General features: G+C 61.6%; 46 protein-coding genes and 4 tRNA genes (1 of these 50 only partly in view). 18 read left to right on the top strand and 32 right to left on the bottom strand.

The window, feature by feature from the left end; genetic code table 11:
* Nucleotides 1–99 precede the first annotated feature (99 nt).
* Nucleotides 100–360, top strand: coding sequence for a proton-translocating transhydrogenase family protein (locus R3C13_RS09935; protein ID WP_371310831.1), 261 nt, complete (start codon nt 100–102; stop codon nt 358–360).
* A 3-nt stretch (nt 361–363) separates the two neighbouring features.
* Entirely contained in the window at nt 364–1782 is a 1419-nt protein-coding gene (locus R3C13_RS09940) for an NAD(P)(+) transhydrogenase (Re/Si-specific) subunit beta (RefSeq protein WP_371310665.1), read from the top strand.
* A 60-nt stretch (nt 1783–1842) separates the two neighbouring features.
* On the opposite strand, the gene R3C13_RS09945 is transcribed toward R3C13_RS09940, so the two are convergent.
* Both R3C13_RS09945 and R3C13_RS09950 read right to left on the bottom strand, forming a co-directional pair.
* On the bottom strand, nt 1843–2583 hold the full coding sequence (locus R3C13_RS09945; protein WP_371310666.1) for a TIGR00730 family Rossman fold protein: 741 nt from the start codon (nt 2581–2583) through the stop codon (nt 1843–1845).
* Between the two features lie 174 nt (nt 2584–2757).
* Nucleotides 2758–2833: transfer RNA gene (locus R3C13_RS09950), tRNA-Lys, on the bottom strand.
* A 98-nt stretch (nt 2834–2931) separates the two neighbouring features.
* Between R3C13_RS09950 and R3C13_RS09955 the strand changes: the two genes are divergently transcribed.
* The gene (locus R3C13_RS09955; protein WP_371310667.1) at nt 2932–3651 is read left to right on the top strand and encodes a hypothetical protein; all 720 of its coding nucleotides are present in this window, start codon (nt 2932–2934) and stop codon (nt 3649–3651) included.
* Here R3C13_RS09955 and tgt read toward each other — a convergent pair.
* From tgt to R3C13_RS09985, 6 genes are all read right to left on the bottom strand, one after another.
* The gene (gene tgt, locus R3C13_RS09960; RefSeq protein ID WP_371310668.1) at nt 3551–4702 is read right to left on the bottom strand and encodes a tRNA guanosine(34) transglycosylase Tgt; all 1152 of its coding nucleotides are present in this window, start codon (nt 4700–4702) and stop codon (nt 3551–3553) included. The genes R3C13_RS09955 and tgt overlap by 101 nt on opposite strands.
* 44 nt (nt 4703–4746) lie before the next feature.
* Nucleotides 4747–5511 carry a thioesterase family protein gene (locus R3C13_RS09965; RefSeq protein ID WP_371310669.1) on the bottom strand — a complete coding sequence of 255 codons (765 nt, stop codon included), beginning with the start codon at nt 5509–5511 and terminating at the stop codon, nt 4747–4749.
* A gap of 16 nt (nt 5512–5527) precedes the next feature.
* Nucleotides 5528–6958, bottom strand: a complete 1431-nt coding sequence (locus R3C13_RS09970; protein ID WP_371310670.1) for an aldehyde dehydrogenase family protein — start codon at nt 6956–6958, stop codon at nt 5528–5530.
* Between the two features lie 964 nt (nt 6959–7922).
* Nucleotides 7923–8918, bottom strand: a complete 996-nt coding sequence (locus R3C13_RS09975) for an amidohydrolase (protein ID WP_371310671.1) — start codon at nt 8916–8918, stop codon at nt 7923–7925.
* A gap of 101 nt (nt 8919–9019) precedes the next feature.
* Nucleotides 9020–9904 carry a division plane positioning ATPase MipZ gene (locus R3C13_RS09980; RefSeq protein ID WP_371310672.1) on the bottom strand — a complete coding sequence of 295 codons (885 nt, stop codon included), beginning with the start codon at nt 9902–9904 and terminating at the stop codon, nt 9020–9022.
* Between the two features lie 47 nt (nt 9905–9951).
* Nucleotides 9952–10278 carry a hypothetical protein gene (locus R3C13_RS09985; protein ID WP_371310673.1) on the bottom strand — a complete coding sequence of 109 codons (327 nt, stop codon included), beginning with the start codon at nt 10276–10278 and terminating at the stop codon, nt 9952–9954.
* A 196-nt stretch (nt 10279–10474) separates the two neighbouring features.
* Here R3C13_RS09985 and panC point away from each other — a divergent pair, with 196 nt between their 5' ends.
* Nucleotides 10475–11353 carry a pantoate--beta-alanine ligase gene (panC, locus tag R3C13_RS09990; RefSeq protein ID WP_371310674.1) on the top strand — a complete coding sequence of 293 codons (879 nt, stop codon included), beginning with the start codon at nt 10475–10477 and terminating at the stop codon, nt 11351–11353.
* Here the strand turns inward: panC and hisC are convergent.
* The 4 genes from hisC to manD form a co-directional block, all read right to left on the bottom strand.
* The gene (hisC, locus tag R3C13_RS09995) at nt 11337–12428 is read right to left on the bottom strand and encodes a histidinol-phosphate transaminase (RefSeq protein WP_371310675.1); all 1092 of its coding nucleotides are present in this window, start codon (nt 12426–12428) and stop codon (nt 11337–11339) included. The genes panC and hisC overlap by 17 nt on opposite strands.
* Before the next feature lie 49 nt (nt 12429–12477).
* Nucleotides 12478–13503, bottom strand: a complete 1026-nt coding sequence (locus R3C13_RS10000; RefSeq protein WP_371310676.1) for a LacI family DNA-binding transcriptional regulator — start codon at nt 13501–13503, stop codon at nt 12478–12480.
* A gap of 113 nt (nt 13504–13616) precedes the next feature.
* Nucleotides 13617–14510, bottom strand: coding sequence for a sugar kinase (locus R3C13_RS10005; RefSeq protein ID WP_371310677.1), 894 nt, complete (start codon nt 14508–14510; stop codon nt 13617–13619).
* A 3-nt stretch (nt 14511–14513) separates the two neighbouring features.
* A complete protein-coding gene (gene manD / locus R3C13_RS10010) occupies nt 14514–15722 on the bottom strand; it encodes a D-mannonate dehydratase ManD (protein ID WP_371310678.1) in 1209 nt (402 codons plus the stop codon).
* A gap of 119 nt (nt 15723–15841) precedes the next feature.
* Here manD and uxaC point away from each other — a divergent pair, with 119 nt between their 5' ends.
* The 5 genes from uxaC to R3C13_RS10035 are packed head-to-tail and all read left to right on the top strand — an operon-like array spanning nt 15842 to nt 21503.
* Nucleotides 15842–17260: a glucuronate isomerase gene (gene uxaC / locus R3C13_RS10015; protein WP_371310679.1), complete on the top strand. Its 1419-nt coding sequence runs from the start codon at nt 15842–15844 to the stop codon at nt 17258–17260.
* Nucleotides 17257–18267, top strand: coding sequence for a TRAP transporter substrate-binding protein (locus R3C13_RS10020; RefSeq protein ID WP_371310680.1), 1011 nt, complete (start codon nt 17257–17259; stop codon nt 18265–18267). The genes uxaC and R3C13_RS10020 overlap by 4 nt, the downstream gene beginning before the upstream one ends.
* Nucleotides 18260–18757: a TRAP transporter small permease gene (locus R3C13_RS10025; RefSeq protein ID WP_371310681.1), complete on the top strand. Its 498-nt coding sequence runs from the start codon at nt 18260–18262 to the stop codon at nt 18755–18757. Before R3C13_RS10020 ends, R3C13_RS10025 begins: the two co-directional genes overlap by 8 nt.
* Nucleotides 18748–20028: a TRAP transporter large permease gene (locus R3C13_RS10030; RefSeq protein WP_371310682.1), complete on the top strand. Its 1281-nt coding sequence runs from the start codon at nt 18748–18750 to the stop codon at nt 20026–20028. The genes R3C13_RS10025 and R3C13_RS10030 overlap by 10 nt, the downstream gene beginning before the upstream one ends.
* Complete coding sequence (locus R3C13_RS10035; protein WP_371310683.1) at nt 20025–21503, top strand: mannitol dehydrogenase family protein; 1479 nt, start codon at nt 20025–20027, stop codon at nt 21501–21503. Before R3C13_RS10030 ends, R3C13_RS10035 begins: the two co-directional genes overlap by 4 nt.
* Nucleotides 21504–21530: 27 nt before the next feature.
* Here the strand turns inward: R3C13_RS10035 and xylA are convergent, their stop codons facing one another.
* Together xylA and xylB are read right to left on the bottom strand one after the other, a co-directional pair.
* A complete protein-coding gene (xylA, locus tag R3C13_RS10040; RefSeq protein WP_371310684.1) occupies nt 21531–22877 on the bottom strand; it encodes a xylose isomerase in 1347 nt (448 codons plus the stop codon).
* Between the two features lies 1 nt (nt 22878).
* On the bottom strand, nt 22879–24333 hold the full coding sequence (xylB, locus tag R3C13_RS10045; RefSeq protein ID WP_371310685.1) for a xylulokinase: 1455 nt from the start codon (nt 24331–24333) through the stop codon (nt 22879–22881).
* 245 nt (nt 24334–24578) lie between these two features.
* Here xylB and R3C13_RS10050 point away from each other — a divergent pair, with 245 nt between their 5' ends.
* The gene (locus R3C13_RS10050) at nt 24579–25445 is read left to right on the top strand and encodes an aldose 1-epimerase (RefSeq protein WP_371310686.1); all 867 of its coding nucleotides are present in this window, start codon (nt 24579–24581) and stop codon (nt 25443–25445) included.
* Between the two features lie 4 nt (nt 25446–25449).
* Here the strand turns inward: R3C13_RS10050 and R3C13_RS10055 are convergent, their stop codons facing one another.
* Together R3C13_RS10055 and R3C13_RS10060 are read right to left on the bottom strand one after the other, a co-directional pair.
* Nucleotides 25450–26499, bottom strand: a complete 1050-nt coding sequence (locus tag R3C13_RS10055) for a LacI family DNA-binding transcriptional regulator (RefSeq protein WP_371310687.1) — start codon at nt 26497–26499, stop codon at nt 25450–25452.
* A 169-nt stretch (nt 26500–26668) separates the two neighbouring features.
* Nucleotides 26669–27790 carry an endo-1,4-beta-xylanase gene (locus R3C13_RS10060; RefSeq protein ID WP_371310688.1) on the bottom strand — a complete coding sequence of 374 codons (1122 nt, stop codon included), beginning with the start codon at nt 27788–27790 and terminating at the stop codon, nt 26669–26671.
* Nucleotides 27791–27911: 121 nt separating this feature from the next.
* Here R3C13_RS10060 and R3C13_RS10065 point away from each other — a divergent pair, with 121 nt between their 5' ends.
* A complete protein-coding gene (locus R3C13_RS10065) occupies nt 27912–29627 on the top strand; it encodes a glycoside hydrolase family 43 protein (RefSeq protein ID WP_371310689.1) in 1716 nt (571 codons plus the stop codon).
* Here the strand turns inward: R3C13_RS10065 and R3C13_RS10070 are convergent, their stop codons facing one another.
* Genes R3C13_RS10070 through R3C13_RS10085 form a run of 4 tightly spaced genes read right to left on the bottom strand, consistent with a single transcriptional unit; the run spans nt 29628 to nt 35642 of the window.
* Nucleotides 29628–31157, bottom strand: a complete 1530-nt coding sequence (locus R3C13_RS10070) for a tryptophan halogenase family protein (protein ID WP_371310690.1) — start codon at nt 31155–31157, stop codon at nt 29628–29630.
* Nucleotides 31158–31171: 14 nt separating this feature from the next.
* Nucleotides 31172–32683 carry a tryptophan halogenase family protein gene (locus R3C13_RS10075; protein ID WP_371310832.1) on the bottom strand — a complete coding sequence of 504 codons (1512 nt, stop codon included), beginning with the start codon at nt 32681–32683 and terminating at the stop codon, nt 31172–31174.
* A gap of 2 nt (nt 32684–32685) precedes the next feature.
* Entirely contained in the window at nt 32686–34113 is a 1428-nt protein-coding gene (locus tag R3C13_RS10080) for a tryptophan 7-halogenase (RefSeq protein WP_371310691.1), read from the bottom strand.
* A 2-nt stretch (nt 34114–34115) separates the two neighbouring features.
* On the bottom strand, nt 34116–35642 hold the full coding sequence (locus tag R3C13_RS10085; RefSeq protein ID WP_371310692.1) for a tryptophan halogenase family protein: 1527 nt from the start codon (nt 35640–35642) through the stop codon (nt 34116–34118).
* A gap of 261 nt (nt 35643–35903) precedes the next feature.
* Between R3C13_RS10085 and R3C13_RS10090 the strand changes: the two genes are divergently transcribed.
* The gene (locus R3C13_RS10090) at nt 35904–39197 is read left to right on the top strand and encodes a TonB-dependent receptor (protein WP_371310693.1); all 3294 of its coding nucleotides are present in this window, start codon (nt 35904–35906) and stop codon (nt 39195–39197) included.
* A 131-nt stretch (nt 39198–39328) separates the two neighbouring features.
* On the top strand, nt 39329–40369 hold the full coding sequence (locus R3C13_RS10095; RefSeq protein WP_371310694.1) for a cupin-like domain-containing protein: 1041 nt from the start codon (nt 39329–39331) through the stop codon (nt 40367–40369).
* Between the two features lie 39 nt (nt 40370–40408).
* Here R3C13_RS10095 and R3C13_RS10100 read toward each other — a convergent pair whose 3' ends face one another.
* The 10 genes from R3C13_RS10100 to R3C13_RS10145 form a co-directional block, all read right to left on the bottom strand.
* Nucleotides 40409–42973 (bottom strand): glycoside hydrolase family 3 N-terminal domain-containing protein, encoded by a 2565-nt coding sequence (locus R3C13_RS10100; RefSeq protein ID WP_371310695.1) that lies wholly within the window; start codon nt 42971–42973, stop codon nt 40409–40411.
* Nucleotides 42974–43093: 120 nt separating this feature from the next.
* Complete coding sequence (locus R3C13_RS10105) at nt 43094–44530, bottom strand: sugar porter family MFS transporter (RefSeq protein WP_371310696.1); 1437 nt, start codon at nt 44528–44530, stop codon at nt 43094–43096.
* Between the two features lie 167 nt (nt 44531–44697).
* The gene (locus R3C13_RS10110) at nt 44698–45075 is read right to left on the bottom strand and encodes a hypothetical protein (protein ID WP_371310697.1); all 378 of its coding nucleotides are present in this window, start codon (nt 45073–45075) and stop codon (nt 44698–44700) included.
* Nucleotides 45076–45182: 107 nt separating this feature from the next.
* A complete protein-coding gene (locus R3C13_RS10115) occupies nt 45183–46184 on the bottom strand; it encodes a DUF3137 domain-containing protein (RefSeq protein ID WP_371310698.1) in 1002 nt (333 codons plus the stop codon).
* 114 nt (nt 46185–46298) lie between these two features.
* Nucleotides 46299–46844, bottom strand: coding sequence for an N-acetyltransferase family protein (locus R3C13_RS10120; protein WP_371310699.1), 546 nt, complete (start codon nt 46842–46844; stop codon nt 46299–46301).
* The gene (locus R3C13_RS10125; RefSeq protein ID WP_371310700.1) at nt 46841–47860 is read right to left on the bottom strand and encodes an isoaspartyl peptidase/L-asparaginase family protein; all 1020 of its coding nucleotides are present in this window, start codon (nt 47858–47860) and stop codon (nt 46841–46843) included. Before R3C13_RS10125 ends, R3C13_RS10120 begins: the two co-directional genes overlap by 4 nt.
* Nucleotides 47861–47903: 43 nt before the next feature.
* Complete coding sequence (locus tag R3C13_RS10130) at nt 47904–50750, bottom strand: valine--tRNA ligase (protein ID WP_371310701.1); 2847 nt, start codon at nt 50748–50750, stop codon at nt 47904–47906.
* Nucleotides 50751–50831: 81 nt separating this feature from the next.
* Nucleotides 50832–51488, bottom strand: coding sequence for a DUF2497 domain-containing protein (locus R3C13_RS10135; RefSeq protein WP_371310702.1), 657 nt, complete (start codon nt 51486–51488; stop codon nt 50832–50834).
* A 97-nt stretch (nt 51489–51585) separates the two neighbouring features.
* Entirely contained in the window at nt 51586–52872 is a 1287-nt protein-coding gene (locus tag R3C13_RS10140) for a TolC family outer membrane protein (RefSeq protein ID WP_371310703.1), read from the bottom strand.
* Nucleotides 52873–52992: 120 nt separating this feature from the next.
* Complete coding sequence (locus R3C13_RS10145; RefSeq protein ID WP_371310704.1) at nt 52993–53649, bottom strand: protein-L-isoaspartate O-methyltransferase; 657 nt, start codon at nt 53647–53649, stop codon at nt 52993–52995.
* 149 nt (nt 53650–53798) lie between these two features.
* On the opposite strand from R3C13_RS10145, the gene R3C13_RS10150 reads away from it, so the two are divergent.
* The 5 genes from R3C13_RS10150 (at nt 53799) to R3C13_RS10170 (ending at nt 56125) form a co-directional block, all read left to right on the top strand.
* A tRNA-Cys gene (locus tag R3C13_RS10150) sits at nt 53799–53872 on the top strand.
* Between the two features lie 72 nt (nt 53873–53944).
* A tRNA-Ser gene (locus R3C13_RS10155) sits at nt 53945–54018 on the top strand.
* Nucleotides 54019–54298: 280 nt separating this feature from the next.
* Nucleotides 54299–54374, top strand: a tRNA-Asn gene (locus R3C13_RS10160).
* 226 nt (nt 54375–54600) lie between these two features.
* On the top strand, nt 54601–55071 hold the full coding sequence (locus tag R3C13_RS10165) for a hypothetical protein (protein WP_371310705.1): 471 nt from the start codon (nt 54601–54603) through the stop codon (nt 55069–55071).
* A 64-nt stretch (nt 55072–55135) separates the two neighbouring features.
* On the top strand, nt 55136–56125 hold the full coding sequence (locus R3C13_RS10170) for an NAD-dependent epimerase/dehydratase family protein (RefSeq protein ID WP_371310706.1): 990 nt from the start codon (nt 55136–55138) through the stop codon (nt 56123–56125).
* A 5-nt stretch (nt 56126–56130) separates the two neighbouring features.
* On the opposite strand, the gene R3C13_RS10175 is transcribed toward R3C13_RS10170, so the two are convergent.
* Together R3C13_RS10175 and R3C13_RS10180 are read right to left on the bottom strand one after the other, a co-directional pair.
* Entirely contained in the window at nt 56131–57108 is a 978-nt protein-coding gene (locus tag R3C13_RS10175) for an NAD(P)H-dependent flavin oxidoreductase (protein ID WP_371310707.1), read from the bottom strand.
* A 35-nt stretch (nt 57109–57143) separates the two neighbouring features.
* Nucleotides 57144–57671: the 3' portion of an oxygenase MpaB family protein gene (locus R3C13_RS10180; RefSeq protein ID WP_371310708.1), read on the bottom strand. It continues 390 nt past the right edge of the window; 528 of the gene's 918 nt are visible here — the last part of the coding sequence; the start codon falls outside the window, past its right edge; the stop codon is at nt 57144–57146.

Here is a 57671-nt window from a genome sequence, read left to right on the forward strand (position 1 = left end):
CGCGCACTTCTGACCCTCGCTGCGGCCAGCTTTGCGCTGCCCGCCCTTGCCGAAGGCGGCGCCGTCAACCCGACGGTCTTCCTCGCGGCGATCTTCGCCATGGCCTGCTTCGTCGGCTATTATGTCGTGTGGAGCGTCACGCCCGCCCTGCATACGCCGCTTATGGCTGTCACCAACGCCATTTCCTCCGTGATCATCGTCGGCGCCCTCGTCGCCGCGGCCACAGTCGGCCTCAACTCCGACAACTGGATCTCCAAGATCCTCGGAACCATTGCCGTCGCGCTCGCCAGCGTGAACATCTTTGGCGGCTTCCTCGTCACCCAGCGCATGCTGGCCATGTACAAGAAGAAGGGGGACTAATTGATGGACTCCTTCCAGACCACCTGGGCGCCGCTGCTTTATCTCGTCGCCGGCATTCTCTTCATCCTGGCCCTGCGTGGCCTGTCCAGCCCGGCCACCAGCCGCGCGGGCAACCGCAATGGCATGATCGGCATGGCCATCGCGGTCGGCACGACGCTGATCCTCCTCTGGAACCAGATCGACGTCACGACCTGGGGCCTGATCCTCGGCGGTGTCGCTGTCGGCGGCACCATCGGCGCTGTCATCGCCCGGCGGATCCCGATGACCGCGATGCCGCAGCTCGTCGCCGCCTTCCACAGCCTCGTCGGCCTTGCCGCCGTCATGGTGGCTGCCGCCGCGCTCTACTCGCCGGTCCAGTTCGGCATCATGGGCGACCATGGCATCCATGTGAACTCGCTGATCGAGCTCGGCCTCGGCTCGGCCATCGGTGCGCTCACCTTCACCGGTTCGGTCATCGCCTTCGCCAAGCTGAACGGCAACATGTCCGGCGCGCCGATCCTGCTGCCGGCCCGTCACCTGCTGAACATCCTGATCGGCGGCGGCATCGTCGTCCTGCTCGGTTACCTCATCTCGGTGAACGGCGAAGCGCAGTGGGCCTTCTGGGGCGTCACCATCCTCGCCCTCATCCTCGGCATCACCCTGATCATCCCGATCGGCGGCGCCGACATGCCGGTCGTCGTGTCGATGCTGAACTCCTATTCCGGCTGGGCGGCCGCCGCCCTCGGCTTCACGCTCGGCAACTTCGCCCTGATCATCACGGGCGCCCTTGTCGGCTCGTCGGGTGCGATCCTCTCCTACATCATGTGCAAGGGCATGAACCGCAGCTTCATCTCGGTCATCCTCGGCGGCTTCGGCGCGGACGATTCCGCGGCAGGTGCCGGCGGCCCGGCTGTCGACCGTCCTTACAAGAAGGGCTCCGCCGACGACGCCGCCTTCATCATGAAGAACGCTTCCAAGGTCATCATCGTGCCCGGCTACGGCATGGCCGTCGCCCAGGCCCAGCACGCCCTCAAGGAAATGGCCGACAAACTGAAGGAAGAAGGCGTCGAAGTGAAATACGCCATCCATCCCGTCGCGGGCCGGATGCCGGGTCACATGAACGTCCTCCTCGCCGAAGCGCAGGTGCCTTACGACGAAGTGTTCGAGCTCGAAGACATCAACTCGGAGTTTGCCACGGCAGACGTTGCCTTCGTCATCGGCGCCAACGACGTGACCAACCCGTCCGCCAAGACCGACAAGACCTCGCCGATCTACGGCATGCCCGTCCTCGACGTCGAGAACGCCCGCACGGTCCTGTTCGTGAAGCGCTCCATGGGCTCCGGCTATGCCGGCATCGACAACCCGCTCTTCTTCCACGACAACACGATGATGCTGCTCGCGGACGCAAAGAAGATGGTGGAAGACATCGTCAAGTCGCTCTGACCTGACAGCACCGCAAGCGACCGCTCAGGCGCCCGTCTCCCTCCGGAGGCGGGCGTCTTGCTATACGGCCAGCCCCCGCTCCAGCATCCGCTCCCAGGCCTCTTCCGGGTCATCGACAATGTCGAACAGGGCCAGGTCGGTCGGGTCGATAGTCCCCCGCTCGACGAAGGCGTTGAAATTCACCGCCTCGTTCCAGAACGCCTTGTCATAAAGGATGATCGGAATAGGCGACATCTTGCCTGTCTGGCACAGCGTCAGCGTCTCGAACAATTCGTCCATCGTGCCGAATCCGCCGGGGAAGATCATCAGCGCATTCGCCCGCATGGCGAGGTGCATCTTGCGCATGGCGAAATAGTGGAACTGGAAGCACAGGCCCGGCGAGATATAGCGGTTGGGATACTGCTCGTGCGGCAGGGAGATGTTGAAGCCGATGGTCACCGCCCCCGCCTCCCGCGCCCCGCGATTGGCCGCTTCCATGGTGCCCGGCCCGCCGCCGGTCGCGATCACATTGTCACGCCAACCCGACTGGCCGTTGAGTGCCCCGCCACGCTCCGAGGCGAGCCGCCCGAAGGCGCGCGCGGCCTCATAGGTCTTCAGCTGCCAGGCGCTCCCGTCTTCGCGCACCCGCGCGCTGCCGAACACGACGATGGTGGACCGGATCCGCTCCCGGCGCAGGATCTCCTCCGCCTTGGCATATTCCATCATGAAGCGCGCCCCGCGCATGGAATCGCCCAGGATGAAATCCTGGTCCAGCGCCGCGAGGCGATAGGTCGGGTCTGTTTCGCGGCTGAGGTCTTCCATGCGGGGCTCCTTCACGTGTTGAAGGGCACCTTCAAGCCGTTGGAGCCCCAAAGGCAAGGGCCGAGGCGGAACCTGATCACATTGTGAAACAAGGCCCTTACTGGCGCTATGGGCTTTTTTTACTGAAACCGATCCGCGATCGATTTCCGCCGCCGCGCGCCATCGGAAGGAAAATGGTGTGCCCAGCAGGGTTCGAACCTGCGACCTACTGATTAAAAGTCAGTTGCTCTACCGGCTGAGCTATGGGCACGCCAGAAGGGGCCATTTAGAGAAGGCCGCAGGGCCGGTCAACACCTGCCTGCACTCAATGGCTTCATGTCGCCATAATTTTCCAGTCAATCTGAATGCATGAGACTTTTTATCGCCCTTCTGCCTGCAGCGGCCCTGCTCGTCGCCTGCGCCAGCCAGCCGGAACCGGCCCCGGCGCAGCAGGCTGATTCTGGCGGCCTCACCAATAATGTGGGCGATGCCGCCACCAGCGCCTATTCCCAGACCAGGGACGGCTTCACGGATGCCGCCCTGTCGCCGCTGGAAGACCTGAACCTCAAGAAGGAGCCGATTCCGAGCCTCCTGAAGGACGTGAAGAGCCCCTACGACCTGCCCGAAGACCTGACCTGCCTCGACATCCAGCGCCTCCTGGCGCAGCTCGACGGCGTCCTGGGCCCCGATTGGGACACGCCCAATCCGGATGAGCGCCTGCGCACTGAGAAACTGGCCGATGCGGCCTCGGAATCCGCCCTCAGTGCCGTGGCGTCAGAGGCGCGCGGAATGATCCCGTTCCGCAGCCTCGTGCGGAAGGCGACCGGTGCGGAAACCTATGAGAAGAAATACAATCAGGCCTTCAAGATCGGCGCCCAGCGGCGCGCCTACCTGAAGGGCATGGGCCTCGCCAAAGGCTGCCCCGTTCCGGCCCGCCCGAATCCGGCTCCGCCGGAACAGGACGAAATCGTCTTCAAGGGCGACAGCCCTACGCCTCGTCCGGTTCCCCGGTCCGAGCCTCAGATTTCGTATGGCTCCACGCCGTATGTAATTGACAACGAAGCGCCTCAAACCGGCCTTCCGAGATAGCGGCGCGGATTTCCTGCATCAGCGCCTGGAAGAAGGCGGTGTTGTGCCAGCTCAGCAGCATCGGCCCAAGGTATTCCCCCGCCCGGAACAGGTGGTGGTAATAGGCCTTCGGATAGTCGCGGCTGGCCGGGCAGTTCACCGCCTCGTCCAGCGGTGAGAGATCCTCGGCGAACTTCGCATTCTTCACATTGATCGGCCCGGCCCAGGTCCAGGCCTGCCCGTGGCGTCCCGACCGCGTCGGCAACACGCAGTCGAACATGTCGATGCCCCGTGCCACGCTCTCCACCAGGTCGATCGGCTTGCCGACACCCATCACATAGCGCGGCAGGCCGTCCGGCAGGTGCGGCACGGTCATGTCGATGGTCGCGCACATCTGCGCATGCCCCTCGCCCACGGCGAGCCCGCCGAGCGCAATGCCGCCGAAGCCCTGTGACACGACGCCCTTCGCCGAGCGCTCGCGCAGGTCCGCGAAGTTCGATCCCTGGATGATCCCGAACAGCGTCTGCGCATCCCGCTCGCCGAACGCCTCAAGGCTCCGCTCGCCCCAGCGCAGCGACAGCTCAAGGCTTTCTTCCGCTTCTTCATGCGTACACGGAAAATTCGTGCACTCGTCCAGCTGCATGGAAATGTCGGCGCCCAGGAGGTCCGCCTGGATCTCGATGCTCCGTGCCGGTGTCAGCCGGTGCGTCGAGCCGTCGATATGGCTCTGGAAGGTGACGCCATCGGCGTCCATCTTGCGCAGCTGCGCGAGGCTCCACACCTGGAACCCGCCGCTGTCGGTCAGCATCGGACCATCCCAGTGCGCAAACTTGTGCAGGCCGCCAAGGCGCTGCACGCGCTCGGCACCGGGGCGCAGCATGAGGTGATAGGTATTGCCGAGGATGATGTCCGCCCCCGCCTCCTTCACCTGGTCCATATACAGCGCCTTCACGGTGCCCGCCGTGCCCACAGGCATGAAGGCAGGCGTGCGGATATCGCCCCGCGGCGTCTTCAGCACACCCGTGCGCGCCTCGCCCTCGCGGGCCTTTATCTCGAACGGAAAGGTCGTCATGCGCGGCGTATAGACGGGCTTTCACGCCCAGCAAAGCCCGCCCCTCAGCGCTTTGCGATCACCAGCGACTGCACCGCCCGCCCGAACAGGCCCCGCGCGTCACCGAGTTCCCCGAAGGCGAGCCCGCGCCCATCCGCGCCGATCCAGGAATTCGCCGCCAGCATCATCCACTCGCCCACCGGCTCCCGCGCGAAATGCAGCGTCAGGTCGGCATTGATATAGGTCCACTCCTCGAAATCGAGCGGCGAACCGAACCCGTTGCAATAGTCCCCCGTCGCCGCCGCCCGCATCAGCGGCGTCGTCGCCCGGTCATCGAAGAACGGCCGCTCGATATGGAACCAGACATGCCGTGCGGCTGAGGCGACCGGCCCGCTTGGTGCCTCCCGCATCTCGACCGCGCTGTTGAACCCGTCCGTCCGCGAAAACGGCGCGCGGCCGCCCGTCACCTCCAGCGGCATCTCCGCCAGCGCCGCGCCCTCCGGCAGGTCCAGCGCCTCCTTCCGGATCTTCAGCGCTGACGCGCGCACGACCTGTTTGCCGCCCGACGACAGGAAAATCTCGGCCGTCTGGATGTTGCGCCCTTCCCGCGTCACATTCACTTCGACGTCCAGCTCGCCCACCGGCACCGGCCGCTGCAGGTCCACCGTCAGGCGCGTCACCCGCATCGGCACTTCGGACGGCAGATCCTCGACAAGGCCCGCGATCAACGCCGTCGGCGCCCCGCCATGCAGCATGCGCGCATCCCACGGCCCCGCCCCATGCCCGGTCGCAATCACCGAGCTGCCCTTGCGATAGAAATAAGGTTCCAAGCCGCTGTCCTTCGTCTCAGCCGACCACGGCATTCCGGCGGATAAAGGTCGTCTTCGGCTGGCAGAATTCCAGCAGGCCATGCTCGCCGCCTTCCCCGCCGATACCGGACTGTTTCGCCCCGCCAAACACTGCGTGCGGCGAGAGGTGTTGCGTCTCGTTGATCCAGACGGTGCCCGTCTGCAGCTGGTCGGCAATCTCCTGCGCTTTCGCAATGTCCGCGCTCCACACAGACGCGCCGAGGCCATAGATCGTATCGTTCGCCCGCCCGATCACCTCGTCGACATTGTCGAACGACATCAGCGGCAGAACGGGCCCGAACTGTTCCTCCTGCACGATGCGTGCGTCTTCAGGCGGATTGTCGAGGATCGTCACCGGCACGAAATAGCCGGGCGCATCGGAGGCATCACCACCCACCAGGAATGTATAGCCCTTGTCCTTCGCGTCCTGGATCAGGTCGAGGACACGCTGGTATTGCGCCTTGTTCTGGATCGGCCCGATCTGTGTGCCCTGCTGAGACCCATCGCCGACTTTCACCGTCTTCGCATACTCGACCAGTGCCTTCTTCAGCGGCTCGTAAATGTCCTTGTGCACATACATCCGCTTCGTCGCGATACAGATCTGCCCGGTGTTCTGGAACGCCGCCCAGAACAGCTGCTGCGCCACCGCCTCTACATTCACGTCCGGCATCACAATCGCCGCATCGTTTCCGCCAAGCTCCAGCGTCACTTTCTTCAATTCTTTCGATGCGCCTTCCATCACTTTCCGGCCGGTCTGCGTCGAGCCGGTGAAACTGATCTTGTCGATACCCGAATGCCCGGTCAGCCACGGCCCGAGACGGTCGTCGCCCGACACCACATTCAGCACGCCAGGTGGCAGAAGATCCTTGATGAGTTCACCAAGGCGCAGCGTCGTCAGCGGCGTCGTCGGTGCCGGCTTCAGCACCACCGTATTCCCGGCCAGCAGGGCCGGCGCCAGCTTGAACGCGGCAAGGATCATCGGGAAGTTCCACGGCACGATAGCTGCCACGACGCCGATCGGCTCATAGCGCGTCACCGCATAGCGCTCGTCGTCGTCCTGCGAGACGACTTCCGGAATATCCATCTTCGCCGTTTCGACGAACCAGTGCGCCGCGCCCAGAACGTCGCCCATGGCCTGTTCGAACGGCTTGCCCTGCTCCCTTGTCAGCAAGCGGGCGAGTTCCTCCCCATGCTGAGCAATCGTGCCGGCAATCGCCTGCATAATCTCCTTGCGCTTCGCGATGGGCGTCTTCTTCCAGCCGGGCAGCGCGGTGCGGGCTGACGCGATCGCAACGTCAAGCTCCTCGCGGGAACAGTTCGGCGCCTCGGCGAAGACTTCGCCATAGGCCGGGTTCTCGACACCGAACCGGTCCGTCCCGGCGACGCTTTCGCCATTGATGGTCATGGTGAATTTCATGTCGGTGCTCATGGCGCGTCCTCCCTGACGTCTTCATTCCACGTTTCCTCATCATTGATCTTACCAGAAGCCAGCCCCCGCAACAGGCCGGATTTGGCCCTTTCGCCCCTGTCGTCGGGGAAGCGACCACGCTCTATCCCCCTTTTGCTCGTCATCCCGGAATTTGCGCCGCAAATATCCGGGATCTTGTTCCTGCTGTGTACACACCAGCCGCAAGGCCCCGGATGAACGCTTCGCATTTTCCGGAGTGAAGGGGGCAGCGTGAATCAATCCGGCAGGCCGCAAACCCGCGGCACACTCCCCCAACGATGCACCCAGGCCTCAAACCCTATTTCGATCATGTCTGGCCGCTGTTCTGGCCCTGGCTGATCTGGAACCTTGTCCGCTTCGCCAGATGGCATGAGCGCACGGGCCTCAATGCCCTGCTCGCCGTCGACTGTTTCGGCAATATCCGCATCACCATGCTCTGCGATCCGCCGCCTGCGGAGGATTTGTATGTGTATGACGCGCCAGATGTTCCGCGCTGGGAGCGGCTGGCAGTTGAGCCCCTTCTCCTTGGAGAGAAGGGGTTGGGGATGAGGGGTCACGGCATTGCGGCAAGTGCAGAACGTGCTGAAACGCCGCGTCCCCTCACCCCAACCCCTCTCCCGAGGGAGAGGGGCTTTGCACCCCGCGCCCCTCCGGAGCCTTCCCGGAGCCTCACCGTAGGATTCACCGGAGCCTTCCGGAACGCGCGCGCCCCGCCGCACAGAATCCAACTCTCCGCAGATACCTGCGAAAGCAGGTATCCATCTCCCGATGGCGCCTCATGCCCACGGGGCAATTGCGGGAGATGGCCCCCTGCCTCAGGAAATCGATCCACTGGACCGATTTCTGATCTTCGGCAGCTACGCAGGGGTCTGCGGAACCTGAATCCCGGAAACCAGACCCCAACCGGACGGCCCCGCCGCGCCGGCCGCTCGTGCTGCCAAAAATCTCAGGCCGCCAGAGAATACACGTTTCGCGCCGTGCCCGCGAACAGTGCCGCCTTCTCGGTCTCGGCATATTTCGCGGCAATCTTCTTCATCGCATTCCAGTAAACCCCATACGCCATGGACCATTTGTCCATCGGGAAATTGCTCTCGAACATGCACCGTTCCGGCCCGAAGCACGCAATCATGTGATCGTACCAGCGCTCATGCTCGGCCACGACTTCGTCTGAAGTCGCCGGCGTCTCGCGCGTGTCCCAGCCGAAGCCATTGTCCGGCATCGCCAGCCCGCCCAGCTTCGCGTACACATTCGGGCATTCGGCAATCGCCGCCATGTCATCCTTCCACGCTGCAAAAATCTCGTCCCGCTTGTCGGCATACGGACCGATTCCAATCGGCGTCCCGAAATGGTCGAGGATCATGGTTGTTCCGGGGCACGCCTTCGCCAGCTCCAGATACTCACGGTTCTGGTGATGATAATGCCAGGTGTCATAGGTCAGGCCCCGCTCGCCCAGCCGCTGCACGCCGCGCCGGAAATCCGCGTCGCCATAAATTCGCGGCGGTGCATGACCCGGAATCCTCAAGGTCGCCCCGCTATTGTCGCGTGATCCGGCATGTCGAATGCCCCGGAACAGTCCTTTCGCCGCCTCGATATGCGCATCCAGCACCTCATCCAGCTGCGGCAACCGCAAATCCGCATGCGCCACCAGCGCGGCGATATATGGCCCGCCCATTGCCTTCATCGTTTCAGACGCCGCCGCCACGAATTCCGTCTCGCCAACGGGCTTCAGATGGTCCGGCCCTTCCTTCCGGTACGAGGCCCCGCATTCCATGAACACGGTCTGCACCACATTGTGCCCGCTCATAAGATCGACACGCAATTCCGGAACATTGTAGTTCATCCGCGCACTCGGCCAGAGATGGTGGTGCGGATCGACAATCTCCCGCTCCGGCTCGATCACCGCTTCTGCAACCTTCGCCAGCCAGTCGGAATTGTTGAACACGTTTTGCGCCTCCCTCGTTCTTTTCAGGGAAGACTGGGCCCAAAATGCAAAGAAGACCAGCTTGCGGCCGGCCTCACCTCGCGTCAGTTGTCAGGGACAGATCAGAAGGTGATTTCCGCGCCGACGAGTTCCGGCAATTGTAGGACGATCAGCAAGTCACGCATTTCCTGCCGCGCCGCCACATGGCTCATCGTGAAGGACACGTTGGAGCCCTTCTCCGTCAGGTCGAGCAGGGTCAGGCCAGCCGGGAACAGTTCGCGATAGATCACCCGCTCGGAAAGGCCGGGCGCAAGGCGGAAACCGATCCGCTTCGACAGATTGTCCAGCGCCTCGCCGACACGTTCCTTGTTCCGCGCAGCCAGCGGCGACATGCGATTGCGCATCACGATCCAGTCGATCGGCTGGCGGGAAGTCTGCGCTTTCTTCTTCCGGCACGACCAGACCATTTCTGAATAGAAGCTCGGCCGCACGACTTCCAGTGTCTGCGGGTTCACATCGCCGAGCAGGTCGAAGTCCACGAAGCTGTCATTCAGCGGCGTTATCAGCGTATCGGCCTGGGTATGAGCCAGCCGCGACAGGAAGGTATCCCCGCCCGGCGCATCGATCAGGATGAAGTCGCAGGACTTCTTCAGCCGCTGGATGCTGGAGATCAGGCGATGCGTCTCTTCCGACTCGGCCTTGTCGAGATCGCGTTCGGTCGATGCATCGACCCGCACGATTTCCGGCATCGGCAGGCGCGTCCCGGTGGACTGCATCCACCGCATCCGGTTCTCAAGATACCGGGTCAAAGTCCGCTGGCGTACATCGAGGTCGATGATGCCGACCGCATGCCCCATCCGCATCAGCGCGACGGTCAGGTGCATGGAAACGGTCGATTTGCCGGCCCCGCCCTTCTCGTTGCCTACCACGATCACCCGCGCATCCTTCTGGCCCGCTGTCAGGTTCAGGCCACCCACATGAGCGGTAGGCGCGAATCCGTCGGGCATGTCAGGGAACTCCGGGAAATCAGATCTGTTGAAGGGTCAGGTGAACATCAGGCGACGCGCGACAGGTCTTCCGAAGCGTTCCAGGACCGGCGCGCACCGGGGACGTCCTCGAACAGGTCCGCATCCTCTGCGAGGATACCGAACTGTGCCGGCAGCGGCTCGCCATCGAACAGCAGCGCGTCCGACACGATCGGGCCGAAGGCTGCCGTGCGCGGCAGTTCTTCCGGCTGCGGGGCGTGCATCGAAATCTGGGTCAGCATGGCGCGAAGGCTGGTCAACGCACCCGAGACGCGGGCCGTCTCGCGGGCATACAGCGCCGCCGCTTCCGTTACCGGGCGGCCATCGCGGTCGAACATCCATTCGTCAATATCCATCGCGGGATCAACATGACGGACGCGGGGCTCCGGACTGGTTCCGGCCGCCTCGTTAGAACCATGAGAAGACGCCCGCAGGGCGGCCGTCAAAACGAAGAATTTAAGAGATGAAAGGATGCGCTGTGTCATGGCTTCAAAATTCCTCCGAACCGGTTAACAACACGTTTACGAAATCGCCATCCGGGGTTTATTGAAAGTGAATTCGAAGACAGATCGCAGCACTCCGACCGTGCGCACGCGAGCGGAACTGCTGCGCCAGGTGATGGACTGGAAGCGGGCCGGTGAGACGGTCGCTTTTGTCCCCACCATGGGCGCCCTGCATTCAGGCCACCTCTCCCTCATTGAAAAGGCTCGGGAAAAAGCGAGCCGGGTTGTCGCCAGCATCTTCGTTAACCCGACACAGTTTGCGCCGGGCGAAGACTTCGACACCTATCCGCGGGACGAAGCAGCCGACCTCGCCAAACTTGCTTCGGCCGGCTGCGATCTCGCCTACCTCCCGACCGTTGAGGAAATGTATCCGGAAGGCACCCTGACCAACGTCCGGGTCGAATCGATGTCTGACCTGCTGGACGGAATCTACCGGCCGCATTTCTTCTACGGCGTCACCACGGTGGTCGCCCGCCTCTTCCTGCACGTTCAGCCCGATGTCGCGGTGTTCGGGGAAAAGGACTACCAGCAGCTCCAGATCATCCGCCGCATGGTCCGCGATCTGGCCTTCCCCATTGAAGTCCTTGGCGCCCCGACCGCGCGCGATGCCGACGGCCTCGCCCAGTCTTCGCGAAACCTCTACCTGACGGCCGAAGAACGGCGCAATGCGGGTGCGCTACAGGCCGCCCTTCATCGTGCCGCCATGCGGCTTGGCGCCGGCGCACTTCCGTCGGAGGTGCTGGGCGAAGCCCGCACCCTGCTCTCGCACTCGGGATTCGGAAAAGTCGACTATGTGACCCTGGTTGATCCGGCCACACTGCTGGATTTGCCGGATGCGCCGCTCAGGGAAGGAACTGCCGCGCGCCTGCTCGGCGCTGCCTGGATGGGCCGGACCCGCCTGATCGACAATATCAGCGTGTCGCGGTGAATTCCGCGAGCAGCTCAAGCACCCGCTCATTGTCATCCGCAGTCCCTATCGTGATGCGCAGCCGGGTCGGCAGGCCGTAACCGCCGATGGCCCGGACAAGAACATTGCGCTCCTTGAGGAAGGCGTGCGCGCCCTTCGCCCGCACTTCGCTGCCGAAATCGGGAATCACGAAGTTCGCTGACGAAGCGGGCGTCGGCAGGCCCATGGCATTCAACCGCTCGATATAGATGGCCCGCCACTTCGCGTTGTGCTCACGGCTTGCCGCAATGAAGTCCGTGTCCGCAATGGCTGCTGCGCCCGCGGCAACGGCAAATGCATTGATATTGAACGGCGGCCGGATACGCTGGAAGGTCTCGGCAATATCTGCCGGGAAATATCCCCAGCCAAGGCGCAGTGCTGCGAGGCCATAAATCTTCGAGAAGGTCCGGATCATCACCGTGTTGCTGCGCCGGTCGACAAGGTCGCGCAGCTCAGCCTCATAAGCCTCGCTGACATATTCCGCATACGCCCCATCCAGCGCGAGGATGACATACGGCGGCAGGCTGTCCTGCAACCGCTTCAGATCCTCGACGGACATCATCGTCCCGGTCGGATTGTTAGGATTGGCAAGGAACAGGATCCGCGTGCGTTCCGTTACCCCGCCAAGCAGCGCGTTGGCGCCAGCCGTGAAATCCGTCTCCGGCACAACGACCGGCGTCGCGCCATGGCCCAGCGCCGAGACATTGTACATGGAGAAGGCGTGTTCGGTGAACAGGATCTCGTCGCCCGGCCCGGCATAGGCCTGGGTCAGCAGGTGGATGATCTCGTCCGATCCGGCCGACACAGCCAGCCGCGAAATATCCGCAATGCCCTTCGCGTCAGCGATCGCCTTGCGAAGCGCGCCATAGTCGGGGTCGGGATAGATGTGGACGCGCTCTGCCTCATCGCGCATCGCAGTGATGGCCTTCGGGCTGGGCCCGAACGGATTTTCGTTCGACGCCAGCATGATAACCGGACCGGCCGCGCCATGCAGCTTTCCACCCGGAACATAGGGCTTCGTCTTCTCGATATGTGGCAGGGGGCGGATCGTCGTCATGCGCGGGCCATACAATACCGACGCGGGTCAGGAAACTGGTTTCGCGCGGTCAGGACTTTGGCGGCGCGGTCGAATCCCGCGGCACCATGCGATAGTTGAGGAGGTGCCGACGCGGCACCTCGCTGGGGGCGGCGATCTCTTCCAGCAGCAGGCCAACGGCTTCGGATGCCAGTTCGCGGCTCGGCTGATAGATCGTGGTGAGGGATGGGCTGATTGTCGAGGCAAGCGGCGTATCGTCAAAGCCGGCCACCGACAGGTCTTCCGGAATGTGGATCTGACGGCGATAGCTCGCCGCGATAACGCCCGCGGCCATGTCATCGTTCGATGCAAAGATCGCCGTCGGCTTGTCCGCAAGATCCAACAGGCGCTCTGCGCAGTCAATGCCGGAGTCGAACGTGAAATCTCCTTCGACGACCAGTTCCGGGTCCACCGCAATACCATTCTCCTGAAGGCCCGTCAGATAGCCCTCGTGCCGGCGCTTCGCCTGCGCGTGGCTCATCGGGCCCCGGATGAAGCCGACCCGCTTGTGCCCCAGCCCGATGAGGTAATTCGTCATTTCCTTCGCTGCTGCGACGTCGTCGATAGCGACGTCGCGGCCCTGGGCCGCGGTTTCGGAGGGGGCGATGCGGACATAAGGCAAGCGGCGCTCGTTCAACTGGTCGATCAGCGCCGGATCGTCGCAAAGCGGCGGCGTCAGGATTGCGCCCGCAAGCTGGGTTTCGGAGCGTAGAGCCAGCACGGCCGACGGATCGCCGGAACAATCTTCCGTAATCAGGCTGTAGCCTTCGGCCTGGCACCGCTGGAGGGCCCCCAGATGAACCTCGCCGACATAGTTACGCGAGGGGTTGGCATAAAGCAGGCAGATGATGCGGCTCTGCCGCGCGCGCAGATTCCGGGCATGGTGATTGGTCCGGTAATCCAGCGTCTTCACCGCCGTCATCACCCGCGCCTTGGTCTGCTCGCGGACGTTGGTTTCACCGTTCAAAACACGGCTTACCGTTTTGAACGACACGCCCGCTTCTTTTGCGACGTCGATGATCGTGGCGGGCCGGATCCCGGTATGTCTGCGAGGCATACGCAACCTTTGGAATTCTGTTTTGTCCAGTGGACAGGATTACGGGTGAAATCCTTTATGTCCACTGGACATGGGCCCGAATTTTTCAGGATTTTCGCCTCACTGACGAATTTTCAGGCAGTTTTCCGGGGCATGATCGCCCCCTGACAGCCGATCACCTCGGCTGCAAGCCGATTGCCGGCCTTTACCGCCTCTGCCGCGCTGGCGCCCTTTGAGCGCGCATCCAGCCAGGCGGCGTTGAAACTGTCGCCGGCCCCGGTCGTGTCGACCAGACGCACTGGAGCGACCGCTGGGATGCGTCCGCAATCGGGCAGGATCGCTCCTTGCGCCCCCGCTTTCAGGACCGCCTCGCCGACGCCCCAGTCCATCCAACGCGCCAGGTGCTCCTCGGCATGGGCGCAGCCGAACAGCGCATCCTCGTCGCTGTCGGTCGCCAGCAGGAAGCTGACCGCCGGCGCAAGGGCGCGGAACAGCGCGCGCGCCGCCTCAGGCTCCGGCCAGCCTTTGGGCCTGTAGTTCGGATCGAAGGCGACTTTGCCGCCACGCGCCCGGACATCTGCCGCCAGATCCAACACGCGACTTCGCCCTTCCGCATCGAGGATCGAAAGCGAGATGCCGCTGAAGTAAAGGAGGTCTGCATTGGCCGCCTCGGCCACCGCGCGTTCGGCGCCTTCGACATTGAAGAAGTCCCGCGCCGCGGATTGGCCGCGCCAATAGTGGAAACTCCGTTCACCCTGCTCGTCGGTCTCGATGGCATAGAGTCCGGGGATCCGGCTGGGGTGCCGCAGAATGAAACGCGTATCGATCCCTTCTTCGGTAAAGGTCGAGACCATCTCATCCGAATAAGGATCACGCCCAAGCGCCGTGATATAGGCCGGATTCCACCCGAGCCGGGCAAGATAGATCGCCGTGTTCAGCGTATCGCCGCCAAAGCCAAGGCGCATGGCCGCCCGGTCAGCGCCGGACAGTTCCAACATCACTTCCCCGAAGATGGCGATGCGGGTCATGGCCTACCAGTTCCAGAGCGTGCCGTCCTGCAGACGCGCCACGGGCAACTGTTTTGGTTGATAAGGATATTTGGCCGCGAGGCTTTCGTCGATGTCGACGCCGTGACCGGGCGTTTCGCCGGGGTGGAGATAGCCTTCGCTGAACCAATAGGCATGAGGAAAGACGGCATCGGTCTCTTCGCTGTGGAGCATGTATTCCTGAATGCCAAAATTCGGCACCCACAGATCGAAGTGCAGCGCAGCGCCCATGCAAACAGGCGAAAGGTCCGTCGCGCCGTGGCTACCGGTACGCACCTGGTAAAGCGCTGCGAGGTTCGCGATGGTGCGCAGATGCGTGATGCCGCCGGCATGGACGACCGTTGTGCGGACATAGTCGATCAGTTGGTTCTGGATCAGCTCCCGGCAATCATGAATCGAATTGAAGATTTCGCCGACGGCGAGCGGCGTCGTCGTGTGCTGCCGGATCAGCCGGAAGGCTTCCTGGTTTTCTGCAGGTGTTGCATCTTCCATCCAGAACAGCCGGTACGGCTCCAGCGACTTCCCGAGCGCGCCCGCTTCGATGGGCGTCAGCCGGTGATGGACGTCATGCAGGAGTTCGATGCCGGGCCCGTGCGCGTCGCGGAGGGCGGCAAACAGCTTCGGAACGAAGTTGAGATAAGCAGGTGTGTTCCACACAGATTCTTCCGGCAGTTCAGTGCTCGCCGGCTCGTAGTACATCTGGCCCTTTGCGACGCCATACGTGCCTTGAAACCCGGGAATGGCACACTGCGCGCGGATCGCCTTGTACCCGAGCGCAATATACCGGCCGACTTCCTCGACCGTCTCTTCGATCGTCTTGCCGTTCGCATGGCCATACACCAAGACGCCCTCGCGAGAGGCGCCGCCCAGCAGCTGGTAAAGCGGCAGTCCCGCAGCCTTCGCCTTGATGTCCCATAGCGCCGTATCGACCGCTGCGATGGCAGACATGGTCACCGGCCCACGGCGCCAGTACGCCCCGCGATAGAGGAACTGCCACATGTCCTCGATACGGTGTGCGTCGCGGCCAATCAGATTCGGGATGACGTGGTCGGTGAGATAAGAGGCAACCGCCAGCTCCCGACCGTTCAGCGTCGCATCGCCGATGCCATAGATACCGGCATCGGTCTCGATCTTCAGCGTCACGAAATTCCTGCCCGGACACGTGACAATGACACGGGCATCCGTGATTTTCATGGCTCGGTTCCTCCCTGCCTCATCTGGTTCCTAGAACCGGATTGCCGGTTGGACAAGAATAATGATAGCGTTACCATAAATGAGCGCCAAAGGCGCCGAGGGCCGTAAGGGAGGACAATTTGGCGGCAAAGCTAGTGCTGCACGAGGACAGGCTGTTCCCGTCTTCCCCGATTGAGCGCGGGATCGCGCGGGAGCTCTACCAGTCAATAAACAGCCTCCCGATTGTCAGCCCGCACGGCCATACGGACCCCTCCTGGTTTGCCCTCAATGCGCCGTTTCCGGATCCCGCCAGCCTGCTGATTGTCCCCGATCACTATGTGCTGCGTATGCTCTACAGCCAGGGCATCCCACTGGAAGATCTCGGCGTAGCGCGCCTGGACGGGGGGCCTTCAGAAACCGACATGCGCAAGGTCTGGCAGCGCTTTGCCGAACATTATTACCTGTTCGCCGGCACGCCGTCCCGCATGTGGCTGGACTGGGTCTTCCACGAAGTGTTCGGCCTGCGCGATGCGCTTTGCCGCGAAACGGCAGATACCTATTTCGATACTATCGGCACGGCATTGAAGACCGACGCTTTCCGTCCGCGCGCCCTGTTCGACCGCTTCGGCATCGAGATCATTGCGACAACCGAAGACCCACTCGATCCGCTGTTGCATCATGCCAGGCTGATCGGAGATGGATGGGGCAAGAAAGTCGTCACCACCTTCCGCCCGGACAATGTCCTCAATCCGGAAGCACCCGAATTTGCACGAAACCTTGACCGTCTTGGCGTCATCACCGGCTGCGATACCGCCTCCTATTCCGGCTACCTGCAAGCGCTCGAAAACCGCCGCGCTTTCTTCAAGGCGCATGGCGCAACAGCTTCCGACCACGGACACCCATCAGCGGTAACATTCGACCTTTCGCGACGCGAGGCGGAAGACCTGTTCATGCGCGTGCGTGACGGCGGCGCATCGAACGGCGACGCGGAACTCTTCCGCGGCCACATGCTGATGGAAATGGCGCGGATGAGCCAGGAAGACGGCCTGGTCCTGCAGATCCATCCCGGCGCCTTCCGCAGCCACAACACGTCGCTCTGGGCCACATTCGGGCCGGACAAGGGCGGCGACATTCCGATGCCGACGGATTATGTCACCGCGCTCCGGCCCCTGCTCAACAAGTATGGCAACAATCCCGACTTCACAATCATCGTCTTCACACTGGACGAGACAAGCTATGCGCGCGAACTCGCGCCCCTCGCCGGCCACTATCCGGCTCTGAAGCTTGGTCCGGCCTGGTGGTTCCATGACAGCCCGGAAGGCATGCGCCGGTTCCGCGAACAGACGACGGAGACCGCTGGCTTCTACAACACCGTCGGCTTCAATGATGACACCCGCGCCTTCCTGTCGATCCCGGCCCGGCACGACGTGGCACGACGCATGGATTGCGGCTTCCTCGCGCGCATGGTGGCGGAACACCGCATCCGCCTTGATGAAGCGCATCAGATTGCGGAAGACCTGACCTATAATCTGGTTCGCAAAGCCTACCGGTTCGCATGAGGAGCAGCATCCCCCCAAGCCGCCGGCAGGTGCTGGCAGGCGCGGCAGCCACTTCAACGCTTGCGGCAACCGGCTGCGGCGGGCTCGATCGGTCGCTCTTGCGTGCGGCAGATGCCCAGCCGGATGGCTACCCCACCGTGCTCGCCGTGCAGGAAATGGGGCGCCTGCTTGCTGAGGCGACGGATGGACGCCTGCGGATAAAGACCTATGCCGGCGGCCAGCTCGGCAATGAAAAGGACACGCTGGAGATCACGGTTTTTGGCGGATTGGACCTCAATCGTGTCAGCATCGCCCCGCTCGGGTCGATCCTGCCTGAAGCCGTTGTGCCGACCCTGCCCTTTCTTTTTCGCTCCACCGCACATATGCGGGCCGCACTCGACGGCGCCCCCGGCGATGCCATCCTCGCCGCTATGGAACCTCACAAGCTGATCGGCCTGTGCTTCTATGACGCGGGGGCGCGAAGCTTCTACACATCGAAACGGCCAATCTACGAACCGGGCGACCTGACAGGCCAGAAGATCCGTGTTCTGAACTCGGACCTGTTCGTCTCAATGGTCGAAGCCTTTGGCGGCGACGCCACACCGATGGCGTATGGTGAAGTCTACCAGGGCCTGATGCAGGGTGTCGTGGATGGCGCGGAGAATAACCCGCCATCCTACGAAAGCTCGCGCCACTATGAAGTCGCGCCGAACTACAGCCTGACCGAACACGTAATGGCGCCGGAAGTGCTGGTCATGTCGTTGCGGGCCTGGCGGCGACTGGCGCCCGACGACCAGGCGCTGATCCGCAAATGCGCACGCGACAGCGTGCCTTATATGCGCAGAATCTGGGACGAACGGACCGCGTCTGCGATGCAGGCCCTTTCCGATCAGGGCGTTGAAATCATCCGACCGGACCGCACAGCCTTCGCAGAAAGCGTGCGGCCCGTCTGGGACAAATATCTCACGACGCCCAAGCTGCGGGCGCTGGCGGAATCGATCGAGTCCGTTCAGGTGCGGAATGGCTGAACGTCTTTCCGCCCTGTGCACCTGGCTCAGCCGCGCCGCAATGGCGCTGGCGGGCGCGGGGCTCGTCCTGATGACAGCGCTGATAACCTGGCAGGTCTTTGCGCGGTATGTGTTGCGGGATTCACCGTCATGGACCGAACAGGCGTCCCTGCTGGCCCTGATCTGGTTCATCCTTCTGGCGGGGGCGGCCGGTGTGCACCAGAATTTTCACCTGCGCCTGACGCTTCTTGAGACCAGCCTTCCAAAGGCTTGGAGCCGCCGGCTGCAGATAGTCGGACATTTCCTCGTATTGCTGTTCGGCGTGATGATGGCCGCATCGGGCGTGGAGCTAGCACTCGCAACCCGCACGCACGAACTGCCGGCGCTCGGTGTCTCCCGGGCGGTGACATACATCCCCGTGGCGCTGTCCGGCGCGCTGATAGCGATCTTTTCCCTCGACAGGATGGTCGGCACGCTGACCGGCCGGAAAGAAAAAGACCAGTGGAACTGATCCTTCTCGTCGTCTTGCTCTTCCTATTGCTCGCTTGCGGTGTGCCTGTAGCTTTCTCTCTCGGCATCGCGAGCGCGGCGATGTTCCTGATGCTCGACATTCCCGTCATCGTAGCGTTCCAGCAGATGACCGCAGGCATGAACGTTTTTTCGCTGATGGCGATTCCGTTCTTCGTGTTCGCAGGCGAACTCATGGCGCGAACCGGAATTGCAGACCGTATCGTGCAGATCGCAGAGGCGGCATTTGGCCGGTCCCGGGGCGGACTCGGACAAGTGACCGTGGGTGCGAGCCTGATGTTCGGCGCCGTTTCCGGCTCGGCCGCGGCATCGGTCTCAGCCATGGGCTCGACCCTGATGCCGATGATGCGGGAGCGAAACTACGACGCAGACTATGCCGTCAACGTCACCGTCACTGCCGCGATCCTCGGCATCCTTATTCCGCCATCACATAATATGGTGCTCTACGCCGTATCCGCGCCGGTCGGCGTGAGCGTCGGCGACCTGTTCCTGGCCGGCATCATACCCGGCCTGCTCGCCGCGGCAGCGCTCATGTTCACAGCCTGGCGCGTCGCCGCGAAACGGAACTATCCACGTGGAAAATTCCCCGGCTGGCCAATCTTCCTCAGGGCGCTCATCTATGCCGTTCCCGGCTTCCTTACCGCGCTCATCATTGTTGTCGGAATTCTGGCCGGTGCTTTCACGCCAACGGAAAGCTCGGCAATTGCCGTCGTGTACACCATCCTGATCGGCGCTTTGGTTTACAGGTCGCTCGGCTGGAACCGCTTTCAGGAGGCCGTCCACGGCGCTGTACGAACAACGGCCATGATCATGCTGATCATCGGCGCGGCCGGCATGTTCGGCTGGCTCTTTGCTTTGCTTGACGGCCCGTCCGCCATGGCAGGCCTGCTGACCTCAGCGTCCGACACACCTCAGGTCATCCTGTTCCTGATCCTCGCGATCCTGTTGATCCTCGGCGCGTTTATCGACATGGCGACCCTCATCGTCATCATGACACCGATCCTCTTGCCGGTCGCCATCAAGGTCGGCATCGACCCGGTTCATTTCGGCGTAGTGATGATGCTGAGCCTCGGGATAGGGCTCGTAACTCCGCCGGTCGGCGCAGTCCTGTTCCTCGGATGCGCGGTCGGCAAGATCGCGCCTGAACGGGCAGTGCGAACCATCTGGCCATTCTACCTCGCGCTCGGCCTCGTTCTCCTGGTGATCACATATATCCCTGCCCTCTCGCTCTGGCTGCCCGGACAATTCAGATGACGAACCATTTGCGCCTCTCGCGCGAGACGCTTGCCTCGCTGCCGGCCTCCGTCAGTTTGCCAGCCTACGATCGCGACTCGCAGAAAGTCGGCTGCGTGCATTTTGGCATCGGCGCATTCCATCGCGCACACCAGGCCGTCTATTTTGATGAACTGATGGCTCAGGGAGAACGCGACTGGGCCATCCTTGGCGTATCCATGCGATCTCAGGCGGTCCGAGACCAGATCAATCCGCAGGATGGGTTGTTCACCGTGATTGTACGAGACGGAGATGAGGCCTCCACTCGGATTATCGGCTCAATCCGGAACGTCGTCGTTGCGCCCGATGATCCTGCAACCATCATCGCAGCGCTCGCTGATCCCGCGACTTCACTGGTCACCATTACAGTTACGGAGAAGGGCTATTGCCTGACACCCGCGACTGGCGAGATCGACCTGTCTCACCCAGCAATCGAGCAGGACATGTTGCACCCTGACCAGCCAACATCACTGCCCGGACTGTTATGTGCCGGGCTCGACGCGCGCAGGCGCGAAGGCGCGGGTCCGCTAACGATCCTCAGTTGCGACAATCTCTCAGAGAATGGACGCAAGACTCAACGTGCCGTGATCGGATTCGCTGAACAAATTGATGCCGCTCTGGCCCGCTGGATTGAGACTGAATGCGCGTTCCCCTCATCCATGGTCGACCGGATCGTTCCGGCTACGACCCGAGATGACATCGACGCATTGGGGGCACTGATCGGCCTGCGCGATGAAGCCATGGTCAATACCGAAGCCTTCACACAATGGGTCATTGAAGACCGGTTCACCGGACGGCGGCCACCGCTGGAACGGGTAGGTGTCCAGTTTACGGACGATGTCGCGGGTTGGGAGCATGCAAAGCTGCGGATGCTAAACGGAGCGCACTCAACCATGGCTTATTTGGGCGCGCTTGCCGGATTCGACTTCATTGATGGGGCAATCCGGTTCGCGCCATTGCGCAATCATGTCGAGGCACTGTGGGACGAACAACAGGCCACACTGCGGCCCGTCTCCGGCTTCGATCCGCACCGCTATCGGGCCGACCTCACACAGCGCTTCGAAAACACCGCCCTAAAACATCGCACAAGGCAGATCGCCATGGACGGAAGCCAGAAACTGCCCCAACGCCTTGTCGCTCCCCTGAGGGAACGACGCGCCCAGGGTCTCAGCTCACCTAATGAGTGCCTGGCTATCGCCGCATGGATGCGCTGGCAGATGGGGACCGATGAATTCGGGCGGCCTTTCACGGTGGACGACCCGCTTGCGAACAGGACAAAGGCCCTGGTCACCGAGGCAGGCACGGAGCCGCAGAATATGGTTGCAGCCCTACTCAGCCTCAAGGAAGTCTTCGGAACGGGCCTCAGCGACGATGATCACATCGTCGGAGAGCTGGCTCGCTCCCTGGCGGACTTGCTGACCCTTGGGGCGCGCGAGACATTGTCGCGCAGGTTTTGAAGCCTGCGCGACAAGACCTTGCGCGACTTAGACGATCGAACGATTGACCAGGTTTTCGAGATATTCCTGACGCCCGGAAACATGCGAAGCGTCGACATTCCGAGCCGCCGCTGCGTCAGCAATGCTTTCAAGCGTCGCCCCCTCGGACAGCATCAACTTGCCGATTTCGCTATCGGTCCAGCCTGCATACCTCTTGGCTTTCAGGGCCGCCAGTTCGCCCTTCTCCAGCACGTCCGCCGCAGCAAGCAGCGCGCGCGCCAGTGTGTCGACGCCGCCGACATGGGCATAGAACAGGTCTTCCAGGCTGTTCGACTGCCGGCGAACCTTTGCGTCGAAATTGAACCCGCCCGTATCAAGGCCGCCGGATGGCAGCAGCTCGATCAGCGCGGTCGTGATGTCTTTCAGGTCGACGTTGAACTGGTCCGTATCCCAACCGTTCTGGAAGTTCCCGGAATTGATATCGATAGACCCCATGATGCCCAGCGCAACCGCCGTCGCCAGCTCATGAGCGAAGCTATGGCCGGCCAGGGTCGCATGGTTTGGCTCGATATTGACATGCACTTCCTTATCGAGGCCGTAGCGCTTGAGGAAGCCGTAGACGGTCGCCGTATCGAAATCATACTGATGGTACATCGGCTCATGCGGCTTCGGCTCGATCAGGATCTTGCCCTTGAATCCGATCTTGTGCTTGTGCTCGACCACCATCGACAGGAACCGGCCAAAATTATCGAGCTCGCGGCTGAGGTCGGTATTCAGCAACGTGTCGTATCCTTCGCGACCGCCCCACAGAACATAGTTCGCTCCGCCCAGCTGGTGGGTCGCCTCAAGGCACTCGCGGATCTGGCGCACGGCGCAGGCAGCAATCTCAGGATTCGGGTTGGTGAGCCCGCCTGCAGCAAAACGGGGATTGCTGAACAGGTTGGCCGTGCCCCAGAGCAGCTTGATGCCGGTCGCTTCCTGATAGGCCGCGAGGCGCTCGGCAGCGCGGGCAAAGTTATTCGAGAGATCAGCCGGCGTCGGCGAGGCTTCCGTCACGTCGACATCGTGGAAGCAGTAGAACGGCAGGCCCAGTTTGGTGAAAAACTCGAACGCTGCCTGCATCTTGCGATCGGCTGCGGCGCGATCGTTGGACGCGTTCTGCCAAGGCCGGCCAAATGTGCCGCCGCCGAAGATGTCATAGCCATCCCAGCAGAACGTATGCCAATAGCACACCGCCATCCGCAAATGGTCTTCCATCCGCTTGCCCATGACAACGCGATCTTTATCATAGTAGCGGTACGCTAGAGGATTGTCCGAAGACGGACCTTCATAGCGGATCGGATCGATTCCCTTGAAAATCGGATCGCCGTCGATCTGGATCTGTCCGTCGGCCATGTCAGTCTCCTTTGAATGCTTTTTTTATCGTATGATAGAGCGATGTGAATTTCTCGTACTTGGGCGCAAGCACTTCGATGTCGCTTTCGCGTGGCTCGATGATGTCGAGCACTTTCGGCGGCGCGAACATATCGTCGACTGTTCCGCCAAGAATGTGGTAACGGGCGAGGCGCGCGGCGCCATAGGCCGGACCGGTCGCAGCGCCATCGCGATATACCATCGGCCGATTGAGCGCCGCAGACAGGATCCGCCCCCAGTAAAGGGACTGGGATCCCCCGCCGATCACAGAAATCTGGTGCACATTGACACCCGATGCGACGAGCGCCTCAAGGCCATCGGCCATGCCGAAGGCGACACCCTCCAAAACGGCCTGCCCTATCTGGGCAGGACCGGAATCATGTGTCAGCCCGAACAGAACACCTGAAGCATGCGGATTATTATGCGGTGTGCGCTCGCCCGACAGGTAAGGAAGGAAAATCTCCTGCGTCTTGAGGCCCGCATCCCGTTCTGCACGGTGAATCAGCTCCGCGGCATCCGCGGTGCCTGTCACCCTGAGCGCCCAATCCACGCAGCTCGCCGCGCTCAGCATCACCGACATCAGGTGCCAGCGCGCCGGCAGGGCATGACAGAATGCATGGGCCGCCGATTCCGGATTTGAGCGGAACGTCTTGCCCGCGACGAAAATCACGCCCGATGTGCCGAGCGACAGAAGCGCATCGCCTTCATCCGTCACGCCCACACCGACGGCACCGGCGGCATTGTCACCGCCCCCGGCCACGACCGGGACGCGGGACATGCCCCACGCCTCGGCGGCCTCGGCGCGCAACACGCCTGTTGCTTCGTGCCCCTCGTAAAGCAGGGGCATGTGTTTTTCTTCGAGCCCCGTCGCGTCAAGCAGGCGCGACGACCAGCGCCGGTTTTCCACGTCCATCCACAGCGTGCCGGACGAATCCGACATGTCAGACGCCAATTCGCCCGTCATCCGCAAGCGAACATAGTCTTTCGGCAGCAGGACTTTCTCGACCTTCGCGAAGACGTCAGGCTCGTGCCGGCGCACCCATTCAAGTTTGGGGGCGGTGAATCCCGGCATGACAAGGTTGCCGCCGATGGACACAAATTCAGGCGTCGTTTCCTGAAGATCGGCGCACTCCTGAAAGCTCCGCCCGTCATTCCACAGGATCGCCGGCCGCAGGGGCTTCATGGCACTGTCGAGCAGGGTCGCCCCATGCATCTGGCCGGACAGGCCGATCGCCCGGACGGCGTGGCGGCGATCTACATCCAGCTTGGCCACCGCCATGTTGGTCGCCGTCCACCAGTCAGACGGATTTTGCTCAGACCAGAGCGGCGCGGGGCGTGAAATTGGCAATTCCGCCTGCGCGACCTCGACCGGCAAACCCGCCTCGTCAACCAGCGTCGCCTTGACGCTCGACGTGCCAATGTCGACACCCAGAAACACTGCCTTTGGTCCCTCCTCGAGGCCGCATCCAGTCTGCGGCCCTTTTAGAATGATAACGCTATCATTCCTGTTTTTTCGGCGCAAGGTTTGACCTCCGTCAAGCGCCTATGCAAGCGGCAATTCGCGGATCCGGCGATTTTTTTGGCCACCCGGCCCAGCCTTTACCGCTTTCCATGTTAGCGTTCTCATGCTTCACCACGCAAAAAGGAATGAAATGTGCCGTTCGCGGGGCATCAGAGGCTTTTATGACGATTGAACTTGAGCACGGCGACTTCCGGCTGGCGCTCCTCCCCGAGTTGGGAGGAAGCGTTCGCAGCTTCACTTATGCAGGCGCCGACATCCTGCGACCGGCTCCCGCAGGCGTGGCACTCACCCCCCTGGAAACGGCGGGCTTTCCCCTGTTTCCCTTCTCCGGCCGAATCAATCACGGCTGCTTTGCCTGGAACGGCAGGACCGTTCAGCTCGCCCCGAATTTCCCTCCTGAATCCCACGCCATCCATGGGCAGGCATGGCTGAAGCCGTGGGATTTGGAGCACTTGGAATCCGGCCTAGCACACCTGTCATACCGGCATGCGCAGGATGAGTGGCCGTGGGCTTACCGCGCGGAGCAAAGCTTTGAGCTGACCGGACGCGGGCTGCGCCTGACCCTGTCCATCAGCAACCTGTCCGACGAAACCATGCCGGCGGGCCTCGGCTGGCACCCCTACTTTCCGAGGCAGGACGCCCTGCTCTCAGCCGATGTCAGTGGGATATGGACAGCGGCATCCGGCATGATCCCCGATCAGCTCGCTCCACTGACTGCGCCCAACAATTTGCGCAGTGCGCGACCGGTCGACCTGCTCGACCTCGATAATGCTTTTACCGTAAGCGCAGGACAAACCGGCATTGCCTGGCCGGCACGCCAGATGCGCGTGCGGATGGAGGCTTCCGGCCGACTCAACCATCTGGTCGTCTATGTGCCGAAAGGCCAGGACTTCTTCTGCGTGGAGCCTGTGTCGCACGCTCCCGATGCAGTTAACTCCGTCTACGGACGGGAAACGACGGGTTTGCGCGAACTCGCCCCCGGCGAAAACTTGTCCGCCTCAATCGATATTGCTGTGGAACGGATCTGACCGGTCAGGCCTTGCGGACTGTGTCGCGCTCGACAATTGCGACGTCCAGGACGAGATTCCTGTCCTTTTTCGGGCTTTCGACATCGCCGATCACACGCGCGAGCAGGTTCACCGCTTGATAAGCCATTTCGGCAATCGGCTGGCGCACCGTCGTCAGCTGCGGCCACATGGCCGATGCGATTGCGGTATCGTCAAAGCCGACGATGGACACATCTTCGGGCACGCGCATTCCATGCCGCTGAGCCGCGGCGAGAACGCCTGCTGCCATGTCGTCATTGCTGGCAAAAACGGCCGACGGCGGCTGCGGAAGCGAAAAGAAATGTTCGCCAGCCACCAGGCCGCTCCGGTAGGTATAGTCGCCCTGCTGCACGAGATTGTCGTCGACCGACAGCCCATTCCGCGCCATGGCAAGATCGAACCCGCGATAACGTCTACGTGACGACGACTGATCGGTCGCGCCGATCACGAAGGCGATCCGTTTGTGTCCATGGTCGATCAGGTACTGGGTCATCTGATCGGCGGCTGCCGCGTCGTCGATCGACACGCTGACGCCGTCATTCGGCGCTTCGCGCGGAGCGATCAGAACCGTGCGCAAACCGGCGGCGTGCAGCTTTGAAAGGATGAGCTCATCCTCGCTCACCGGCGGCGCCACGATGACCCCGTCCAGGCCCGCCCCGCTGATCCGCTCGATCAGCGCGTCGATTTCCTTGTCGCGCGATGTGATCGAGAAATCCTCAATCACGAGATGGTGGCCAGCCTCACGGCACCTGTTGAGCGTGCCGACAAGCAGTTCGCCGAGGTAGTTGTTGCTAGGGTTGTTGAAGATCAGCCCGATGAACAGTGACTTGCCGCCAGCCAGGCTGCGGGCGAGCAGATTCGGGCGGTAATTAAGCGCCTGGATCGCCTCTTCAACCTTTTCCCGGGTCGATTCCTTCACCGACTCCCGCCTGTTCAGCACCCGGGAGACCGTCATCTGCGACACGCCCGCCATTTCAGCGACCTCGCGGATCGTCGCGTGCTGCTTCTTCCCAAGTCTTGGCGTCGCTTGATTCATTTTATTCCGACCAACCCATTCGAGCTGCCCCCATTTTCGACCTATTACCTGCCCCCGACCAGACAAAGTCAATGCAGCCATTTGGGGAAAGCAAAATCTTTCACTCGCTTTACAGATTTTTTCAAAACAAACCCTTAGCGGAACATGACGAAAAAAGAAGGCAATTTCTTCAAACCCTTAGCGGCGCCGCTTTCAGTGCAGCGGCGACCGCTTCCCGCATGGGTTTCGGCTGGTAGGCCGAATCAAACAGGGTCGGGCGCTTCTCCACACCATCCGTGCGGGGAAGGAAGGTCTGCAGCCAGCTCTGCGAATCCACGAGGCCCCACATCAAAACTTCTTTCACCTGCGGGTAAGAGAGCATCAGATCGAGATAATCCCGCGTGTAGGCAGCGATTTCACGGTCGCGATAGGCAATATCGGCGTCCATCTGCGTATCGTTCACGTCAAACTCGGTCATGTAGATTTCGAGCCCCATACCTGTCACGTCGTCCATGAACGCACGCCAGGCCCTCTGCTTCTCGGCCGTGAACTCTGTCGGCATGTCGGTATTGGAATGGCTCTGGATTCCAAGCGCGTCGATCGGCGCGCCGTTCTTCCGGAGGCGTTCCAACAGGCGGAGCACCCCGGTGCGGTGGTTCTCCATGCCGGCTTCCCAGCTCATGTAATCATTATACGCCAGTTTCGCGCCGGGCGCGGCTTCGCGCGCCTTATGGAAGCAGAACTCGATGACTTCCGGGCCCATGGCCCGCGAGAAGGACGTTTCCCTTTGGTCCCCTGTCGAGGAATCGATCGTCTCGTTGACGACGTCCCAGGAGTGAACCAGCCCGTCATCCCTGCCGGCGACCTGCTTGATGTAATTGCCAAGCAACGCTTCGGCCTCTGCCGCGTTCGGGAACGTGGTCTCGTTCACCCAGTCCGGCAGCCAGCGCGGATGGTGCCAGACCAGCGTGTGCCCGCGCATGGCGAGCCCGTTTTCGCGCGCGAACCCGATCAGGGAGTCCACCGGCCCCCAGCGCCAGACGTCCGGCTGGGGCTGGATCACATACATCTTGTGCTCGTTCTCGGCGACAATGCCGGCGCAATCGGCCAGGACGAGACGGACATAGTCGGGATCCCTCACCTGGCGCGCAGACATCGCCGTGCCGAACACGATACCTTTCGCCGCCGCAAGGTCGCGCAAAGACGGGGGCGACGGCGCTGCGGGCGCGGACACCGTTCCCGGCGCACAGGCCGCTGTTGCGGCAACTCCTGAAAGCAGACTGAGCGCACGCCGCCGCGTTACGTCGGACATATCGGTTTCCTCCCTGGTCACGCGATGGTCTAATTTTGGCTTGCCGCCACGCCTCGCTGCGTCAATGATAACGCTACCATGAATTTTGACGGAAGGTCCAGAGAGGCCTCGGGGAGGAACAATGAAGCTCCGTTCGATTGTTGCGGGAACCAGCGCCCTCTTGTGCGCCGCCGCTTGCGCCCCGGGAACGGCGGGCAATACCAACGGTAACGACACCGCTGCCCGGTTCGAATACTTCACCTATTCCGGCCAGGATCCTGTTTTCGACGGCCCGCCCCTCAGCGCCGAAGAAATGCGGAACCCAATCCTCGCCGGATTTTACCCGGACCCGGCCATCACGCAGGTCGGCGGCGACTATTACATTGTGAATTCCACATTCTGCTATTTCCCCGGCCTGCCGGTGTGGCACAGCAAGGATCTCGTGAACTGGACCCAGATCGGAAACGCGATTGATCGGCCCGGCATGCTGGATTTCGACGGTCTCGGCCTCTCGCGGGGCGTATTTGCGCCTACGATTTCCTACCATGACGGCACCTTCTACATCGCGAACACCTGCGTCGACTGCGGCGGCAATTTCATCATCACCGCGACAGACCCGGCAGGACCGTGGAGCGATCCGGTCTGGATACCAGAAGTGGGCGGCATTGATCCGTCCCTCTTCCAGGACAGCGACGGCAAGCTCTACCTGATGAACAATGACGCGCCCGAAGGCGGTTCCACCTATGACGGCCACCGCGCCATCTGGCTGCGCGAAATCGACCCCGTAACCTTCCAGCCGGTGTCTGCCCCCGTCATGATCATCAATGGCGGCGCTCGGCCCGAAGACAAACCAATCTGGATCGAAGGCCCTCACATCTACAAGGTCGGAGAGACGTATCTCTTCAGCGCCGCAGAAGGCGGCACGGCGGTCGGGCACTCGCAGGTCGCATTCAAAGCCGAAAGTGTCTACGGCCCCTATATACCGTATACTGATAATCCTATCCTCACCCAAAGAGACCTGCCAGACGACCGGCTGAATCCGGTCACATCGGTGGGGCATGCGGACTTCGTGCAGGACAGTGCCGGGCGATGGTGGGCATCCTTCCTCGGCGTGCGGCCCTATCAGGGCGATGACTACAATACCGGCCGCGAAACGTTCCTTTTGCCGGTGACCTGGCAAGATGGTTGGCCAATCATACTGGAATCCGGCGAGCCCCTGCCGCTGCGCCAGCAACGCCCTGACCTGCCCGCACAGCCCGCAGCCCCCGTCCCCACATCCGGCAATTTCACGCTCACGGAAGAGTTCGAAGGAGAGACCCTGCCGCCATATTGGATGGCCGTGCGGATACCGAAGCAACAATGGCACTCACTCGAACATGGTACCCTGAGGATAACGCCTCGCGGCGAGAGCCTTGGCAGTGGGAAACAGCCTTCTTTTCTGGCGCGACGGCAGCAGCACACAAATGCAGAAGCCAGTACGGAACTCGTCTTCGCACCTCAGGCACCAAAGGATGAGGCAGGAATTGCCGCATTCCAGAATGACGATTTCTTCTATGCCCTCGGCGTCGGCCTGAACGATGCTGGTGAGCGCGTGGTGCGGCTCCGGAAAAAATCCGGGCCGGACATGGAAGACAATGGCGAAATCCTTGCCGAAATTCCGGTCTCACCGGATCCTGAATTGCCTGTGCGCCTGAAAATCGCGGCGCGGGGGGCTTCCTACGACTTCTATGCAGCCAGCGGCGACAGCGCTTGGCAGTCCGTCGCAACCGGTCAGGATGGAAGCATCCTCAGCACACGCGCGGCGGGCGGATTCGTCGGCGCGGTCTTCGGCATGTACGCCCAATCAGCCGCGGAATGATCAGCCAGCGACCGGGTTCAACTCCTCTGCGGCACAGGTCTGTGCGATGAAATCAGACTGGAGGGGCATGTGGTCCGCCGATTTGGCAATCACGGCCCGGATCTCGTTAAGGCGCCTCGCCGTTTCCTCCGGCGAGAGCACATCCGCAACGGCGTCATAGCCTTCCGGGCGGATGTTCTGCCCGATCATCACCGCGAACCAGCTGGTGTCGTTGAACAATTCCTCATTCTCGCGGAATACCCGCCCATAGCTCCGGAACAGGTCGATCTTGTCCTGCAGGTAATCGGGAATCTGCATTGTCCGCACATAGTTCCAGAAATCGGAATCGTCGCGCTGCGTGGCGTTATAGTGAAGGATGATGAAATCGCGCACGCGCTCATATTCAAACGTCGTCACGCGGTTATAGCGATCGATGTCCGCCTGCCGGAAGTGCCGGTCCGGGAACATCTGCAACAGCTTTGAGATACCGCTCTGGATGAGGTGGATCGACGTCGACTCCAGCGGCTCAAGGAACCCGGCCGACAGGCCGATTGCGACACAGTTCTTGTCCCAGAATTTCCTGCGGTGCCCGGTTTCGAATTGCAGCAGGCGCGGGTCTCCGATCGCTTCGCCATCCAGGCATGAAAGCAATCGTTCCACGGCCACATCATCGGCGACATGGTCGCTGGCATAGACCATCCCGTTGCCCGTCCGGTGCTGCAGCGGGATGCGCCACTGCCATCCGAACTCATGCGCCGTCGAACGCGTATAGGATAACAGCGGACTGGTCTTCGTGCAGGCGACAGCCGCCGCCCGGTCACACGGCAGCCAGTGCTTCCAGTGATTGTAACCCGCCTTCAGCGTCTGCTCGATCAGCAAGCCCCGGAAGCCGGTACAATCGATAAACAAGTCGCCGTCAATCTCGCGTCCATCCTCCAGAGTGATCGACCGGATGAACCCCGTCTCCGCGACCTGATTAACGCCGACCACCTTGCCTTCGGTACGCTTTACGCCTCGTTTCTCCGAGAACTCCCTCAGGAATTTCGCATATAGCCCCGCATCGAAATGGAAGGCGTAGGCAATTTTCGACAGCGGCGAGTTACCCGCGTTGACAGGGCGCATGAACTTCGCCTGCCGCGCAGCCATTGCCTGCAGGGAGTATTGTTCCGGCGTCTGACGGTCATACGCCTTGCCATGATGCTTCAGAAAGTAGGCGTGGAAAGACACACCTTCCATATCGAGCCCATAGGGGCCGAAGGGATGGATGTACCGGTCACCCTTCTGGCCCCAGTTGACGAATTCGATCCCCAGCTTGAACGTGCCCTTGGTCGCCCGGACGAACTCGTTTTCGTCGATCCCAAGCGTCCGGTTGAACGTTGCAATCTGCGGAATCGTCGCCTCGCCGACACCGATCGTGCCGATCTGTTCGGACTCCACAAGTTCGATCGCGCCCACATTACCCTGAAGGATTTTTGAGAGCGCGGCCGCGGTCATCCAGCCGGCCGTGCCGCCGCCGACGATCACTGTTTTCCTGATAGGCGCATGGTCCATGAAATTGCTCCGGGTCAGACAGGTTCTGCTGCGCAGAAGCGCTGGATAAAATCTTCGTGGCGGGGCAATTGCTCCGCCGTCTGCTGAATGGCCTGATAAATCTGCGCCGTATTGCGCCTCAGGTCAGCGTCGCTCAGCGAATCCACCATCGGATCCCAGGCTGATGGCACAATGCCCTGCCCCAGCAGGACTGACACCCAGTTCGCTTCGCCGAACAATTCGTCCTCGAACCTGAAGATGCGCCCCTTCGACCGAAACAACTCGATCTTCGTCGCGAGTGTGTCGGGTATGTCCATATCGCGCACATATTGCCAGAACCCCGAATCCTGCCGTTCCGTCGCCTTGTAGTGCAGGATGAGGAAATCGCGGATCTGTTCGAACTGCATCGCAGTCAGCCGATTAAATTCGCTGGCCTCCACCGGATTGAACCGCTTGTCCGGAAACAGAGCGATCAGTTTCGAGATCGCCGCCTGGATCAGGTGGATGGATGTGGATTCCAGCGGCTCCATGAAGCCACCCGACAGGCCGATCGCAACGCAATTCCGGTTCCAGAACTTCCGCCGCCGCCCGGTCATGAACCTGAGAAGCCGCGGCTCTGCCGTCGTCGCGCCATCAAGGTTTGCCAGTAAGGTCTCGCGCGCTGCCTCGTCCGTTTCGTAGGCGCTGCAGTAAACATGCCCGTTTCCGATCCTGTGTTGCAGCGGAATGCGCCACTGCCATCCGGCGCGCCGCGCGGTCGCACGGGTGTAGGGAATCGGCGGGCCGTTCGCCTCGCACGGCACGGCCACCGCACGGTCGCACGGCAACCAATGCGTCCATGTTTCGTAGCCGGTCTCCAGCGCCCCCTCTATCAGCAGCCCGCGGAAGCCGGAGCAGTCGATAAACAGGTCGCCTTGCACGACTTCGCCTGATTGAAGCGTCACGGACTCGATAAAGCCGGTCGCTCCGTTCAGGTTTACATCGACCACTTTTCCTTCCGTGCGCTGCACGCCATGCGCTTCCGCAAACTTCCGCAAAAAGGCCGCGTAAAGCGTCGCATCGAAATGAAACGCATATGCCATTGTATGCAGCACGGATCGCGGGTCGGGCGATGGCGGCGCGAAACGTCCCTTGCGCGCGGCAACCGCCGACAGGCAGAAGGCCTCGAGCGGCGGGATCGCCTCCTTTGACCGCTGCTTCAGCCAGAGCTGGTAGAACTTGATGGCATCTACATCGCGGCCATAATCCCCGAACGGATGAATATAGGCCTCGCCTTCGCGCAGCCATCCGTCGAACTCAATGCCGAGCTTGTAGGTTGCCTGCGTCGCCTTGACGAAGTCGCGCTCGTCTATGCCGAGCAAGCTATTGAATGCGACTATTGGAGGAATCGTGGCCTCGCCCACACCGACGCTCCCAATCTCGTCGGACTCGACCAGCCTGATCTTCGTGCGCCCATTGCGGACAAAGCGCGCAAGGGCCGCGGCCGTCATCCAGCCGGCGGTACCGCCTCCGACAATCACAATCCGGTCAAGCGTGTGCGGGGGCAAAGTCACATTCCACCCCCAAATGCGTCAGCCCCTATGACGCCCGCCTCGGCCAGATAGTCACGCTGACTGGGATAGCGTTCAGCAAGCGCCGCGATATGAGCAGACACGGACCGGAGACGCTGTGCCGCCACCTCTTGCGCAACCGACTCCGCGACGGGATCGGTGCGCTCCGGAACGACCCCCAGCCCGATCATGAAACTCACCCACTCCGCCGGCGCGAGGCATTCTTCATCGAACGTCACCACCCGCCCCCGGCTGCGGAACTGTTCCAGCCTGATCCTGTTTTGGTCAGACATTGCCGCTTCCGCCGTCCGCCATGGGCGGGCAGCAAGCGCAAATGCCATCACCTGGACATCGCGCGTCCGGTGATAGGCCATCATCATGCGCCGGTTATACTCCTGACCCGCGACCGCAAGCCGCCCCTCATCTGGGAGAAGCTCAAGCAATGTCTCGACTCCCCGTACAATCAGGCTCATCTCGACATCCCCGAAAGGCAAGAGACCGAAGGCCGAGGCGCCAATCGATACACATTTCCCAACCCATGGCGTTCTGTGTCCGCTTCGGATTCCGAACACATCCACCTCGCCGGCCCCAACGAGATTCTCGGGAACGCCAGACGCGTTGAAAAGAGCCGCCCGACATCCCGTTTCGGCCGCCGCGACATCGAATAGAATCTTATCGTTCCCGGCAGATACGCGGCCGAGGGAGAGAGACGTTGCCGGCTCATCCATCAGAGCAAACTGATCAAATGGCAAATCAGCGTCCGCCCTCCAGCCGTCCCTTGGCAGTACGTCGGATATCGACGCTCCACCCGTCGCATCCACGATCACCCCAGCGGCCAATTCGCCTTCTCTCGCGAGAATGGACATTGGGTCACCCTCTTCCTTGCGCACACCATAATGCAGAGCCGCACGTTTCAGGTAATCCCGGTATTTGTCCGCATCCAGATGATAGCCATAGGTAAAATAGCCCGCCTGCTGGTTTGCAACGGGATCCGGATGTGCAAAGCGGTCAAGACGTCCAAGAACAGCGCCAAGGCTGAATGTATCGTACGCGCCGTCCTGCTCCAGCACCCCGCTGCGCCGGCCCTGCTGGTGCAAGGCGCCCTCGCCTGGAAACTCTGCCGGGCTGCCATATGAGAGCACGAAGGAAGAGCCCTCGCCGCGCCAGCCTTCAAACCTGTCGCCGAGCCTGAAGCTCCCTTTGCAGAAGCGCAGCATGTCCCGCTCGTCGAAGCCCAACAAGGCGTGAAGATTCGCGACACTTGGTGGCAGCACGGCCACCGGCGGAGACGGCCGTTCCCGCAGTACCGGCAGGATCGCAACGGAGCGCCCGGACTTGCCGAGGCTGCGCACAAGGCATGCTGCGGTCAGCCATGCCTCGATCGTATCTCCAAGAACCAGAAAGTCCGGCTTCTCATCAGGCGCCATGGTTACAACACCCCATCCGCTACGGGGCGCGGACAGTAGTCCCTGAGGAAATCCGCATGCGTAGGCAGGCCTGATACGGTCTGCCCGATAAGGGCCTTCATTTCAGCGAGGGCCTTGTAGAGCTGCTCATCCGGAAGCGCATCCACGCGCGGATCATATCCGTCAGGCACGACACGTTGGCCAAGATAGACCGCAATCCAGCTTGGATGAAGGAACAGGCCATCCTTGTACTGAACGACAACGCCAGTCTTCCGGAACAGCTCCAGCTTGTAGGCCAGCGACTCCGGAATGGGCATGGTCCGCACATAGTCCCAGAACGGTGAATCATTGCGTTCGGTGGCGTGGTAATGAAGGATCAGGAAATCGCGCACGCGCTCATATTCCAGGTCCATGACCCGGTTGAATTCGCGAATATCCGCCTCATGCATGGCGCGGCTCGGCAGCAACTCCGCGAGCGCCGTGATCCCGGCCTGGATGAGATAAATGCTGGTCGACTCCAATGGCTCCAGGAAGCCGCTCGACAGCCCGATGGCAACGCAATTCCCGACCCACTGGCGCCGGCGTTTCCCGGCACGAAATCCGATGAATTTCGGCTCTGCCAGGGGCGCGCCCTCAAGACTGGACATCAGGATATCGCTGGCGCGCTCGTCATCCGTGAACCGGGACGAAAACACATACCCATTGCCGACGCGGTGCTGCAGCGGGATGCGCCATTGCCATCCGGCTTCGCGCGCCGTGGCTCTTGTGTAGGGCACGTTCTCGGCCGTCATCTCGCAGGGCACGGCCACGGCCCGGTCGCACGGCAGGTACTGCGACCAGTCTTCATATCCCGCCTTCAGCGCCTGTTCGATGATCAGGCCGCGAAATCCGGAGCAATCAATAAACAGGTCGCCAGTGATTTTCCGGTCATTTTCAAGCGTCACAAAGTCAACCACACCACCCTCTGGACGCACACTTACTTCCACGATCTTCCCCTCGATCCGTTGGACACCGCGGGCCTCTGCAAACTCCCGCAGGAACTTAGCGTACAGCCCGGCATCCAGCTGGTAGGCATAGGAATAGGACGCCATGACTGACCGCGGGTCGGCCGACGGCATCGCAAATTTCGCCAGCTCGCCCATCACCACCGGCAGAGAAAACGAGTCGATCCGGCCTTCGCGGCTCGCCTTGTGCGCTTTGAGCCAGAAATGGTGAAAATCGATACCGCGTATTTCGCGGCCATATTCGCCGAACGGGTGAATGTAGGCGTCGCCCTGCCGGCCCCAATCCCGAAACTCGATTCCGAGTTTGAAGGTCGCGCTTGTGCGCGCCATGAACTCGGATTCATCAATTCCCAGATGCTCATTGAAAAATCTGAGATGAGGCAGCGTCGCTTCGCCTACGCCGATAGTTCCGATCTGATCGGACTCCACCAAAGCGATTTCAATTCCGTTCGCCCGGAACACATGTGACAGGCCGGCCGCCGTCATCCAGCCCGCTGTCCCGCCACCCACGATGACGATTTTCTTAATATTTTCAGAGCCATTCATCGTTATTCAGCTCCCGAAACCTCGTCGACCATCTCTCCCTCGGCCCGACGAGGCAAGCAGGATGGCGCAGCAGATTTTCCAGCGTTACCATTTTGCCATACTTCTCGGGCTCCTTTCGCATTCTTTCGAAATTCCTCTTGATAGCGCAAACATTTTGTGTTCGCGTAGGGTAACCATCGGGTGCAAGGCGTGAACCAATCCGCGTCAAAAACATAAAAAGCCGGATCACGATGGCGCTAAAGTTCTAGGGAGGAATTGAAAGTGAAATCGAGATTCGAGGACGAGTCCGTCCGCCATTCACGCGTCGGCAAGTGGACTGCGCTGCTTTATGGTGCGTCAGCCTTCTCACTGCTGACAGCGATGCCCGCTGTCGCCCAGGAAGCCGATGAGTCTGCCGAGGCGAGCGCCGTGGAGACACTCAGCGACGAGGCAGACGATGCCGATGAAGCCCGGCAGGACACGGTTGTCGTCCAGGGCATCCGCTCTTCGCTGCAAAGCGCGCAGGCTATCAAGCGCCAGGCCGACACATTCGTCGACGCCGTGACGGCAGAAGACATCGGCGCCCTTCCCGACCGCTCGGTGACCGAAGCGCTCCAGCGTGTGCCGGGTGTCACGATCAGCCGCTTCGCCGCCGCCGATGACCCGGATCACTTCTCGATCGAAGGCCAGGGCGTCGTCGTCCGCGGCCTTACCTTTGTGCGCTCTGAATTCAACGGCCGCGACAGCTTCTCTGCCAACAATGGACGCGGGCTCAGCTTCTCGGACGTCTCCCCGGAACTTCTCGGCTCCGTGCAGGTCTTCAAGAACCAGACCGCTGACCTGATCGAAGGTGGTGTGTCCGGAACAGTCAACCTTGTCACCCGCAAGCCATTCGATTCCCCGGGAAGCGTGATCGCGGGAACCGCTGAACTGAACTATGGCGACTTCCGCAAGGCGGTTGCTCCAACCTTCTCTCTCCTTGCCAGCAACCGCTGGGAAACCGATATCGGCGAATTCGGCATCCTGATTAACGGCGTTTCATCCGAGCTGCAGACCCGCTCCGACGGCACGCAGGCGTCGAGTTTCCAGCCGCGTGACGATCTTGCTGCCGGACGCGTCTGGGTGCCCGAGGGCGCCGCGATCCGGACGCAGGACTATGATCGCGACCGCATCGGTTATGGCGGCTCGGTCCAATGGCGCAGCCCTGACCATACCTGGCTCGCAACCGCCGAATTCCTCCGGTCAGAGTCGACGACATCCTGGACTGAATTCGTCTCGGAAATCGCGACCGACAATATTGGCGACACGGCCTTCTTCTTCGTGCCGGGGACCGAATACGGGTTCAATGGTGACGACCTGTTCGGATACGGCACGATTTCGGCCCCGACCGGTTGGAGATCGGATACCTTCTCCGATCCTCACACGCCGATCTACGGCCTTCAGTCCAACAACATCCGCCGTGATGTGGAGCAGGAGTTCTGGACCCAGGACGCGTCCCTGAACATGAAATGGACCCCGAACGATCGCTGGGCATTCAACTTCGATTACCAACGGATCGACGCTGAATCTTCGAACGTCGATTTCGGCATCTGGGGCACGACGTTCCAGGATATCTATCTGAACCTGAACACCGACGTTCCGGAAATCGTGTACCTTCCGCCGAACCGGATCCCCGGCAGTGGCGGCGGGAACCCGTCGGATGTCGACTGCTCCGGTGGCCCGAACACGTCGACGTGCCCGTCTTATATGGACGCTCCTTACGACAGCTTTGCGAACCCGGAAAATTCCTTCTGGCGGGCAGCCATGGACCACCTCGACGACAATGAGGGCCAGGAACAGGCCTTCCGGGCTGACGTAGACTACAAGTTCGACGAAGGATCGAGCTGGCTCAAATCGGTCAGGTCCGGTGTCCGGTGGACCGAGCGCGAGCAGACGACCCGCTTCACGACGTATAACTGGGGTGCTCTCTCCGAAATCTGGGGCAATAACGGTCCGGTCTGGTTCGATGAAATCGGCGCTCCCGAAGGCGTCGTCTCCAACTTCCTCTGGAGCGACTTCCAGCGCGGCGACGTCACACAGCCGCCTGCATTCCCCTACTACAACCAGAACCTTGCCCAGAACTATCTGGCAGGTGCCGCCTTCGCCGATCAGGTTGTTGCGCAATGGCTGGCAAATGGCGGCGCAACGGGCGGCCCCACCGGCGGCAGCGGCGGCTGGCTGCGGCTCGACGAGCGGCAAGGCGTAATTCCGGGAACACCATTCCTGCCGAGTGAAATCAACGATACCGAGGAAAAGACGAAGTCGATCTACGCGATGTTGAACTTCGGCAGCGACGATCCTTTCGGCAATGGCATCTCCATCGACGGCAATATTGGCGTCCGCTACGTCGAGACCGAATTCAGCTCGGTCGGCGCCTATGGCTTCCCGGATGCAGCAACATTCCTCAACGACACCGGAGCAGCTGGTCCTGCTGGCTCGAACCGGTGTCTTCCACCGACTGACCTGCAGCCTGGGCAAACCTATAGCCCACCCGGCTACTGCGCCCTGTCACAAGCGGAGCGAGACGCCATCAGAGCATTCTCAGACGGCCTTACGGCGGACGCAATCGCGAACAATTCCTATGAAAACGTCCTCCCGAGCTTCAATCTGAAGGTTGGCCTCAACGACGAGATGATCGTGCGTTTCGCCTACTCCAAGGGCATCTCACGGCCGGATCTTGGCCTGATGAGGAACTACTTCACACTCACGCCGGTGACGGATGACGACCCACGGACTCCGGAAGCGGATGCACCGCCAGCCGGATACAGCACGGGCTGGTACGGGTTCGAGTCGTCGGGTGGCAACCCATGGCTCGAGCCTGTCGAAGCTGACAATTTCGACCTCTCATGGGAATGGTATTTCGACGATGTCGGCTCGTTTACGGTCTCCGCCTTCTACAAGGAGATCAAGAACGTCATCGCGACGGGCCAAGGCGGCATCGAATTCAGCAATAACGGGCAGACTTTCAACGTCTTTACCCGCCAGCCGACAAACTCGGATGAGACCGGCAAGGTGCAGGGCTTCGAGATCGCTTATCAACAGTTCTATGATCAGTTGCCTGGCCTGTTGAGTGGCCTGGGATCGCAGATCACGTACACCTACATCGACAGTACGGGTGTGCAGTCTGCCGGCGTCAGCAATTCCAATACCCAACCGGCGGCCAATGATGCGACAGTCGACCTTGGAGACCTGCCGCTCGAAGGACTGTCGGAGCATAACTACAACATCGCCGCGATCTATGAGAAAGGCCCTGTCTCGGCCCGCCTCGCCTACAACTGGCGGAGCGATTATCTCGTGACGCCACGCGACGTGATCACGCCGTTCTATCCAATCTTCCAGGAAAGCACCGGCCAGCTTGACGGCTCGTTCTTCTACACGCTGAACGAAAACATCAAAATCGGTGTTCAGGGCTCTAACCTGCTGGACGAAGTCGCTGAGACGACGTCCTACATTCCCAATTCAGACGGGCGCCGCGGCGGCCGCTCCTGGTACCGGAATGACCGGCGCATTTCGCTAGCGCTTCGCGCCAACTTCTAGGCCGGACCGCATCTGACAAACGGGCGCGCCGGGTCCACCGGCGCGCCCTTTTACTTTGCAGCGGCCGCAAACCTATAGTCGACACCCGAATACGGATTTACGAACCACCCCAAGAAGCATCGCTGATTCAAATGCCCACCCCTATCGACTTGAACTTACCGACGGCCGACACGTTCCATGACGTTACACCGAAGCAGTTCCAGACTGCCATCCGGCCGGCTGGCCGCCCATCTGTCCTGAAAGGCGCGGTCAGCCATTGGCCTGTGGTACAAGCCAGCCGAACATCGGTTCAAGCGGCAGCAGAGTACATCCTAGGCTTCGACAATGGGACGCCGGTGCCGACGGTGTTCGGATCACCGGAAATCCAGGGCCGCTTCTTTTATTCCGACGACTTGAAAGGCCTGAACTTCCACAAGCGTTCCGTGCCACTCGGCGCAGCCCTCGCCGGACTGGTTTCTCAGATCGGTGCAGAACATCCCGGGTCGATCTATGTCCAGTCGATCCCGGTGCAGGACCATATTCCAGGCTTTGAGGCCGGAAATTCCTTGCCGTTCCTAAGGCCGGACGTCCTGCCGCGTATCTGGATTGGCAACCAGATCACCGTGCAAACGCATTTCGATCTGTTCGAAAACATCGCCTGTGTCGCTGCAGGCAAGAGAAGGTTCACGCTCTTCCCGCCGGACCAGATCGCAAACATCTATCCCGGCCCATTCGAACACACATTGTCCGGTCCTCCGGTCTCGATGGTCCGGCTGGAGGCCGTGGACCAGACGGTATACCCGCGGTTCAACGAGGCACTTGATCATGCGGTCGTGGCCGACCTGGAGCCAGGTGACTGCATCTACATACCTTATGGATGGTGGCACCACGTTCAGTCGCTCGAACCGTTCAACATCCTTGTGAACTATTGGTGGAATGATGCGCCCGGGCAGCGCGGATCCGCATTCGACGCAATGCTCCACGCCCTGCTCACCATCCGCGACCTGCCCCCCCAAAGCCGCGAGGCCTGGAAAAGCCTGTTCGATCACTATGTTTTCCAGGTGAACGGCGATCCTGTCGCACACCTCCCACGGGACGCGCAAGGCGCGCTTGGCCCTCACTCAGATGACATGGCCAAATCCCTTTGGCAGACGCTCGCGCAAGCGATCACCTACGCGGCAAAGGAACCATAGTCAGGCGTTTCGAGTGGCAGGCGCACCACGCCTGCCTTTCTAGTCCAAACAGGCCACATCACCATCAGCACGGGACTCAAGACGGAGCCCGGCCAATGCGACAGACGTGGCTTCAGCTGAACCAAAATATGCAACCATCGGCACGGACTTCACGTCCGTCATTCCGATGCAGGCAGTCGGAATCCTGTACTCCGTCCACTCTGCGCCGCTCACGCTCAGTCGCTCAGACCCAGCACACATGCCCTGAACATCGCATCCACCTGAGATATAGAAGTTCGCAGACTGATTATCAGGCGAGCGAGCCATGAAGACGAGATCAAACATTTCGCCGGCCCCCGACAAATCCACTGGGCTATTTGGCGCGGCGGTAAATGCGAGACCAGCCCCCGGCGGCGACCATGTCAGCAACAAGCCATCTTCCTGACGCAGGTAGTCTGTCCGAGCAACCGTCAGTCCACCGAGCGTCATCGAAGCGCCGGCCATCGGGATGCTGCTATTCTGTTCCACAAGCACTGCGGACCAGGACTCCCCGGCTTCGCCATCCGCAAAAATCGTCATCAGGTCGATATCCGCGGAAGGTTCATCGCCCGGATCTTCCGACAGGTCACCGAGGTCGTCGCTGGCTGAAGCATAGGACAGGCCGTATCCATAGGCGAACAGCGGATCGTAGCCCGCATCCTCCTTATTGAGAGGGAGCGAGTCAGCGGTCGCCGGCCAGGAGAATGACAGGCGGCCGGTGAAGTCGTAGTCTGGCTGTGTCTGGAACAGAACATCCGCAACGCCGCCGCCCTCCGTTCCCGGCAGCCAGGCCGCGACAAACGCATCGGAATCATTGATTTCCGGGTTCACCCAGAGCGGCCGGCCCGAGAGGAAAACCGAGACGACCGGAATTCCGCGCTCCCGGTAGGTTTCCAGCTTCTTTGTGTCGAACCCATTGGGCTTGAAATCCAGCGATTTCAGATCGCCGACGCCTTCGGCATAGGGATTTTCGCCGAAGACGGCGATGACCACATCGGCATCCGTCGCCGAGACGCCCGCCGGATCATAGACCAGCGTACCGCCTGCGCCGAGCACGGCGTCACGAATTCCACTCAGTATAGACTGGCCATTCGGGAAATAGGAATTGTCAAAGTCGCCGCCCTGCCACGACAACGTCCAGCCGCCCGACTGCTTGCCGATATTATCCGCTCCATCCCCAACCACGAGCACCTTCTGGCCTGCCGCCAGCGGGAGCACGCCGCCATTATTCTTGAGCAGAACGAGCGACTCCCTTACGGCGCGCCGTGCCACTTCTCGGTGTTCGGGCGAACCAAGCAATTGCTCGTCACCTGCGCCCGGTCGGGTGCTCGGTGCGCCTTTTTCAAACAATCCATAGGCAATCTTGACACGGAGGATCCGCCTGACGGCATCATCGAGACGCTCCATGGGAATATCACCTGCTTCGACATGGGCGAGCGTTGACTCGTAGATGCCCTTCCAGCTGTCAGGCGCCATGTACATATCGAGACCGGCATTCAGCGCTTGAGGGCAATCGGTGTTGGTGCATCCCGGCACCTGTCCGTGGCCATTCCAGTCACCGACAATAAATCCGTTGAATCCAAACCGGCCTTTCAGAAGATCCGTCAGCATGGCTTTGCTGCCATGCATCTTCGTTCCGTTCCAGCTGGAGAACGATGCCATGACCGTTTCCACCCCGGCAGGCAGCGCTGACACATAACCCTGCGCGTGAATCGAACGGAGCTCATCTTCGCTTATTTTAGCGTCGCCCTGGTCATGTCCGCCATAAGTGCCGCCATCGGCCATAAAATGCTTGGCGGATGAAATGACCTTGCCGTCGCCCAGATAGTCCTCCGCACCGGGATGGCCCTGGAGTCCGTACACAATCCTGTCGGCATAGGAGGCCACAATCTCCGGCGACTCAGAAAAGCCTTCATAGGTTCGGCCCCAGCGGTCGTCACGCGGCGTTGCAAGCGTCGGCGCAAACGTCCAGTCATGCCCCGAAACGACGAGTTCTGCCGCGGTCACACGGGTGATTTCCTCGATCAGGTCCGGATCATTGGCCGCCCCCAGACCAATATTGTGGGGGAACACTGTCGCGCCAAGCAGGTTCGCATGTCCGTGCACGGCATCGATGCCCCAGATAACAGGGATTGCGATTTCCACCCCCTCCGGATCAATCGATGCGTTGTAGTAGGCGTCCGCTGCGCTCAGCCATCCGCGCGCATCGGAAAACGGCTTGCCATCAAGACCAGAATTGCCGCCGCTAAGTACCGAGCCCAGCCGGTATTTCTTGACGTCCTCCGACGTGACACTGCTGTTATCGCCCTGGATAATTTGGCCGACTTTCTGCTCCAGCGTCATCTTCGCCATGATGGCGTCGATCCGCGCCTCCACTTCGGGATCGAGCGTCGGCATCTCTAGTTCCGGCCACTCTTCCAGGTGAAGCGACACATCGTTGGGGGCGAGCAGCGGGGTATTGCTGATTGCAATCGTTTTAGCGCCTGTTTCTGGAGGTGCGATCGATGAGCATCCGGCAAGTCCGAATGCGACTGCAGCAAGAACGGTTCGCGAAACAGGATTGGTCTTGAGAATAGTGCGGATCATGGACGACTCCACCCGGATATGTGGGTCAAAAGCTCAGCCTGCGCGCGCCGCCCACCGAGCGCTGCAACAATCAGCTACGAAAAAAGCCCCCGCCGGCGCACGCCTGCGGGGGTCCGGATATCAGCCTTGCATCTCTTCGAGTTCGAGCCCCTTCGTTTCGCGGACAAAGCGCTGGACGAAGAAGATCGAGATGAAGGCGCAAACCGCATAGAAGCCGTAGGCACCCGTCAGGCCGAAACCTTTGGTCGCGAGCATGATCGGAAAGGTCATAGTGATCGCGAAGTTCGACACCCACTGGAAGAAGCCTGAGACCGCAAGACCGGCACCGCGCACCTGGTTCGGGAACATCTCGCCAAGCGCCACCCACATGACCGGGCCCCAGGAGGCGTTGAAGAAGATCACGTAGGCATTGGCAGCCAACAGCGCAATGAGACCATAGCTGCCCGGCAGACTGACGGCTCCATCGATGGTCACGGCATTCGCGAAACAGAAGGCAACGACCGCCAGCGTAACAGCCATGCCGATCGAACCGACCCAGAGCAAAGGCTTGCGCCCGATACGGTCAATCAATGCAAGGGCGATAAACACAGCAAGGATCGAAACAGCGCCGGAAATCACGTTCGTGAGTAGGGCATCGCTTTCCGAGAAGCCAACTGCCTGCCACAGCACAGCGCCATAGTAGAAAATGATATTGATGCCGACGAGCTGCTGGAACGTCGCAAGACCGATCCCGACCCAAACGATAGGCTTGAATACAGCGCCACCGCCAAAGGCATCGCTGATTGAAGGTTTGTGATCGCTGTTAAGAGAATTCTTGATTTCCTGTACCTTCAGGTCCGCCGCTTCCGGATTGGACAGTCTCGCAAGGACCGCTCTGGCCTTGTCCGTGCCGCCCTTGGCGACCAGGAAGCGGGGGCTTTCCGGGATCAGCAGCAGTGCGAACAGGAAGATGAAAGCAGGGATCAGTTCAATCCAGAACATCCAGCGCCAGGCTTCAAATCCGAAAGCCCATATGTTGAGCGCCGAACCGGACGATTGAGAAATCACATAGTTCGAGAGGAATGCGATGAAGAGGCCCGTAATGATAGCGACCTGCTGGATTGATGACAGGCGACCACGATGCTGCGCTGGCGCAACCTCGGAGATGTAAGCCGGCGACATCACACTGGCGGCGCCAACGGCGAGGCCGCCAATCACGCGATATACGATGAATTCGGCGGACGAATGCGCGACCCCGGATCCCCAGGCCGAAATGATGAAGAAGACGGCAGCGACCAGCATCATCGTGCGCCGCCCGAAGGCATCCGACAGGGTTCCGGCAAGTGCGGCGCCAACAGCGCAGCCGAGCAGCATGGACGCAACGTTGAACCCCGTGCCGATGTCTTCGGAATTGAAGGCAACCTTCAGGCCTTCGACCGTTCCATTGATGACGCCGGAGTCGAAACCGAACAGGAAGCCACCAATCGTGGCAACGGCGGTGACCAGGATAACCTGGGACATGCGCGCATCCGCGCTCGCCGGACTTACATGCGTAACTGCGTCGCTCATGGCGCGCATTCCTCCCTTATGGACTGCCCTGGCGGACTTTGCGCCCGACTTCTTGTTAGCGCAAACAACTATTGTTTCCGCTCTGGCGCAACTAGGAACCTAACACGCACTGCTTGTCAACGTTGACAAACAAGCGGCCTCGTTAGCGCCAAATGGCATCGTCTGGGAGAAAACCCCTATTTTTTCTGGGCGCAAGACTGATTGAAGGCTTCGATATCGGCATTCAGGGCTGACAGGCTTGCCTGAAGCCCCAATTCCATGCGGGCGAGCTCTTTTCTCGCCGATTCGTAGTCGGCCTTTGCAACATCCGCCTTTTCGGCGTGCCCGGCCGAAGCATTGCGCAGGACTTCGACATCATCCCAGGCTTCGCCTTTGGCTTCGACGATCTCAGCCTGGGCATCGCGCGCTTCCTTCAGCTTTGCGATGTCTTCCTGTTTCGGGCCGAAAGTGGCGGACATGGCCTGGCAACGGGCAAGATCCTTCGCCGACGCAGCATCAGCCGCCGCAACCGGTGCGGCAAGTGCAAAGATGGCGGCGGCAATAATCCTGTTCATCCGGCGATATCCTTCTTTCTTCCAGCATCTTCCTAGCGGCCGCTATCTGAAGCTTTCCTGAATATCGCTGCCCTGACTTCGCCCGATTTGACGTAACCGCAACAGGATCAGGGCTGACGCGGGATCCGCTTGCGATTGGCATTGGTCACATCCACGATGTGGAAGAGCGCAGCAAAATCGTCGAGCAGCTCCCGTACACGGTCGGGATTGTCGAGCGGCGTGAACATGCTGCCCGGCTCGAACAGGTCTCCGCCCTGTAACGTAATGTAGAGTTCGCCCCCGTCGAAGCAGCATTTGAGCTTGCCGCCATGGAACGCCCGCTCGAGATCGACAAGCTGCTGCATCAGGTCGGGCGTCAGCAGGTATCGCGCTTCGACCTGGTCGGTCGTGTAGACCTCAAAAATCTTCTCGAATTCAGGGTCTTCCAGGCTGGCGCGCTGCATTCCGTTACCGCCGCCGAACCGATTGAAGACGCCTGCATCGCGCGTCACCAGGGTTCGCCCATAGAACCGCTTGTCAAAAGCAAACCGCAGGCACTGGCCGCGAAAGACCGTGACCCAATGTGTCGTCGTTCGCCCTTTCGAGTCCGTACTGGTGCGCTTTTCCTCAAGGTGCGCTTCGAACAGCTCGAAATCGACACCAGACCGCGTCCCTGTAACGAGGTCTTCATAGTTCGACCTGTCCCAGCCGGGCACGATACCCAGTTCGCGGTGCCGGAAGATCGACGGTACTTGCCCCGGGTCAGGCGCGAATGTCAGGCCGAACTGGCGGGCGACGGGTTCGACGAGGAGCAGTTTGGCTTCCTTGCCGAGGCGAGTGATGTCGCGGGCGCCCCAGCTGGCGTAGCCAAAGCCCAGGATCGCACCAACGACGACGGGAAACGGGTTGCGCATAGCAACCAATCCACCCGCCGCGAGCGCGAGGCCGATCAGTGCGCCGACCCAGCGCGCCTGCCGCGCTTTTGCAGCAGCCATTACACGTTCGCCTTCCCGCGCCTGTAGTGCGGGGCGGATTTCATCCTGGAAGACCTTGGCGAAACCGTCGAAATCCGAAGGCAATCCGTGCAGGGCCTTGAGGATTGTCGGATCGATTTCCGGCTGATCAGTCATGCGCATCCCCGATCTGTAATGGGCCCAACTTAAGGCCGGATTGCCGACGCGGCCATGACCCGGAGTTGACTGTGGCGTGACTAAAAACACCATTCCGTGTCGCGGCCACACGCATCAAATTGCGTCCGATTGCATGTCACGGCACAGCAGGAATTCGCGGTCCTGGTGGCGTCCGACATGGAAGATGAATTCGCCGACCTTGCGCCAGCCGAGCCGGGCATAGAGCCTCTGGGCATCGAGATTGTCGGCATACACGCTGAGATACATTTCCGGCGCGCCGGAGCGGCGGGCCCAGTCGAGCGCCTCGTCGACGAGACGCGAGCCGAGGCCATGCCCTTGCAACGGGCCGTCGACATAAACGCGCTTCAGCTCCACCGCTCCGGGCAGCGGCGCTTCGGCCGGCAGGCTGAGCGGGCTGCAAAGGAGATAAGCCCCGAGGCGGCCGCCTTCCGTTTCCACGACGCGCAGCAGAGCCTCGTCGCTGCGGATCATGTCCAGATACCAGCCGGGCGCGTGGGCTGTCTCGAGATAGGCGGCGAGTTCCTTCGGATCGTACAGGTGCGCGAACTTGTCGGAGAAGGTCTTGCGCGACAGCGCGACCAGCGCGTCGAGATCAGCAGGGACAGCATCGCGGATGGTGAGGGCGGTTCCGCCGCTCATTCGACCGCCTCGTCATCGCCATAGATCGCCGTCCAGGAACCGGTGGCGTCGATCCAGCCGCGATACATGCCTTCGCTGTTGAAGACGAAATCCGGGCGGCCTTGGGCGTCGATCAGGACGACACCGCCGTCGCCGCCGAGCGCCGCGACCTCGTCGAGTGCGACCTGCGCTGCTTCGCCGACAGACTCGCCTGCGAGCTTTACCCGGTCGCAGATCGTCTTGGCGACGCCGACGCGGATGAAGTATTCGCCATGGCCGGTGGCGGACACGGCGCAGACGCCGTTCTCGGCATAGGTCGCGGCCCCGATGAGCGGAGAGTCGCCGACACGGCCCGGCGTCTTTGCCGTCATGCCTCCGGTCGTGGTAGCGGCGGCGAGATTGCCATGGATGTCGATGGCAACGGCGCCGACAGTGCCGTGCCGGTCAGCAGCCTCCGTGCGGGCCATTTCGTCCAGCACGCGGTCCAGCGATTTGCGGCGACGCTCCGTGTCGAAATAGGAATTGGGGACGATTTCCAGTCCCTGGTGTACGGCAAACATGTCCGCACCGGCGCCGGCGAACATGACGTGTTCTGACTTGTCCATCACGGCGCGCGCGGCGAGGATCGGGTTCTTCACGATGGTGACGCCGGCGACGGCGCCAGCGTTGCGGTCCCGCCCATCCATGATCGATGCATCGAGCTCATGGCGGCCCTCTGCAGTGAACACCGCACCCACGCCAGCATTGAAAATCGGGTTGTCTTCCATCGGGATGACGGCCGCCTGCACGGCGTCGACGGCGCTACCGCCATTGCGCAGCACCTCGGCGCCAGCGGCGAGCGCGGCCTCCAACCCGGCGCGGAATTCCGCTTCCTGCTCAGGCGTCATGGAGCCGCGCGTGATGACGCCGGCCCCGCCATGGATGGCGAGGCGCCATTGAGGCGCGGACGTGTCAGCAGACGTTTGAGCGGGCATGGGCACAGACGCGCAGGCCGCAAGCAATAATGCCGCCGCCGCGAGAAGCGGTTTCAGGGTCAAGGGTCAGCCTCCTGTCCATTGCTGAACAGACTGGCCGATAAGGTCAGAGCCCTTCAAGCCCTTTCCTTGCCGCACGCAGTTTTTCGCGCCGGGCGGTCCAGTCACGGACCCGCTCGCGGTTCTCCTCGACGATCTCTTCCGGCGCCCGCGCGACGAAGTCCGCATTGGCGAGCTTCTTTTCGGTCGACGTGATGTCCTTGTCGAGCTGGGCGAGTTCCTTGTCGAGGCGCTTGCAGGCCGCGTCGATATCGACGAGGTCCGCAATGACCAGCGCGGTGACCGTGTCGCCGAAGACGAGGGTGACAGCGCCGGCAGGCGTCGCATCGGTGATGGCGATGTCTTCGAGGCGCGCAAGGCGCTTCAGGACATCTTCATGCCGCATGGCGCGCGCTTCGATTTCATCACCCGCATTGACCAGCGCGAAGGGCACTTTCGTACCCGCCGGAATGTCGAGATCGTTCCTCAGGCTACGGATTTCCGTGATGAGGTCGATCACCCAGTTTATCTCATCCGAGGCAGCCTTGTCGTGGAGGCCGGTGAAGGCCGGCCATTGCTGCATCATCAGGAAACCCTGCTCGGCCGTGCGGCCGGTGGCGCGGCGCTCCCACAGTTCTTCGGTGACGAAGGGCATGAAGGGGTGGAGCAGCTTCAGCGTTTCATCGAGGACGTAGCCGCAGACCTGGCGTGTTTCGGACTTCGCGCCGTCATCCATACCGCCGAGCAGCGGCTTGATGAGCTCGACATACCAGTCGCAAAACGTATTCCAGATGAATTTGTAGAGGGCGCCTGCGGCATCGTTGAAGCGGAAGTCTTCGATGCCTTTGGTGACGTCGGCGATGCAGGTGGAGAGCTCGCTGAGGATCCAGCGGTTGACGGGGCTCTCGACGGTCGGGAAGTCGATACAGGCGGGTGCGCCGCACTCGTTCATTTCGGCGAAGCGGGCGGCGTTCCAGAGCTTGGTTGCGAAGTTGCGGTTGCCCTCGACCACCTGTTTCGACAGGCGGATGTTACGGCCCTGACCGGCGAGGCGGCTCATCGCGAAGCGCAGCGCATCGGCCCCGTACTCGTTGATCAGGTCCAGCGGGTCCATGGCATTGCCCTTGGACTTCGACATCTTCTGCCCCTTCTCGTCGAGGACGAGGGCGTGGATGTAGGCGTCCCTGAACGGAACTTCGCCCATGAATTCGAGGCTCATCATCATCATCCGGGCAACCCAGAAGAAGATGATGTCGAAGGCCGTGACCACCGTCGCCGTCGGGAAGAAGGTTTTCAGATCGTCCGTCTGGTCCGGCCAGCCCTGCGTCGAGAACGGCCAGAGGGCGGAGGAGAACCAGGTGTCGAGGACGTCTTCGTCATGCTGAAGATCGACCTCCGTGTATCGGTTTCCCGGCCCTACAGGCTGATCCGCTCGATAGCCAACTGTGTTGTCCGGTCCAAGGTTGACGCGGCATTTGTAGAATTCTTCTGCCTGAGCTTTTGCTTCCTCGGCCGTAGGAGCCACGAAAATCCTAAACGGACCGCTCGTTTTAGAACGGCAACCCTCGTCGTCAGATGGTGGGCCAAACCATGCCGGAATCCGGTGGCCCCACCAGAGCTGGCGGGAGACGCACCAGGGCTGGATGTTTTCCATCCAGTTGTAATAGGTCTTCTCCCAGTTTTCCGGCACGAATTTCGTCTTGCCTTCGCGCACGGCGGCGATGGCCGGCTGGGCGAGCGTCTTGGCGTCGACATACCACTGGTCCGTCATCCACGGCTCGATGACGACATTGGAGCGGTCGCCGAAAGGCTGCTCGATCTTCACATTCTCGATGTGGTCCAGCAGCTCCGCCGCTTCGAAATCGGCGATCACCTTCTCGCGCGCCTTGAATCGGTCGAGGCCGCGATAATCCGCCGGAATGCCGGCCGCGTCCGCTTCGGCGCCGTCAACAATCGCAGCAACAGCGCTGAGGATGTTCAGCTTCGCCAGCCCTGCCCGCTCACCGACCTGGAAGTCGTTGAAATCGTGGGCCGGGGTGATCTTCACCGCGCCGGAGCCCTTTTCCGGGTTGGCATATTCGTCGGCAATGATCGGCACGCGGCGGCCGACGATGGGCAGCTCCACGAACTTGCCGACGAGGCCCTTGTAGCGCTCATCCTCCGGGTGCACTGCAACGCCGGTATCGCCCAGCATGGTTTCCGGGCGGGACGTGGCGACGATGATATAGTTCCGCGTCTCGGTGCCGGTGACGTTGCCGTCCTCATCCTTGACCGGATGCTCATAAGTCACGCCGTCGGCCAGCGGATAGCGCAGGTGCCAGTAGTGGCCATTCACTTCGCGCTGGTCGACTTCGAGGTCCGAGATCGCGGTCTGGAAATGCGGATCCCAGTTCACGAGGCGCTTGTCGCGATAGATGAGGCCCTTGTTGTAGAGGTCGACGAACACCTTGGTGACGGCCTTCGACAGGCCCTCGTCCATGGTGAAGCGCTCGCGGCTCCAGTCGCAGGAGGCGCCGAGGCGCTTCAGCTGGTTCACGATGGAACCGCCGGACTGTTCCTTCCATTCCCAGACGCGGGCGACGAAGGCGTCGCGGCCCATGTCCCGGCGGCTCACATTGCCTTCCTCGGCCAGCTGGCGCTCGACCACCATCTGGGTCGCGATGCCGGCATGGTCCGTGCCCGGCTGCCAGAGAACGTTCTTGCCGCGCATCCGCTCGAAGCGGATCAGGATGTCCTGCAGCGTGTTGTTGAGCGCATGGCCCATGTGCAACACGCCGGTGACGTTCGGCGGCGGGATGACGATGGAGTAGACCTCCGCGTCCGGGTTGCCGGAGGGCTTGAAACAGCCCTTCGTTTCCCAGGCCTTGTACAGGCGCGGTTCGGCTTCGGCGGGGTCAAATCTCTGGTCAAGCATCGGTTCAGGCAGGGTCCGGAAAAAGAAAAAGGCGCGCCGGTGGCGGCGCGCCCTTCCCTATAAACATTTTGGCGGGAGAGGCTAGCGCGCCATGCGGGCGATGCGCTGTACCTCTGCCTCGACCTTGTCCTCGACGATGCGGGCAAGGTTTTCATCGAGCCATTCCTTGATCATCGGGCGCAACATCTCGCGGACGAGGCCTTCGATCGTGTTCTCGCCGCCAAGGTCCATCTTGCCGAGCAGCTTGCCCAGGGCGCCGGCGGCAGCCGTGGCGGTGGTGTCGTCGGTAAGGGTCGAGGAATCGAGGCGCTTGGCAGCGGTCATGGGGGTCTCCACAGGGGCAGGTTCAGGCTGCGGCGGGGCGCGGCGCAGGGAAACGGGAATGGGGGCCGGCTCGGGCTCGGGCTCCGGCTCGGCTTCGGCGGAACGGGCCGCATCGAGGAGCGATTCGAACGTGTCGGTCTCTTCCTCTTCGAACGTCACTTCCTCTTCCTCGAAGCTTTCGACGTCGAATTCCTCGACCGCCTCAAAGTCGTCGTCCTCGGTGTCCTCGTCGAACATCACGTTTTCGACTTCTTCGAGATCATCGAGATCGTCATTGGCGAAAACCGGCTCGGGAGCCGCTGCGGCAGGCTTTGCAGCCGGCGCCGGCGCGCCCTCCGAATCGTCGGAAATAATCTTGCGGATCGACGCGAGGATTTCCTCCATCGTCGGTTCCTTATGCGCTTCGTTGGCCATCATAGCCCCCTGATCTGCTTACCTATCAGCGATTGCTCATCCTGATGGCTACGGCGATTGGGTTAACAAATAGCTCATATAGTTAACAGCGAACGGGCTACTGCGCCAAGGGTGCGCTGAGTTGTCCTGTCGCGCGCAGCAGCTGATGCGCTGCCACATAGGCATCACGTTCGGCCTGAACCACGGCCAGCCGGGCTTCGAACAGCTGCTGTTCCTGGTCCAGAACGTCGAGAGTCGTGCGCACGCCGACGGCCAGTTCTTCCTTGGCGCCGTCATAGGCGATCTCGGCTGCGTCGACCTGCCGCTTCGAGGCCTCGATCGCCCGCTGAGTCGCCTCATAGCCAAACCAGGCCGCAGCGACCTGGGCACGAATCGACCGGTCGAGCAGGTCGATCTGGCGGCGGGCCTGATCGCGCTGCAGCCGGGCGGCCTTCGTCTGGCTCTTCACCAGGCCGCCCGTCATGATCGGAATGGAGCCCTGAGCCACGGCAGACAGGCTGGACTGCTGCACATTGCGCGCACTCGTGAAGGATTCCTGTGTCTGCGCGGTGCCGACAAGGTTCACGCTCGGGCGGCCCTGCGCCCTGGCGACTTCGATCGCCTCCATGGCGGCGCGCTCGGAATGGCGCGCGGCGATCATGTCAGGATTGGTTTCAAGGCCGATCTGAGTCGCTTCTTCGAGCGAGGCCGGCAGCATCGGGACCGGCGGCGGCGGCGCCAGATCTGCCGGCACGATGCCGGTCAGAAGCGTGTAATTGGCAATGCTGGTTTCCAGCGCGGCTTCGGCCCCGGCGAGCGAGGCGCGGGCGCCTTCATACCGAGCCTTGGCCAGCGAAACATCCGTCCGGGTCACGACGCCGACTTCGAAACGGTCTTCCGCCGCGCGCACCTGTTCCGCCGACACATCGACATTGTTCTGGCGGATCGAAACGGTCTCGCGGTCACGGCGGACATTCATGTAGCCCGTCACGACCTGCAGGATCAGATCCTGTTCGGCCGCATCATACTGCGCCTCGGCGGCATCGATTCCCGCGGTCGCCTGCCGGACGCCAGCGGCGACCCGGCCGCCGGTATATATCGGCTGGACGGCCTGGACCTGCGCCGAAAGCGCCTGCGAGTCTCCATTGCTGAGGCTGAAGGGTGAGTTGGTGTCGGTGTACTGGTAGCCGGCAGAGGCGCCGGCCGTTACCGTGGGGCGCCCGCGGGACCGCGCCTGCTCAAGGCTTTCGCGGGCGATTTCCGACTGAACGCGTTGCGCCTCAAGCTGCGGATTGGTCGCGATGGCACCCGCGATGGCGTCCTCCAGCGTCTCGGCCGACGCGTGACCGGCAATAAGGAGGGTCGCGATAGCTGTGCTCGCCAGAACTCTGAACTTGGTACGCATGAGGGGGCTCCCGATGCCGCGTAAGGGGACAAGGCCGTTATATAGGGACGATCCCATCAGAGAACATTGTTCACTTTTCAGGAGTCTTAACGCTGCCGCGTCAGGCAGTGTTTGCGCAGTTTAAAACACAAACGCCTTCTTGCGGTCGAACTGGCTGAATTTCGGAGGGAAGGCATCGAAGCCATGGCGCGGACTTGCCGTGTCCCCTGCCCGCGTGAAGATCGTACCACGGCCGACACCATCTTCGCCCAGAACGACAGCGGCGAGACGGCCGCCTTCCGCAAGTTGGGCGGTCCATGCTTCCGGCAGGGTTTCGACCATGCCGCAGACATAGATCACGTCGAACGGGCCCTGATCCTTCAGGCCTTCCTCGATCTTGCCTTCAACGGCAACAGCGCGGTCAAGCCCAAGCGCGGCGAAGCGCTCCGACATGGCATCCACGAGCGCGGCCGTTTCTTCCAGCGCGATCACCGTCTCTGCCATCTGGCTGATGAGCGCGGCCTCGTAGCCGGCGCCGGCACCGATCACCAGGACGATGTCGGACCGGCGGATGCCGGCGAGGCGCAGCAGCTTTCCCGTGTCGCGGGCCGTCCAGAGCGAACGGGCCTCGGACGTTTCGATTTCGAGTTCGGAATAGGCCACCGACTTGCGCGACGTCGGCACAAAGGCCTCCCGCGGGGTTTTCAGGAAAGCCGCGACGATGGCCGGGTCCGTCACGTCATTCGGGCGGATCTGGGTGTCCACCATGGTTTCACGCGCGGCTTCGTAATTCATCATCGAAAAGGCCTTTCCGGGTCCGGTGAAGGGGCACTGCTGCCTTTAGCACGGGCATTGCGCCATGCAATGCGAGATAAACCTTCGTTCTCATGAAATCGGCAGATTGAAAGCAGACTGGAAGGTTGCTAGTTAGCCCGTTCTTCCGGCATGGCCCTGTGGCGGAGTGGTGACGCAGCGGATTGCAAATCCGTGCACGCCGGTTCGATTCCGGCCGGGGCCTCCAGACCTTCCCAACGCCAGACGATTCGCCACGATGGTTCGCGTGGCACGCGAATTGCTTTGTTCAGGACACTACGGCCCTGTGGCGGAGCAACGCGGCGGACCTGAAAGTCCGCTTACCCCAGGTTCAACACCTGGGCAGGGCCTCCACCCCCTCCTTTTCATAATGGATTCATGAAACTTGCGCGGGGCAGGCCAAATTTTCGATGGCCGGAAAGAACTCGTTAACCATTTCCGGCGATGGTGTGCATGTCTTCTCTTGGAGACACCCACCATCACCCAACGCCTCGGCGGGAGAAATTTCTCCCGCCCTTTTTTTGTCTTGCAGCAGGCGCGCGTCCTGCTGCTTTTACAGACAGATTCTGTGCTTTCACAGCAAGTGAGGGCTTGAACAGTGAGGGCGGTCTGGTAATAGCCCCTCTCCGGCTGTTCCGCGATAGCTCAGTTGGTAGAGCAGGCGACTGTTAATCGCCCGGTCGTAGGTTCGAGTCCTACTCGCGGAGCCACCTTTTCCCTCCCCCGACTGTTAAGAATTTTCACGCGGAAATTCCCCGTGGTTGCAATTATTTGCGCCCATTCCGCCCCTTCCTGCGCGAGTTAGAGAATCAGAATTCCCTTGTATTATGGAAATCTGAATTGCACGGTGGGCGCACCGGAACGGGACAGAGAGGCGCCGACAAGCCCCTCCGTTTCCGGCCCATAATGCATCAGGCGTCAGGATTGGAGGAAACAATGACAAAAGTCTGGAAGGCGACCGCGCTTGCGGCCGTGCTCATGGGGTTTGGGACTGCAGCGATCGCTCAGGAAGAAACCGAGGTCACAACCGAGATGACCCAGGAAGAAGCCGACGCGCTGGCCCAGGAACTGGAAGCCGCAGCGGACACCCCTGAAGTGGCCGCCGATGAGACGGCCGCGCCGGTGGGCCAGTGGACCCGGAAGAACGGCGACACGGTGGACGTCTCGCTCAACGGCAACGAGCTCTTCTGCACCATCACCGCAGGCAAGAAAGTCGGCTTTGAAATGTGCCACGGCATGACGCTTCGCGAAGACGGCACCTGGAAGGGCAAGAAGATGAAGCATCCGGGCATGCCTGGCTTCATGACCTTCAACGGAACGATCAAGGTCGACGGCGATGCGCTCTCGATCAAGGGCTGTGCGGCGGGGGTCTGCGACTCCGAAGACTGGACCAAGGTCGCCGGCTGATCCCTCATCTGCGGGCCGGCGATGCCGCTTGCGCCGCTGTGCCGGCCCGCCTTAGATGTCCGTCATGACGGACACGCTCCTCATTACAGGTGCCAGCGGCTATCTGGGCCGGAACATTGTACGGGAATTTTTTGCGCGCGGTTATGCCGTGCGCGGACTTGCCCGCAGCGATGCCTCGGCCGACCTTATCCGCCAGCTGGGCGCAGAACCCGTGAGCGGCGACGTGATGGACAAGGCATCGCTTGAGGCTGCGATGCAAGGCGCCGGCATGCTTGTCCACGCTGCCGCTGACACCAATCATGGCCGCACGACCCGGGCGCAGGAACAGACCAATCTCGAAGGCACGCGCAATGTCTACGAAGCTGCCCGCGCAGCCGGAATAAAGCGGGCCGTCCACATATCGACCGAAGCTGTGCTCATGGACGGCAAGCCCATCGTGAATGCGGACGAGACCTGGCCGATACCGTCAAAGCCCGCCGGGGGCTATTCGCGGACCAAGGCGGGCGCCGAGCGGATCGCGCTCGCCGCCAATGGAAACGGCATGGAGGTGATCGTGATGCGCCCCCGCTTCGTCTGGGGCCGCGACGACACGACCGCCCTGCCCCAACTTGTCGCCGCTGCGAAATCCGGAAAGCTCGCCTGGTTCGACGGCGGCACCTACCTCACATCGACTACCCATATCGCCAATGTGGTTGAGGGCGTGCGGCTGTGCCTTGAGAAAGGACGCGGCGGCGAGATCTATTTCATCACCGATGGTGACGACGTGCCGTTCCGGCAGTGGATCACGGATCTGCTGGCGACGCAGGGGGTCGATGCCTCCGGGGTGAAAAGCGTGCCGCGCGGATTGATAGGGGCGGTCGTCAGCATTGGCGAGTTTCTCGGGACGCTGACCGGCGGCGCTGTCGCGGGGCCACTTGGCCGGCAGGAATATGCGACCGTGGGAAACACGGTTACGCTGAACATCGCCAAGGCACAGCGCGAACTGGGCTACAGCCCCATCATCACGCGCGCGCAGGGCCTTGCCGAACTGCAGGCACAGGCCGCCCGCGCCTGACGCGCCTACTTCGTCATCATCGCCAGCCTGGAATTGATGATCGCGTTCGCCTCCGCGATAATCCCGTCGACCAGTTCCTTGACGGTCGGAATGTCGTTGATCAGCCCCTGCACCATGCCGGCCGACCAGATACCGCCATCGGTGTCGCCCTCGGCCATCGCTGTGCGGCCACGGGCGCCGGTGACGAGATGCTGCACATCCTCGAATTTCGCCCCGCCCTTGCGCTCGATGGCCACGACTTCATCTGAAACGGCATTCTTCATCACACGCGCGGTATTGTGCAGGGTACGGAAGATGAGGTTGGTCATCCGCTCGTCATTCTCGACCATCTGGCGCTTGAAGGATTCATGGATCGGCGCCTCTTTGGTGACGCAGAACCGGGTGCCCATGTTGACGCCATCCGCCCCGAGCGCGAGGGCTGCGACCAGGCCGCGGCCATCGGCAAAGCCGCCGGACGCCAGCATCGGCACTTTCACCTTGTTGGCGGCGGCCGGAATCAGGATGAGGCCCGGAATGTCGTCTTCTCCGGGATGGCCTGCACACTCGAAGCCATCAATCGAGATCGCGTCCGCGCCCATCCGCTCGGCAGAGAGTGCATGGCGCACGGCCGTGCATTTATGGATGACCTTGATGCCGTGCTGCTTGAAATGGTCGATATGTTCCTGCGGCTTGTAGCCTGCGGTTTCCACAATCTTGATTCCGCCCTCGATGATGGCCTGGCGATACTCGGCATAAGGCGGCGGCTTTATCGCAGGAAGGATGGTGAGGTTTACGCCGAAGGGCTTGTCCGTCATGTCGCGGGTGCGCTGGATCTCTTTCGCCAGGTCTTCGGGCGTCGGCTGGGTCAGCGCTGTCAGGAAGCCGAGTGCCCCGGCATTGGCGACAGGCGCCACCATTTCCGCATATCCCACCCATTGCATGCCGCCCTGGACGATCGGGTGCTCAATTCCAAAGGCTTCGGTGAAACGGGTCTTGATATGCATGGGGATCCTCCGGTGATGTCTGCTGGTTTTTTTGTTCAGGCTTTTTGTAATGAGGCCCGCATGGCGGCGGCTTTCAGCAAGCGCGCCTGTTCGTCCGGGCTGATCCAGAGGAAGGAGCGCGGAAGGCCGAGCCGTTCGCTCGCATGGGCGGCCGGCGATGTCGCGTCCGGTATCGTCTCGGCAATCTTCGCCATCAACCGGACTGTCGCTGCGCCTTTGGCGTGAAGGTCGTATTCCGGGCCGAGTTCCAGCCGTGTACGAACCGCTGACGGCAGGATCGAGACCGCAGCATGGACGATCATGCTCTGCAGGCCTTTCGGAACGCCGGGGGCCGCGCGGCCTGAACTCATGATGCCTAGGAACTCGGTGTTGATCGGATGCGGCTCAAAACGGGGCGACAACTTCGCCAGCATCGCATCGAAATCCGCGAGGGAAAGGATCGGATTTTGCGAACCGTAAAGGCGCGCGACAACCGCCCCCTCCTGAAAGAAGCGGGTCTTGTCCGCATCCGATACAGGGCTGGCGAACCGGTCATAGGCGGTCAGGAAGCCGAAACTCGCTGT

Source organism: Hyphomonas sp. (assembly GCF_041398385.1).
Taxonomy (GTDB): domain Bacteria; phylum Pseudomonadota; class Alphaproteobacteria; order Caulobacterales; family Hyphomonadaceae; genus Hyphomonas.

Coding starts and splice junctions, on each gene's coding strand:
- R3C13_RS09935 (WP_371310831.1), top strand. CDS start 100: ATGGCCTGCTTCGTCGGCTATTATGTCGTGTGGAGCGTCACGCCCGCC.
- R3C13_RS09940 (WP_371310665.1), top strand. CDS start 364: ATGGACTCCTTCCAGACCACCTGGGCGCCGCTGCTTTATCTCGTCGCC.
- R3C13_RS09945 (WP_371310666.1), bottom strand. CDS start 2,583: ATGGAAGACCTCAGCCGCGAAACAGACCCGACCTATCGCCTCGCGGCG.
- R3C13_RS09955 (WP_371310667.1), top strand. CDS start 2,932: ATGAGACTTTTTATCGCCCTTCTGCCTGCAGCGGCCCTGCTCGTCGCC.
- tgt (WP_371310668.1), bottom strand. CDS start 4,702: ATGACGACCTTTCCGTTCGAGATAAAGGCCCGCGAGGGCGAGGCGCGC.
- R3C13_RS09970 (WP_371310670.1), bottom strand. CDS start 6,958: ATGAGCACCGACATGAAATTCACCATGACCATCAATGGCGAAAGCGTC.
- R3C13_RS09980 (WP_371310672.1), bottom strand. CDS start 9,904: ATGCCCGACGGATTCGCGCCTACCGCTCATGTGGGTGGCCTGAACCTG.
- R3C13_RS09985 (WP_371310673.1), bottom strand. CDS start 10,278: ATGGATATTGACGAATGGATGTTCGACCGCGATGGCCGCCCGGTAACG.
- hisC (WP_371310675.1), bottom strand. CDS start 12,428: ATGACGACGATCCGCCCCCTGCCACATATCGAGAAGACGAAGCCCTAT.
- R3C13_RS10000 (WP_371310676.1), bottom strand. CDS start 13,503: ATGCCTCGCAGACATACCGGGATCCGGCCCGCCACGATCATCGACGTC.
- R3C13_RS10005 (WP_371310677.1), bottom strand. CDS start 14,510: ATGACCCGCATCGCCATCTTCGGGGAAGTGATGTTGGAACTGTCCGGC.
- manD (WP_371310678.1), bottom strand. CDS start 15,722: ATGAAAATCACGGATGCCCGTGTCATTGTCACGTGTCCGGGCAGGAAT.
- R3C13_RS10020 (WP_371310680.1), top strand. CDS start 17,257: ATGAGGAGCAGCATCCCCCCAAGCCGCCGGCAGGTGCTGGCAGGCGCG.
- R3C13_RS10025 (WP_371310681.1), top strand. CDS start 18,260: ATGGCTGAACGTCTTTCCGCCCTGTGCACCTGGCTCAGCCGCGCCGCA.
- R3C13_RS10035 (WP_371310683.1), top strand. CDS start 20,025: ATGACGAACCATTTGCGCCTCTCGCGCGAGACGCTTGCCTCGCTGCCG.
- xylA (WP_371310684.1), bottom strand. CDS start 22,877: ATGGCCGACGGACAGATCCAGATCGACGGCGATCCGATTTTCAAGGGA.
- R3C13_RS10050 (WP_371310686.1), top strand. CDS start 24,579: ATGACGATTGAACTTGAGCACGGCGACTTCCGGCTGGCGCTCCTCCCC.
- R3C13_RS10055 (WP_371310687.1), bottom strand. CDS start 26,499: ATGAATCAAGCGACGCCAAGACTTGGGAAGAAGCAGCACGCGACGATC.
- R3C13_RS10060 (WP_371310688.1), bottom strand. CDS start 27,790: ATGTCCGACGTAACGCGGCGGCGTGCGCTCAGTCTGCTTTCAGGAGTT.
- R3C13_RS10065 (WP_371310689.1), top strand. CDS start 27,912: ATGAAGCTCCGTTCGATTGTTGCGGGAACCAGCGCCCTCTTGTGCGCC.
- R3C13_RS10070 (WP_371310690.1), bottom strand. CDS start 31,157: ATGGACCATGCGCCTATCAGGAAAACAGTGATCGTCGGCGGCGGCACG.
- R3C13_RS10080 (WP_371310691.1), bottom strand. CDS start 34,113: ATGGCGCCTGATGAGAAGCCGGACTTTCTGGTTCTTGGAGATACGATC.
- R3C13_RS10085 (WP_371310692.1), bottom strand. CDS start 35,642: ATGAATGGCTCTGAAAATATTAAGAAAATCGTCATCGTGGGTGGCGGG.
- R3C13_RS10095 (WP_371310694.1), top strand. CDS start 39,329: ATGCCCACCCCTATCGACTTGAACTTACCGACGGCCGACACGTTCCAT.
- R3C13_RS10100 (WP_371310695.1), bottom strand. CDS start 42,973: ATGATCCGCACTATTCTCAAGACCAATCCTGTTTCGCGAACCGTTCTT.
- R3C13_RS10105 (WP_371310696.1), bottom strand. CDS start 44,530: ATGCGCGCCATGAGCGACGCAGTTACGCATGTAAGTCCGGCGAGCGCG.
- R3C13_RS10110 (WP_371310697.1), bottom strand. CDS start 45,075: ATGAACAGGATTATTGCCGCCGCCATCTTTGCACTTGCCGCACCGGTT.
- R3C13_RS10115 (WP_371310698.1), bottom strand. CDS start 46,184: ATGACTGATCAGCCGGAAATCGATCCGACAATCCTCAAGGCCCTGCAC.
- R3C13_RS10120 (WP_371310699.1), bottom strand. CDS start 46,844: ATGAGCGGCGGAACCGCCCTCACCATCCGCGATGCTGTCCCTGCTGAT.
- R3C13_RS10130 (WP_371310701.1), bottom strand. CDS start 50,750: ATGCTTGACCAGAGATTTGACCCCGCCGAAGCCGAACCGCGCCTGTAC.
- R3C13_RS10135 (WP_371310702.1), bottom strand. CDS start 51,488: ATGGCCAACGAAGCGCATAAGGAACCGACGATGGAGGAAATCCTCGCG.
- R3C13_RS10140 (WP_371310703.1), bottom strand. CDS start 52,872: ATGCGTACCAAGTTCAGAGTTCTGGCGAGCACAGCTATCGCGACCCTC.
- R3C13_RS10145 (WP_371310704.1), bottom strand. CDS start 53,649: ATGATGAATTACGAAGCCGCGCGTGAAACCATGGTGGACACCCAGATC.
- R3C13_RS10165 (WP_371310705.1), top strand. CDS start 54,601: ATGACAAAAGTCTGGAAGGCGACCGCGCTTGCGGCCGTGCTCATGGGG.
- R3C13_RS10170 (WP_371310706.1), top strand. CDS start 55,136: ATGACGGACACGCTCCTCATTACAGGTGCCAGCGGCTATCTGGGCCGG.
- R3C13_RS10175 (WP_371310707.1), bottom strand. CDS start 57,108: ATGCATATCAAGACCCGTTTCACCGAAGCCTTTGGAATTGAGCACCCG.